Origin of the sequence: Kribbella koreensis (genome assembly GCF_039525325.1) — a bacterium.
Classification (GTDB): domain Bacteria; phylum Actinomycetota; class Actinomycetes; order Propionibacteriales; family Kribbellaceae; genus Kribbella; species Kribbella koreensis.
In genome coordinates, this window is sequence record NZ_BAAAHK010000007.1 from 482,705 (window position 1) to 538,130 (window position 55,426).

General features: G+C 68.1%; 59 protein-coding genes (2 of these 59 cut by a window edge). 30 read left to right on the forward strand and 29 right to left on the reverse strand.

What is annotated here, in order from left to right:
• Positions 1-87: the end of a PKD domain-containing protein gene (locus tag ABD116_RS16235; protein ID WP_343969934.1), read on the forward strand. The gene continues 381 nt to the left of window position 1, outside the view; 87 of the gene's 468 nt are visible here — the last part of the coding sequence; its start codon lies off the left edge, out of view; it ends in the stop codon at positions 85-87.
• On the opposite strand, the gene ABD116_RS16240 is transcribed toward ABD116_RS16235, so the two are convergent.
• Positions 88-1,161 (reverse strand): alpha/beta hydrolase, encoded by a 1,074-nt coding sequence (locus ABD116_RS16240; RefSeq protein WP_343969937.1) that lies wholly within the window; start codon positions 1,159-1,161, stop codon positions 88-90.
• 67 nt (positions 1,162-1,228) lie between these two features.
• Between ABD116_RS16240 and ABD116_RS16245 the strand changes: the two genes are divergently transcribed.
• Positions 1,229-3,388: an RNA degradosome polyphosphate kinase gene (locus ABD116_RS16245; RefSeq protein ID WP_343969940.1), complete on the forward strand. Its 2,160-nt coding sequence runs from the start codon at positions 1,229-1,231 to the stop codon at positions 3,386-3,388.
• A gap of 10 nt (positions 3,389-3,398) precedes the next feature.
• Positions 3,399-4,280 (forward strand): NUDIX hydrolase, encoded by an 882-nt coding sequence (locus ABD116_RS16250; RefSeq protein ID WP_343969943.1) that lies wholly within the window; start codon positions 3,399-3,401, stop codon positions 4,278-4,280.
• On the opposite strand, the gene ABD116_RS16255 is transcribed toward ABD116_RS16250, so the two are convergent.
• The 3 genes from ABD116_RS16255 to ABD116_RS16265 all read right to left on the reverse strand — a co-directional run bounded on the left by ABD116_RS16255 (position 4,267) and on the right by ABD116_RS16265 (position 6,491).
• A complete protein-coding gene (locus tag ABD116_RS16255; RefSeq protein WP_343969946.1) occupies positions 4,267-5,178 on the reverse strand; it encodes a hypothetical protein in 912 nt (303 codons plus the stop codon). The two genes, ABD116_RS16250 and ABD116_RS16255, sit on opposite strands and share 14 nt — an antisense overlap.
• Before the next feature lie 84 nt (positions 5,179-5,262).
• Positions 5,263-5,670 (reverse strand): hypothetical protein, encoded by a 408-nt coding sequence (locus ABD116_RS16260; RefSeq protein ID WP_343969949.1) that lies wholly within the window; start codon positions 5,668-5,670, stop codon positions 5,263-5,265.
• Between the two features lie 68 nt (positions 5,671-5,738).
• Complete coding sequence (locus tag ABD116_RS16265) at positions 5,739-6,491, reverse strand: helix-turn-helix transcriptional regulator (protein WP_343969952.1); 753 nt, start codon at positions 6,489-6,491, stop codon at positions 5,739-5,741.
• Between the two features lie 248 nt (positions 6,492-6,739).
• On the opposite strand from ABD116_RS16265, the gene ABD116_RS16270 reads away from it, so the two are divergent.
• The 9 genes from ABD116_RS16270 to pstB all read left to right on the forward strand — a co-directional run bounded on the left by ABD116_RS16270 (position 6,740) and on the right by pstB (position 16,287).
• Positions 6,740-7,204, forward strand: coding sequence for a bifunctional nuclease family protein (locus tag ABD116_RS16270; RefSeq protein ID WP_203589974.1), 465 nt, complete (start codon positions 6,740-6,742; stop codon positions 7,202-7,204).
• Positions 7,205-7,326: 122 nt separating this feature from the next.
• A complete protein-coding gene (locus ABD116_RS16275) occupies positions 7,327-8,604 on the forward strand; it encodes a hypothetical protein (protein WP_343969955.1) in 1,278 nt (425 codons plus the stop codon).
• Between the two features lies 1 nt (position 8,605).
• Positions 8,606-9,916 carry a hypothetical protein gene (locus ABD116_RS16280; RefSeq protein WP_343969958.1) on the forward strand — a complete coding sequence of 437 codons (1,311 nt, stop codon included), beginning with the start codon at positions 8,606-8,608 and terminating at the stop codon, positions 9,914-9,916.
• A 17-nt stretch (positions 9,917-9,933) separates the two neighbouring features.
• The gene (locus ABD116_RS16285) at positions 9,934-11,229 is read left to right on the forward strand and encodes a hypothetical protein (RefSeq protein ID WP_343969961.1); all 1,296 of its coding nucleotides are present in this window, start codon (positions 9,934-9,936) and stop codon (positions 11,227-11,229) included.
• Positions 11,230-11,413: 184 nt separating this feature from the next.
• Positions 11,414-11,851: a hypothetical protein gene (locus ABD116_RS16290; protein WP_343969964.1), complete on the forward strand. Its 438-nt coding sequence runs from the start codon at positions 11,414-11,416 to the stop codon at positions 11,849-11,851.
• A 290-nt stretch (positions 11,852-12,141) separates the two neighbouring features.
• Positions 12,142-13,275 carry a phosphate ABC transporter substrate-binding protein PstS gene (gene pstS / locus ABD116_RS16295; RefSeq protein ID WP_343969967.1) on the forward strand — a complete coding sequence of 378 codons (1,134 nt, stop codon included), beginning with the start codon at positions 12,142-12,144 and terminating at the stop codon, positions 13,273-13,275.
• Positions 13,276-13,589: 314 nt separating this feature from the next.
• Positions 13,590-14,573, forward strand: coding sequence for a phosphate ABC transporter permease subunit PstC (gene pstC, locus ABD116_RS16300; RefSeq protein ID WP_343970972.1), 984 nt, complete (start codon positions 13,590-13,592; stop codon positions 14,571-14,573).
• Positions 14,570-15,490, forward strand: a complete 921-nt coding sequence (pstA, locus tag ABD116_RS16305) for a phosphate ABC transporter permease PstA (protein ID WP_343969970.1) — start codon at positions 14,570-14,572, stop codon at positions 15,488-15,490. Before pstC ends, pstA begins: the two co-directional genes overlap by 4 nt.
• A 20-nt stretch (positions 15,491-15,510) precedes the next feature.
• A complete protein-coding gene (gene pstB / locus ABD116_RS16310; RefSeq protein WP_343969973.1) occupies positions 15,511-16,287 on the forward strand; it encodes a phosphate ABC transporter ATP-binding protein PstB in 777 nt (258 codons plus the stop codon).
• 66 nt (positions 16,288-16,353) lie between these two features.
• On the opposite strand, the gene ABD116_RS16315 is transcribed toward pstB, so the two are convergent.
• Complete coding sequence (locus tag ABD116_RS16315; RefSeq protein WP_343969976.1) at positions 16,354-16,914, reverse strand: hypothetical protein; 561 nt, start codon at positions 16,912-16,914, stop codon at positions 16,354-16,356.
• Between the two features lie 17 nt (positions 16,915-16,931).
• Complete coding sequence (locus ABD116_RS16320; protein WP_343969979.1) at positions 16,932-17,378, reverse strand: DUF2752 domain-containing protein; 447 nt, start codon at positions 17,376-17,378, stop codon at positions 16,932-16,934.
• 102 nt (positions 17,379-17,480) lie between these two features.
• Here ABD116_RS16320 and ABD116_RS16325 point away from each other — a divergent pair, with 102 nt between their 5' ends.
• Complete coding sequence (locus ABD116_RS16325; protein WP_343969982.1) at positions 17,481-18,224, forward strand: RDD family protein; 744 nt, start codon at positions 17,481-17,483, stop codon at positions 18,222-18,224.
• Positions 18,221-18,892, forward strand: coding sequence for an RDD family protein (locus tag ABD116_RS16330; RefSeq protein WP_343969985.1), 672 nt, complete (start codon positions 18,221-18,223; stop codon positions 18,890-18,892). Before ABD116_RS16325 ends, ABD116_RS16330 begins: the two co-directional genes overlap by 4 nt.
• On the opposite strand, the gene ABD116_RS16335 is transcribed toward ABD116_RS16330, so the two are convergent.
• The 3 genes from ABD116_RS16335 to thiC form a co-directional block, all read right to left on the reverse strand.
• Positions 18,889-19,443 (reverse strand): hypothetical protein, encoded by a 555-nt coding sequence (locus ABD116_RS16335; RefSeq protein ID WP_343969988.1) that lies wholly within the window; start codon positions 19,441-19,443, stop codon positions 18,889-18,891. The genes ABD116_RS16330 and ABD116_RS16335 overlap by 4 nt on opposite strands.
• A complete protein-coding gene (locus ABD116_RS16340) occupies positions 19,440-20,039 on the reverse strand; it encodes a transposase (protein ID WP_343969991.1) in 600 nt (199 codons plus the stop codon). Before ABD116_RS16340 ends, ABD116_RS16335 begins: the two co-directional genes overlap by 4 nt.
• A gap of 247 nt (positions 20,040-20,286) precedes the next feature.
• A complete protein-coding gene (thiC, locus tag ABD116_RS16345) occupies positions 20,287-21,912 on the reverse strand; it encodes a phosphomethylpyrimidine synthase ThiC (RefSeq protein ID WP_343969994.1) in 1,626 nt (541 codons plus the stop codon).
• Between the two features lie 195 nt (positions 21,913-22,107).
• Between thiC and ABD116_RS16350 the strand changes: the two genes are divergently transcribed.
• Positions 22,108-22,857, forward strand: a complete 750-nt coding sequence (locus ABD116_RS16350) for a lysophospholipid acyltransferase family protein (RefSeq protein WP_343969997.1) — start codon at positions 22,108-22,110, stop codon at positions 22,855-22,857.
• Positions 22,858-23,003: 146 nt separating this feature from the next.
• The gene (locus ABD116_RS16355) at positions 23,004-23,540 is read left to right on the forward strand and encodes a hypothetical protein (RefSeq protein WP_343970000.1); all 537 of its coding nucleotides are present in this window, start codon (positions 23,004-23,006) and stop codon (positions 23,538-23,540) included.
• On the opposite strand, the gene ABD116_RS16360 is transcribed toward ABD116_RS16355, so the two are convergent.
• From ABD116_RS16360 to ABD116_RS16400, 9 genes are all read right to left on the reverse strand, one after another.
• Positions 23,537-23,770, reverse strand: coding sequence for a hypothetical protein (locus ABD116_RS16360; RefSeq protein ID WP_343970003.1), 234 nt, complete (start codon positions 23,768-23,770; stop codon positions 23,537-23,539). The genes ABD116_RS16355 and ABD116_RS16360 overlap by 4 nt on opposite strands.
• 10 nt (positions 23,771-23,780) lie before the next feature.
• Positions 23,781-24,920, reverse strand: a complete 1,140-nt coding sequence (locus ABD116_RS16365) for an inorganic phosphate transporter (protein WP_425552094.1) — start codon at positions 24,918-24,920, stop codon at positions 23,781-23,783.
• Positions 24,921-25,005: 85 nt separating this feature from the next.
• Positions 25,006-26,004 carry an inorganic phosphate transporter gene (locus ABD116_RS16370; protein WP_343970010.1) on the reverse strand — a complete coding sequence of 333 codons (999 nt, stop codon included), beginning with the start codon at positions 26,002-26,004 and terminating at the stop codon, positions 25,006-25,008.
• A 2-nt stretch (positions 26,005-26,006) separates the two neighbouring features.
• Entirely contained in the window at positions 26,007-26,639 is a 633-nt protein-coding gene (locus ABD116_RS16375; protein WP_343970013.1) for a DUF47 domain-containing protein, read from the reverse strand.
• Between the two features lie 138 nt (positions 26,640-26,777).
• Positions 26,778-27,083: a DUF202 domain-containing protein gene (locus tag ABD116_RS16380; RefSeq protein ID WP_343970017.1), complete on the reverse strand. Its 306-nt coding sequence runs from the start codon at positions 27,081-27,083 to the stop codon at positions 26,778-26,780.
• A complete protein-coding gene (locus ABD116_RS16385) occupies positions 27,080-27,418 on the reverse strand; it encodes a YidH family protein (RefSeq protein WP_343970020.1) in 339 nt (112 codons plus the stop codon). Before ABD116_RS16385 ends, ABD116_RS16380 begins: the two co-directional genes overlap by 4 nt.
• Positions 27,418-28,668: a glycoside hydrolase family 3 N-terminal domain-containing protein gene (locus ABD116_RS16390; RefSeq protein ID WP_343970023.1), complete on the reverse strand. Its 1,251-nt coding sequence runs from the start codon at positions 28,666-28,668 to the stop codon at positions 27,418-27,420. The genes ABD116_RS16385 and ABD116_RS16390 overlap by 1 nt, the downstream gene beginning before the upstream one ends.
• A gap of 23 nt (positions 28,669-28,691) precedes the next feature.
• Positions 28,692-29,198: a MarR family winged helix-turn-helix transcriptional regulator gene (locus tag ABD116_RS16395; protein ID WP_343970026.1), complete on the reverse strand. Its 507-nt coding sequence runs from the start codon at positions 29,196-29,198 to the stop codon at positions 28,692-28,694.
• Positions 29,173-30,093 (reverse strand): DMT family transporter, encoded by a 921-nt coding sequence (locus ABD116_RS16400; RefSeq protein ID WP_343970029.1) that lies wholly within the window; start codon positions 30,091-30,093, stop codon positions 29,173-29,175. Before ABD116_RS16400 ends, ABD116_RS16395 begins: the two co-directional genes overlap by 26 nt.
• Positions 30,094-30,131: 38 nt before the next feature.
• Between ABD116_RS16400 and ABD116_RS16405 the strand changes: the two genes are divergently transcribed.
• Positions 30,132-30,752 carry a TetR/AcrR family transcriptional regulator gene (locus ABD116_RS16405; protein ID WP_343970032.1) on the forward strand — a complete coding sequence of 207 codons (621 nt, stop codon included), beginning with the start codon at positions 30,132-30,134 and terminating at the stop codon, positions 30,750-30,752.
• Here the strand turns inward: ABD116_RS16405 and ABD116_RS16410 are convergent.
• Positions 30,749-31,405 carry a potassium channel family protein gene (locus tag ABD116_RS16410; RefSeq protein WP_343970035.1) on the reverse strand — a complete coding sequence of 219 codons (657 nt, stop codon included), beginning with the start codon at positions 31,403-31,405 and terminating at the stop codon, positions 30,749-30,751. The genes ABD116_RS16405 and ABD116_RS16410 overlap by 4 nt on opposite strands.
• Positions 31,402-32,001 carry an acyl-CoA thioesterase gene (locus tag ABD116_RS16415; protein ID WP_343970037.1) on the reverse strand — a complete coding sequence of 200 codons (600 nt, stop codon included), beginning with the start codon at positions 31,999-32,001 and terminating at the stop codon, positions 31,402-31,404. Before ABD116_RS16415 ends, ABD116_RS16410 begins: the two co-directional genes overlap by 4 nt.
• Positions 32,002-32,132: 131 nt before the next feature.
• On the opposite strand from ABD116_RS16415, the gene ABD116_RS16420 reads away from it, so the two are divergent.
• From ABD116_RS16420 to ABD116_RS16430, 3 genes are all read left to right on the forward strand, one after another.
• The gene (locus ABD116_RS16420) at positions 32,133-33,062 is read left to right on the forward strand and encodes a hypothetical protein (RefSeq protein WP_343970039.1); all 930 of its coding nucleotides are present in this window, start codon (positions 32,133-32,135) and stop codon (positions 33,060-33,062) included.
• A gap of 130 nt (positions 33,063-33,192) precedes the next feature.
• Entirely contained in the window at positions 33,193-34,566 is a 1,374-nt protein-coding gene (locus ABD116_RS16425; RefSeq protein WP_343970042.1) for a pyridoxal phosphate-dependent decarboxylase family protein, read from the forward strand.
• A 79-nt stretch (positions 34,567-34,645) separates the two neighbouring features.
• A complete protein-coding gene (locus ABD116_RS16430; RefSeq protein ID WP_343970045.1) occupies positions 34,646-34,783 on the forward strand; it encodes a hypothetical protein in 138 nt (45 codons plus the stop codon).
• Positions 34,784-34,899: 116 nt separating this feature from the next.
• On the opposite strand, the gene ABD116_RS16435 is transcribed toward ABD116_RS16430, so the two are convergent.
• Both ABD116_RS16435 and ABD116_RS16440 read right to left on the reverse strand, forming a co-directional pair.
• Positions 34,900-35,565 carry a fasciclin domain-containing protein gene (locus tag ABD116_RS16435; RefSeq protein ID WP_343970048.1) on the reverse strand — a complete coding sequence of 222 codons (666 nt, stop codon included), beginning with the start codon at positions 35,563-35,565 and terminating at the stop codon, positions 34,900-34,902.
• Positions 35,566-35,691: 126 nt separating this feature from the next.
• Entirely contained in the window at positions 35,692-36,318 is a 627-nt protein-coding gene (locus ABD116_RS16440) for a flavin reductase family protein (RefSeq protein ID WP_343970051.1), read from the reverse strand.
• 18 nt (positions 36,319-36,336) lie between these two features.
• Between ABD116_RS16440 and ABD116_RS16445 the strand changes: the two genes are divergently transcribed.
• The 3 genes from ABD116_RS16445 to ABD116_RS16455 all read left to right on the forward strand — a co-directional run bounded on the left by ABD116_RS16445 (position 36,337) and on the right by ABD116_RS16455 (position 39,050).
• Positions 36,337-37,212, forward strand: coding sequence for a phosphotransferase family protein (locus ABD116_RS16445; protein ID WP_343970054.1), 876 nt, complete (start codon positions 36,337-36,339; stop codon positions 37,210-37,212).
• Positions 37,213-37,277: 65 nt separating this feature from the next.
• Positions 37,278-38,312 carry an L-glyceraldehyde 3-phosphate reductase gene (gene mgrA / locus ABD116_RS16450; RefSeq protein WP_343970058.1) on the forward strand — a complete coding sequence of 345 codons (1,035 nt, stop codon included), beginning with the start codon at positions 37,278-37,280 and terminating at the stop codon, positions 38,310-38,312.
• Positions 38,313-38,399: 87 nt separating this feature from the next.
• Positions 38,400-39,050: a hypothetical protein gene (locus ABD116_RS16455; protein WP_343970061.1), complete on the forward strand. Its 651-nt coding sequence runs from the start codon at positions 38,400-38,402 to the stop codon at positions 39,048-39,050.
• 187 nt (positions 39,051-39,237) lie between these two features.
• Here ABD116_RS16455 and ABD116_RS16460 read toward each other — a convergent pair whose 3' ends face one another.
• Positions 39,238-40,221 carry a TAXI family TRAP transporter solute-binding subunit gene (locus ABD116_RS16460; RefSeq protein ID WP_343970064.1) on the reverse strand — a complete coding sequence of 328 codons (984 nt, stop codon included), beginning with the start codon at positions 40,219-40,221 and terminating at the stop codon, positions 39,238-39,240.
• Positions 40,218-42,242 (reverse strand): TRAP transporter permease, encoded by a 2,025-nt coding sequence (locus tag ABD116_RS16465; protein ID WP_343970067.1) that lies wholly within the window; start codon positions 42,240-42,242, stop codon positions 40,218-40,220. The genes ABD116_RS16460 and ABD116_RS16465 overlap by 4 nt, the downstream gene beginning before the upstream one ends.
• A gap of 117 nt (positions 42,243-42,359) precedes the next feature.
• On the opposite strand from ABD116_RS16465, the gene ABD116_RS16470 reads away from it, so the two are divergent.
• Both ABD116_RS16470 and ABD116_RS16475 read left to right on the forward strand, forming a co-directional pair.
• Positions 42,360-43,025: a response regulator transcription factor gene (locus ABD116_RS16470; protein WP_012918592.1), complete on the forward strand. Its 666-nt coding sequence runs from the start codon at positions 42,360-42,362 to the stop codon at positions 43,023-43,025.
• Positions 43,026-43,028: 3 nt separating this feature from the next.
• Positions 43,029-44,399 (forward strand): sensor histidine kinase, encoded by a 1,371-nt coding sequence (locus tag ABD116_RS16475; protein WP_343970070.1) that lies wholly within the window; start codon positions 43,029-43,031, stop codon positions 44,397-44,399.
• A gap of 27 nt (positions 44,400-44,426) precedes the next feature.
• On the opposite strand, the gene ABD116_RS16480 is transcribed toward ABD116_RS16475, so the two are convergent.
• Entirely contained in the window at positions 44,427-45,425 is a 999-nt protein-coding gene (locus tag ABD116_RS16480; protein ID WP_343970073.1) for a TAXI family TRAP transporter solute-binding subunit, read from the reverse strand.
• A gap of 145 nt (positions 45,426-45,570) precedes the next feature.
• Here ABD116_RS16480 and ABD116_RS16485 point away from each other — a divergent pair, with 145 nt between their 5' ends.
• Positions 45,571-48,594, forward strand: a complete 3,024-nt coding sequence (locus tag ABD116_RS16485; RefSeq protein ID WP_343970076.1) for an alpha-mannosidase — start codon at positions 45,571-45,573, stop codon at positions 48,592-48,594.
• A 118-nt stretch (positions 48,595-48,712) separates the two neighbouring features.
• On the opposite strand, the gene ABD116_RS16490 is transcribed toward ABD116_RS16485, so the two are convergent.
• Positions 48,713-50,068, reverse strand: a complete 1,356-nt coding sequence (locus tag ABD116_RS16490; protein WP_343970079.1) for an FAD-binding oxidoreductase — start codon at positions 50,066-50,068, stop codon at positions 48,713-48,715.
• A gap of 156 nt (positions 50,069-50,224) precedes the next feature.
• Here ABD116_RS16490 and ABD116_RS16495 point away from each other — a divergent pair, with 156 nt between their 5' ends.
• Both ABD116_RS16495 and ABD116_RS16500 read left to right on the forward strand, forming a co-directional pair.
• Positions 50,225-51,160, forward strand: a complete 936-nt coding sequence (locus tag ABD116_RS16495) for a GNAT family N-acetyltransferase (RefSeq protein WP_343970082.1) — start codon at positions 50,225-50,227, stop codon at positions 51,158-51,160.
• Positions 51,161-51,240: 80 nt separating this feature from the next.
• Positions 51,241-52,584: a cytochrome P450 gene (locus ABD116_RS16500; protein WP_343970085.1), complete on the forward strand. Its 1,344-nt coding sequence runs from the start codon at positions 51,241-51,243 to the stop codon at positions 52,582-52,584.
• Positions 52,585-52,676: 92 nt separating this feature from the next.
• On the opposite strand, the gene ABD116_RS16505 is transcribed toward ABD116_RS16500, so the two are convergent.
• Positions 52,677-53,180 carry a DUF5709 domain-containing protein gene (locus ABD116_RS16505; protein ID WP_343970088.1) on the reverse strand — a complete coding sequence of 168 codons (504 nt, stop codon included), beginning with the start codon at positions 53,178-53,180 and terminating at the stop codon, positions 52,677-52,679.
• Between the two features lie 83 nt (positions 53,181-53,263).
• Between ABD116_RS16505 and ABD116_RS16510 the strand changes: the two genes are divergently transcribed.
• Both ABD116_RS16510 and ABD116_RS16515 read left to right on the forward strand, forming a co-directional pair.
• Positions 53,264-54,418, forward strand: coding sequence for an FUSC family protein (locus tag ABD116_RS16510; RefSeq protein WP_343970091.1), 1,155 nt, complete (start codon positions 53,264-53,266; stop codon positions 54,416-54,418).
• Positions 54,419-54,503: 85 nt separating this feature from the next.
• Positions 54,504-54,644 carry a hypothetical protein gene (locus tag ABD116_RS16515; RefSeq protein WP_343970094.1) on the forward strand — a complete coding sequence of 47 codons (141 nt, stop codon included), beginning with the start codon at positions 54,504-54,506 and terminating at the stop codon, positions 54,642-54,644.
• 222 nt (positions 54,645-54,866) lie between these two features.
• Here the strand turns inward: ABD116_RS16515 and ABD116_RS16520 are convergent, their stop codons facing one another.
• Both ABD116_RS16520 and ABD116_RS16525 read right to left on the reverse strand, forming a co-directional pair.
• Positions 54,867-55,316, reverse strand: a complete 450-nt coding sequence (locus ABD116_RS16520) for an OsmC family protein (protein ID WP_343970097.1) — start codon at positions 55,314-55,316, stop codon at positions 54,867-54,869.
• Between the two features lie 3 nt (positions 55,317-55,319).
• Positions 55,320-55,426, reverse strand: the 3' end of a protein-coding gene (locus ABD116_RS16525; protein WP_343970100.1) for a phosphatidylinositol-specific phospholipase C1-like protein. It continues 1,075 nt past the right edge of the window; the window shows 107 of its 1,182 coding nt (coding positions 1,076-1,182); its start codon lies beyond the right edge, outside the window — the gene reads right to left on this strand; its stop codon occupies positions 55,320-55,322.

The following is a 55,426-nucleotide window of genomic DNA, read 5'->3' on the forward strand; positions in this document are numbered from 1 at the left end:
TACGCGGGTGTCGTGCCCATCACAGGACCTGCCACGCCGCTGCAGGTACGGGAGGCGGTGCCGGTGTTGGTTGAGCCGGAGCGGTAGTTAGGGGTTGGGGTTCAGGTGTTGGCGGATTGTGGTGGTTATGCGTAGTTGGGCGGCTCGGGTTTGGCCGGGGAGGGCGAGGATGTTGGCGAAGCCGTGGACTAGGGAGGGTTCGCAGGTGTGGGTGGTGGGGACGCCGGCTTCGCGGAGGCGGGTGGCGTAGTCGTTGCCTTCGTCGCGTAGGGGGTCGAAGCCTGCGGTGACTACGTAGGCGGGGGCTACGCCGGTGAGGTCTTCGGCGTAGATGGGGGAGACCAAGGGGTTTTTTCGGATGCTCGGGTCCGGGGTGTAGTGGTTCAGGTACCAGGTGATGTCTTCGTCGGTGAGGAAGAAGCCTTCGGCGAAGAGGTCTCGGCTGGGGCGGCGGTAGGCGAGGTCTACCGCGGGATAGAGGAGGACCTGGAGGGCGGGGGACGGTAGGCCGCGCACCACGCATTGCTGGGCTACTACGGCGGAGAGGTTGCCGCCGGCTGAGTCGCCGCCTACTCCTACCAACGAAGGGTCGGCACCTAGGTCTTCGGCGTGTTCTATGGCCCAGCTGAAGGCGGCGATCGCGTCCTCGGCGGCTACGGGGGCCTCGGCCTCGGGGGCTAGGCGGTAGTCGACGGAGAGTACGCGGATGCCCGCCTCTTCGGCCAGATCGCGGCAGTAGGCGTCGTGGCTGTCCAGGTCGCCGACGACCCAGCCGCCGCCGTGGAAGAAGACCAGTAGGCCGCCGCCTGACGACGGCGCCGCGCGCGGGACGTACAGGCGGGCTCCGAGCTGGCCGTCGGCTCCGCGAACGGTGAGTTCGGTCACTCGGAGTAGCTCGCGGGGGTGGCCGGCGACGAGCTTCGACACCGAGAGCAGGTTCGCCCGGGCGGTGGCGACGGACTGCTTCTTTGCGCCCGGCAACAATCCCTCGAGCCGCAGCAGCAGCTGCAGGTCGGGGTCGAGGACATTGCCGTCGATCTGGATCGGGGCGCCCGCCAGCCGCCTCCGGACCGCGGGAGGCAGCGCCGTCACCGGCTTCAGGGCACTGCCTTGTACCGTGGTCAAGGCGGTCCGCAGCAACGTGTCCACTCGACTGTTCACAAGGTGTGACGCTAGCAACAAGCAGCGCCTCGCCGGACAGGCAACCTGCTGTTCATCCAAGGATGGGATGCTGGTCAACGTGGCTGGAGACTTGTTGGCGTCGCACAACCGGGAGTACGACGTCGAGCCCCCGTACGACATCACGGAGGCCGGCGATCTCCCGCAGGACCGGTTCTCGGACCGCGAGCTGAGCTGGCTGGCGTTCAACCAGCGGGTGCTCGAGCTGGCCGAGAGCGACCGTGTGCCGCTGCTCGAGCGCGCCAAGTTCCTGGCCATCTTCGCCAGCAACCTGGACGAGTTCTACATGGTCCGGATCGCCGGGCTGAAGCGCCGCATCGCCGCAGGCGTCGCCGTCCGGGCCGCCAGCGGGCTGTTGCCGCGCGAGGTGCTCGACCGGAGCCTCAACCGCAGCCGTGAGCTGATGGACCGCCAAGCCGAGACCTGGCGCAAGGTCGTGCTGCCCGCGCTGGTCGAGGAGGGCATCGACATCCTCCGCTGGGACGAGCTGAGCCCGGACGAGCGCGACACGATGACCAGGTTCTTCCGGGACCGCGTCTTCCCGGTACTGACCCCGCTCGCCGTCGACCCGTCCCACCCGTTCCCGTACATCTCCGGCCTGTCGCTGAACCTGGCCGTCGTGGTCCGCAACCCCGACACCGGCGGCGAGCACTTCGCCCGGGTGAAGGTGCCGCCGCTGCTGCAGCGGTTCGTCACCGTCGCCGACGGCAAGTTCGTCCCGCTCGAGGACGTCATCGCCGCGCACCTGGGCCAGCTGTTCCCAGGCATGGAGGTGACCCAGCACCACACCTTCCGGGTCACCCGCAACGAGGACCTCGAGGTCGAAGAGGACGACGCGGAGAACCTGCTCGCCGCGCTCGAGAAGGAACTGCTGCGGCGCAAGTTCGGCCCGCCGGTCCGGCTCGAGGTGGAGGAGTCGATCGACCCGCAGGTGCGCGCGCTGCTCGTCTCCGAGCTGGGCGTGACCGAGGCGGAGGTCTTCGAGCTCCCCGGCCCGCTGGACCTGCGCGGCCTCTTCACGATCGCCGCGCTGGACAGGGCCGAGCTCAAGTACCCGGCCTTCGTCCCGTCGACGCACCCGCACCTGGCCGAGGTGGAGACCTCCAACCCGGCTGACATGTTCCACGCGCTCAAGCAGCGCGACGTACTGGTCCACCACCCGTACGACTCGTTCTCGACCAGCGTGCAGCGCTTCATCGAGCAGGCTGCCGCCGACCCGCACGTGCTCGCGATCAAGCAGACCCTGTACCGCACCAGTGGCGACTCGCCGATCGTGGACGCCCTGATCGACGCGGCTGAGTCGGGCAAGCAGGTGCTGGTCCTGGTCGAGATCCAGGCGCGCTTCGACGAGCAGGCCAACATCAAGTGGGCCCGCCAACTCGAGCATGCGGGCTGCCACGTCGTGTACGGCGTGATCGGGCTCAAGACGCACTGCAAGCTGTCCATGGTGGTCCGCGAGGAGCCCGACGGGCTGCGCCGGTACGCCCACATCGGTACCGGCAACTACCACCCCAAGACCGCCCGGCTGTACGAGGACCTCGGCCTACTGACCAGCGACAAGGTCGTCACCGAGGACATCGCGCACCTGTTCAACCACCTGTCCGGGTTCGCCCGCTCCAGCGGCTACCGCCGGCTACTGGTCGCGCCACAGTCGGTACGCCGGGGCCTGCTCGACCGCATCGAGCGAGAGGTCCAGCACCACCTCGCTGGCCGCCCTGCCCGGGTGCGGATCAAGGTGAACAGCCTGGTCGACGAGGCCCTCTCAGATGCGCTCTACCGGGCGTCGCAGGCCGGCGTACCGGTCGAGCTGTGGATCCGGGGCATCTGCACCATTCGGCCGGGTGTGCCCGGGCTGTCGGAGAACATCCGGGTCCGCAGCACTCTGGGCCGGTTCCTCGAGCACAGCCGGGTGTTCTTCTTCGAGAACGGTGGCGAGCCCGAGGTGTGGATCGGGTCGGCCGACCTGATGCACCGCAACCTGGACCGCCGGGTGGAAGTACTGGTCCAGCTGAAGGAGCAGGACCACCTCACCGAGCTCACCGACCTGTTCGACCTCGGTTTCGACGAGCGGACCGGCTCCTGGTGGCTGCAACCCGACGACACGTGGCAAGCGCGGCTGACCGACGCGGACGGCGAACCGCTCCGTGATGTGCAAGAACGCCTGATCGCTACGCGTGGCCGTCGCCGGCAAACGGATCCCACTACTTAAGGTTGACATCGTGAGTAGCCCGGCGACGGTGATCGCCGCGGGTGGTGTGGTGTGGCGGGACGGCCGTGACGGTCGCGAGGTCCTGTTGGTCCACCGCCCGCGGTACGACGACTGGTCCCTCCCCAAAGGCAAGCTGACCCCGCACGAGCACGTGCTGGTCGCGGCTCGCCGGGAGATCGAGGAGGAGACCGGCCAGCAGGTGCTGATCGGTCCGCCGCTCGGCATCCAGCGGTACGACGTCCGCAAGAACGGCGGCACGGTGCCCAAGATGGTGCACTACTGGTCGGCCGAACTGGTCGGGCCCGAGCGCGAGTTCGTACCCAACGACGAGGTCGACAAGCTCGAGTGGCTGCCGATCGAAGGCGCGCGACGCAAGCTCAGCTACCCGCGGGACGTCGAGATCGTCGACGCGCTGGCCAGGGTCACTCCGGTCATCTCGACGCTGGTGCTGATCCGGCACGCGGAGGCGGTCAAGCGCAAGGACTGGGACGGCAAGGACACCAACCGCCCGCTGACCGAGGTCGGCCACGCCACCGCCGAGCGCCTGGTAGAGGTACTGGCCGCTGTCGGCGTCAACCGGATCCGCAGCAGCGACGCCGAGCGATGCATCTCCACCATCAGCCCGTACGCCGCTGGGATCGGCCGCCAGATCCACTTGCACCCGGAGATCTCGGAGCGCGGCTACGAATCCGATCCGTCCGCACTCGAGGGGATGGCCGGCCATTCCTGGAAGCCCGGCAAGATCACCGTGGTCTGCTCGCACCGCCCGGTGCTGCCCGCCTTGTCGAAGGCGCTCGGGTTGAAGGTCGGCAAGTTCTCCCCCGGCGCGTTCCTGATCGCCCATCAACTCGAGGGCGGCCGGCTGGTCTACGAGCGCTTCAGGGCCCCCTGAGCACCTCGGCAGCCTTCGCCGCCAACGCCTCGATCTTCGGGTTCAGCCCGCTGAACTCCGACACGTGCCGCTCGACGATCTCCTGCTGCATCGGAATCTCCGCCTTGTCGATCGCGGCGAACAACCCGCTCGACTTCCCACAGCCGACGAAGGCAAGCGCGAACGCCACCTCAGCCTTACTCGGTTCGTACTCCCGAGCCGGTACCGCCGCCTGCACCTGAGCGTCGGCGGGCAACCCGGCCGGCCGCGGCGTCCGGGCCGGTACTACGGCCGCATGCGCGCCAGGCTTGATCCCGTACTGCGTCAGATCGCCTCGCGGGTCGAAGCTGTCGCCGGCCTTCAGCCGATATCCGCGCCCGGCCAGGCAGCTGGTCAACCCCTTGCTATGGGCAACGATCGTCTGCTGGATCCGCTTCGCCCGGGCCTGCACCATCGAGTTGCCGAGTTCGGCGTACAGCCGGCGCAGGGAGCCGATCTCGCGCGAGTCGCCGAGCGCGGCCCGTGAGGAGGTCTCGCACTTGGCGGAGACCTGATGGAAGGCCGGTTGCGTGCGGGTGATCATCGCCGGCTGGGCCGGTTCCGGCGTACCGAAGCCATGTCTGCGCGCTTCCGCTTCGGTTCGTGGACTGATTGCCGGACGCAACAAAGCAGCGGCTGCCACGCCCGGCCCCGAGCTGAGCTCGCGCTCCTGCGGGTAGCCGTGGTCGGCGAGACAGTCGAGGAACAGCTTGAGATCGGCCTTCTCGATCACCGTCACGTCTGCCTGCCGGTACAGGTCGAACGGCTTCGCTCCCGCGGGCAGCGAGGGCAGCTCGGCCACTCGCGGCGCCGGATCAGAGCCACAGCCGGCCGTCATCACCAGTACAACCGCACCCACGACCGCTGCCACTGCACGCATCGCTCCCCCTTCGAGGCTTCGAGATCTTGCCGGCTGATCGCACAGCGGGGACGGAGGGCGGTCCGTCCCCGCGGCGGACGATCGTCAGCAGTTGCGGCGTTCGTGCTTGTTGTTCTCGTCGTTCAGGTCGTTGGCGAAGTTCGACCACGAACCCGACCGGGCCGGGAACTGCCAGCTGTCGTTGATCCAGTCGCCGGACTCGGTCACGCACACGTTGCTGACCGTGTCGCGGTTCCAGATCGCGCTGGCGTTGTGCCAGAACGGCAGCGTCCGCCCACCGGAGAAGTTGCCTTCGTTCGCGTGCGCCAGCGAGCCGTAGTAGAAGTGCCGCTGGCCGCCACCGCCGCCGGCGTCCTCGCTGAAGCAGATCTCCCCGGAGTTGCAGGCGAACTGTCCGTCGCCGCGGTCGACGGCACCGGCCATCGTCGCACCCGTGACGCCCATGGCCGCCGTCGCGAGCAGCCCCCCGGCGATCCTCGTGATTACGCGCATGTTCCCACTCCCTGGTTTCGGATTCACTGGCCGCCACCGACGGCCTCAGCAGTAGTCAATCCGGTACGTCACCGCGCGACCCGTGTCGTTCGGACACCCTTCACCTGCCCGCACGGACAGGCCGCCGGCAGCAGTCCTGTCCGAAGGGCCAGCTTGACGACGTGGGCCCGGTTCCGCGCCTGGAGCTTGGCCAGCAGGTTGGAGACGTGGAACTTCACCACTCGCTCGCTGCGGTGCAGCCGGCTGGCGATCTCGCGATCGGTGTGGCCGTCGGCGACCAGGCGCAGTACTTCGTGCTCGCTCGGCGTCACGAGTTCGTGGGCTGCTCGCAGTACCGGCGGTTCCTCTGTCAGGGCAGGCGGTTCGTAGCGGAGGATCTCGGCGCCGAGCGTCGGGCTGATCCAGCCGCCAGGTGCCTGGCCGGTACGGATCGCCGGCAGGATCGCGGCGATGTCCTCGGCCGTCGACACGATCCCGTCCACCCCGGCCGCGACGTACTCGCGCAGCTCGGTGACGGTCGGCACGTCCCCGGTGACGAGGACGACCACACTGACCGATTGGCTTCCGGTCGAGTCGCGGACGCGGACCAGGTCGACGATTCCGCGGCCGAGGCCGGTGTCGACCAGCAGTACTTCGATCCCACCCCGCCGGATCGCGGCAGCGGCCTCGGCGTACCCGGCCACCGCGCCGGCGATCTCTATCTGAAGCTGGCCGTCGACCAGCGTGCGGACACCGGCCCTGACCAGCTGGTTCGGTGCCACGATCAGCACCGAGACCCGTTTGGTCTCTAGTTGTTCAGCGAACATCCGGCTTGTCGGCATGTGGTCCCCAGCCTGTCGCCGTCGGTCCCGCGGCCGGAGCGTGCCGCAGGTTACTTTCCTTCCAACAGGCAATCACCAGCGGTCATCGCCTCACAGCAGGCTGCGACAGCTACCGTCCGTGCACAATCTGTTCGATCTCTGCGCAACAGCGGGTGGGCGCTGCCGGATGAGGTCGGCCAGGACGGGTATGTTCCTACCGAGGCGTCCCACCGGGCGCCGGCTCACGGAGAGGTCGGGGCGCCATGACGATGCGGGAGCTCACTCTGATCGGGATCCGGATGGAGTCGCCCAACCGGGCGCCTGTGATGATGCTGCGCGAGACCGAGGGCTATCGCTACCTGCCGATCTCGATCGGTTCGGTCGAGGCCACCGCGATCGCCTACGAGGAACAGGGCCTGCGCCCGTCCCGGCCGCTCACCCACGACCTGATGCGCGACGTGATCGAGGCGTTCGGCGTCACCATCGAGGCGGTCGAGATCGTCGAGCTGCGCGACGCGGTCTTCTACGCCGAACTCGTGCTCGGCAACGGCGCCCGCGTCTCGGCCCGGCCGAGTGACTCGGTCGCCCTCGCGGTCCGCCTCGGCACCCCGATCCGCTGCACCGAGCAGGTCCTCCAGGAGGCCGGCGTGGCCACCCCGGAGGAGGAGCAGGCCGAACTCGAACGCTTCCGCCAGTTCCTCGACGGCGTCCACCCCGAGGATTTCTCCAGCTGACCGATTGCAACAAGCTGCAATCGGACTTCAGTACGCCGTACTCCGTGCGCTAGGTTGCACCCCGACGTACTGGCGGCCGGGGGGCCACTCGCCAGGCAACCATCTCCTGGGGGACCCTCTCGATGCGCAAGCCACTCGCAGCCGTCACGGCTGCCCTGATCCTCGCAAGCGGGACCCAACTCCCCGCCTCGGCCGCCGCAGCTGCGCCGACGGATCTGCAGGTCGGTTGGGCCGACGCCACCACCGGCAAGTACAAGATCACCTGGCAGGACAGTGGCGAGGCGAACCGGGTCAAGATCGAGTACGAGGACAGTGACCCGACCGTCTGGCTGGATACGCCGACAGGCGCTGAGCCGAACGAATACCTCGGGCAGAGCACCAGGCTGCGCCGAAACAAGATCGCCCGGATCATCGTGGTCAACGTCGACGAGACCAACGCCGAGAGTGCCGCGGCCATCTCGCCCTGGTTCGACACCAACCTCCCCGGTGTGGCGGAAATACAGCGGGCCGACGTTCTGGCGACTGGGGCCGTTCAGCTGACCTGGTATCGCGAGCCGGCCCTCCAGGACACGACGCTGAACGACCCGCTCGACCAGCCGTCGACGAACGAGCACGTGATCCCGGCCATCCATCCCACGTCCGGCCCGGTGGAGAGCTTCCCGGCACCGGCCGGGGTCAAGACGGCGACCGTCCCGCCTCGTCCGCGGCCGTACAGCATCAAGGTCCGCACCCAGAACGAGTGGGGCTACGTCATCGCCGACCGTGATTCCACCGTCGAGGTCACGACGCTGACGGCCACGCTCGGCATCCCGGCCGTCGGCCAGTACCTGAGCACCGTCAAGTTCAGCGCCGAGGTCGGGTCGCCGGAGTGCTTCGGGGTGGTCTGCGGATACGGTCCCGTCTACCTGCAGGCCCGCGCCGATGCGACGAAGCCCTGGCGGACCATCGGCAAGTACAACGCCGAACCGCCGAAGTTCTCGGCCTCCATCGGCGTCTACGGCGGCCGGCAGTACCGCCTGTACGTGCCGGCTTGGAGTTACTACAGCTCTGACATCCGGGTCGCCCCGGCGCTCTACACCGCTCCCCGGTACTCCGCTGCGCAGGCCAAGTTCTCCGTCGTCGGGTTCAACACGACCAGCGCCAAGGTCGGTCAGTTGGTCAAGGCAACGGTCAACGTGTTGCCGGCCGGGACGGTGAAGGCCGACCTGCAGTGGTTCGACGGCAAGGTGTGGCGGCATGCGGCGTACATCGCGTTGACCAAGGGCAAAGGCACGTTGAGTTTCAAGGCGTCGGGCCGTGGCACGACGCGGTCCTGGCGAGTGACCGTTCCGAAGATGTCGATGAACGGCCTTCCGATCCTCGCGACCACGAGTCGCACGTTCAAGCTGGCGGTGCGTTGAGATGCGTAGATCTTTTGCTGTCGTAGCGGTCGCAGGGGTTGCCTGCGTCGGAGTTCAGGTGCCCGCTTGGGCGGCTGTGCCCACCGCGCCCACCGACGTACAGGTCGGTTGGAGCGATGCGGCCGCGGGGTTGGTACGGACCAGCTGGACCGACACCGGCGAGGCGAACAAGCTGCGGATCGAGTACAAGGACGGCACTCCTACGGCTGATTGGGCCACGCGTAAGGCGAGCCTGCCGAACGAGGTGATCGGTGGGCAGCCACTGTTCAACAAGATCGCCCGGATCAGAGTCGTTTCGGTGGACACCGCCGGTGCGGAGAGCACCGCGGCCGTGTCGCCGTGGTTCGACACCAATCTGCTCGGGCAGCCGACCGTCACCGCGGCCACCGCGCTGCCGGGCGGTGCGTTGCGACTGGCCTGGAAGCGGACGGCGGTCACCGACTCGACCCCGAACGATCCGCTCGACCTCGCCCCCGGTCCGGAGACGGTCAACCTGAAGGTCGGTATGCCGCACTACGACATGCCCGAGGCGGTCTTCCCGCAGCCGGCCGGTGCGAGCACTGGAGTCGTTCCCGCCCGGGCGCTTCCGTACCCCGCGTTCGTACAGCTACGGAACGAGTGGGGCACGGTGTGGTCGAGGTACGTCATGGCCTCCGACATGAAGCTGTTCCTCCGCAAGGTGCCCGCCTACGGGCAGTACGGCCGGCCGCTGGTCATCGAAGGCCAGGCTGGGCAGGACAGCTGCCTCGACCGGGACTACTGCCGGCTATGGCAGGGCGCCGGGGTCCCCGTGACGATGCAGGCCCGGCCCAGCAAGACCAAGCCCTGGCAGTACGCCGGCCACTACACGGCGTACGCCGACACCATCTACGACAACGTCGGGTTCGAGACCGCGGGCGTCGCGGTCGGCGGCCGTGAGTACCGCTTCTACGTGCCTGCGTGGACGTACCGGTACAAGGACGAATGGGACGTCAGCGCGGCGGTAAGTACGACTGCGCGCTACATCCCCACGCAGTCCTACTTCCGGGTGGTCGGCTTCAACACCTTCACCGCCAAGGTCGGCCAGGCGGTCAAGGCCACGGTCGACGTCCAGCCCGCCGGCACCGTGAAGGCCGACCTGCAATGGTCGGACGGCAAGACCTGGCGCCACGGCGCGTACATCCCCCTCACCAAGGGCAAAGGCACCCTCACCCTCAAGGCCTCAGGCCGAGGCACCACCCGCTCCTGGCGAGTAGTCGTCCCCAAGATGAGCATGAACGGCCTCCCGATCGTGGCCACCGCCAGCCGCACCTTCAAACTCACCGTCCGCTGACCCAAGGATCTCGAGACATGCGAAAGACCCTCCTCGCCGGCACGGCTGCGGTCATGCTCGTCACCAGCCAACTCCCGGCGCAGGCCGCGGCGCAGGCTGCGCCCACAGATCTTCAGCTCAGCTGGTCGGAGACGGCCCAGGGTCAGATCCAGGTCCGCTGGAACGACAATGGTGAAGCGAACAGGGTCTACCGCCAGTACGACGACTCCGATGACCTGATGCTGCTTGCCAGGTCCGGAGCGGCCGGTACGAACGAAAAGCTCGTGCTCACCGACTTCTTCGACGCCAAGCGGACCTCGCGGATCCTGGTGACGACGGTGGATGCCGCAGGGGTCGAGAGCCCGGCGATCAACTCGGCCTGGTTCGATTCACTTCGACCTACGGCGCCTGTCCTCACCAACGCGGACCCGCTGCCCGACCAGTCGCTGCGACTGCGCTGGACCCAGGCTGCGACTCCCGCCGACACAACCCCGGGCGACCCGCTCGACCGCCCGTCGAGCGAGTCGACCGTCGGTCCGGTGATCTGGTGGACCGAGGCGGATGCCGCGAAGACCGAGTTCTTCCTGAAGCCGGCCGGGACCACCAGCGCGGCCGTCCCGCCCCGTCCCAGGCCGTATCCGATCAGTGTCATCGGCAGCAACGAATGGGGCACGACGAGAGCGAGCACGTCGGTCACCTTCGCCACCATGGCACTGACCTTCGCCGTCCCGGCCACGAACGAGTTCGGCCGGGGCATGTGGATGACCGGCGTCGTCGGAGCGCAGGACTGCGGGCCGACATTGCCGACCTGCCGCAAGAACTACCCCGTCTCGATGACGCTGCAGACGAGGGCCGATGCGACCAAGCCCTGGAGCTACTTCGGCCGGTACGTCGAAGACGGTCAGTACCAGACCCTCGCCAACGCCCTCGGCAGCCAGCAGTACCGGATGACTGTGCCGAGCTGGAAGTACCTGGACGACTCGCACTGGACGGTGACGGCACCGGTGTCGACCTCGGCGCGGTACTCCGCCACGAAGACGCGCTTCTTCACAGCCTGGTTCAACAAGCGCAGCGCGACGGTCGGGCAGGTGGTCAAGCTGGCTGTGTGGATCAAGCCGGAAGCAACAGTCCGGGCGGATCTGCAATGGTGGGACGGGAAGGTCTGGCACCACGGGGCATACGTCCAACTGGTCAAGGGCAAAGGCGCCCTGAACGTCAAGGCGTCCGGCCGCGGCACCACCCGCTCGTGGCGGGTCCTGGTCCCGAAGATGTCGTACTACGGCAAGCCGATCGAGGCGACCGGCAGCCGCGCCTTCAAACTCGCCGTCAGCTGAGCCGGCGCCGGAATTGCAGGTAGTTGCAGTTCCGGCGAGGTTCTTGCTGGTGGCAACGGGTTCGCGGATGGCAATTGGTGCAAAGCGATTCGGCCTCCGGGGTCGGGATTCATCCGTTGTTCACGTCCGGCTCCTTGGCTCGGGGTGTCCACAAGGGCGACTTCGACGACTGGGGAGCACGAACGTGCGGAAGAAGATTTTGGCGGTACTGGCGCTGGCCGTGGCGATGATCGGGGCGACCGCGTTGCCGGCGGCGGCGCGGAATGTCAACGACACTCATTCCTTCAGCAACTGCAAGTACAACTACCAGATCATGGACCAGGGACTGGGCAAGGAAGTCGGGTATGCCGCGCAGTTCTGGATCAAGGTGTTCCCGCAGGGGCAGAGCACCTGGGCGGCCGGGTCGGGGTGCAAGCTCAAGTTGCGGATCCTCTACAAGCAACCGCAGACCAACGAGTGGGCCGAGTACAACACCGTCTACACCGCCAACAAGCGCAACGGTGAGATCTGGAACCACACCAACAGCCGGCAGTCGGTCGGCGTGATGCGGGTCATCGCCACCGTCTGCAAGGGCACCATCTACGTCTGCGGCTCGTCGAAGACGACCACAGCCCAGATGTAGCGATTCCGGACCAGCCGGCTCGCGTCTACTCTTGGCGCGGGCCGGTTTCGCGGTGGCGCGGGATGCGCTGAGCGTTACCGAAACGTGAGCAAATGACCGTTTCAGGTGACTCAGCGTTACGGGTCTTAACTCAGTTCACCTGTTGGCCGCCTGGCGGCACGCCACGCGTCGCACACGCTATTGGAACCGTTCACCGCTCGTTCACCGGCGACGGACCGGTCGGTCACTTGGTCTGCCTACCGTCTGTGGAAGTTCAACAAGTCTGAATCCTGCAGAAGGGCAACACTCTCGTGTCCGTCAATCGCCTGCTCCGCGTCGGCACCGTCGCCGTGGCATCCCTCGGCGTCCTCGCCCTGAGCGCCTGTGGCTCCGACCCGGAGCCCGCCGGCTCCTCGAGCCCGGGCAGCAACACTTCCTCCACCGGGGGCGACTGCCCGAAGGGCACCCTGAACGCCGAGGGCTCCTCGGCGCAGAAGAACGCCATCGAGGAAGTCATCTCCAAGTACAACGAGAAGTGCGCCGACGTCACGGTGAACTACAACCCGACCGGTTCCGGTGCGGGCATCAAGCAGTTCAACGCGAACCAGGTCGACTTCGCCGGTTCCGACTCGGCCCTCAAGACCGAGGGCGTGGACGGCGCCGAGCCGGAGACGGCCCAGGCCGCCAAGCGCTGCCAGAACAACCCGGCGCTGGACCTGCCGATGGTGATCGGCCCGATCGCGATCGCGTACAACGTCGACGGTCTGCAGAAGCTGGTCCTCGACGGCCCGACCGCCGCGAAGATCTTCCAGGGCGCCATCAAGACCTGGAACGACCCGGCGATCGCCAAGCTGAACGCGGGCGTCACGCTCCCGTCGGCCCCGATCTCGGTCTTCTTCCGCTCCGACGAGTCCGGTACCACCGAGAACTTCACCAAGTACCTGGCCGCCTCCGGCGCGGGTGCCTGGACCGGCAAGCCGGCCAAGAAGTGGACCGGCACCGGCGCCGGCAAGGACAAGTCCGCGGGTGTCGCCGAGGGCGTCAAGAGCACCAAGAACTCGATCACCTACGTCGAGTGGTCCTACGCGGTCGACAACAAGCTCGGCATCGCGCAGATCGACAACGGTTCGGGCACCCCGGTCGAGCTGACCGCCGAGTCCGCGGGCAAGGCGCTGGCCGCCGCGAAGCCGGCCGGTACCGGTAGCGACCTGGCGCTGAAGCTGGACTACGCGACCAAGGAGGCGGGCGCCTACCCGATCATCCTGGCCACGTACGAGGTCGTCTGCAGCAAGGGCCTGCCGGCCGAGAAGACCGCGATGGTGAAGAGCTTCCTCAGCTACTTCGCGAGCAAGGACGGCCAGGCTGCCCTGACCGATCTGAACTACGCGCCGCTGCCGGAAGAGATCCGGATCAAGGTCGACGCCGCGATCCAGTCGATCAGCTGACGAAAACCTTTGCCACCTGCGAGCCCCGGCCGGTCCGAGTTCATCTCAGACGGCCGGGGCTTCGGCTCGTGGTCTGACCCGACCACCCGACCCAGGCGCTTGGAGCACCATCGATGAGTAGTCCAGACGGCACGGAACCGCCAGACCGGCCGGAAGGCACGCAGGAACCCCGGATCGAGGACCTGGTCCACGAGACGTCCGGCCCCACCCCGCGGTTCGAGGGTCTGGCCGGGGAACACGCCGAGCACGAGGCTGCCGAGCACCCGGCCGCTGCGGCTACGGCAGAGACCACGGACAGCCGGAAGGGACTCGACCTGGGCCCCGTCGGACACCTCGGGGACCGGCTGTTCGCCGGGATGGCCCGCGGCTCCGGCGGCCTGGTGGTCGCGATCGTCGCGTTCGTCGGGATCTTCCTGCTGGCGCTGGCGATCCCCGCGCTGGCCGACAACGAGGGCAACTTCCTCTTCTCCCGCACCTGGCTGCCCGGTGGCGACCACCCGAACTTCGGCATCGCGGCCCTGTTCTACACCACCTTGATCAGCTCGCTGATCGCGATGGCGGTGGCGGTCCCGATCGCGATCGGCGTCGCGTTGTACATCACGTACTACGCTCCGCCGCGCCTCGCCCGTCCGGTCGCCTCGGTGGTCGACCTGCTCGCCGCCGTACCGTCGATCATCTACGGCCTGTGGGGCATCGTCTTCTTCGCGCCGGTGATCCAGCCGGTGTCGCACGCGATCTCCGACGTCCTGGGCTGGGTCCCGCTGTTCAAGGAAGCGGCCAACGCCGACCGCGGCACCGTCTTCACCGCGGGCCTGGTGCTGGCCATCATGATCCTGCCGGTGATCACCGCGATCAGCCGGGAGATCTTCGCGCAGACCCCGGTCACCCACCGCGAGGGCGCCCTGGCGCTCGGCTCGACCAAGTGGGAGATGATCCGGATGGCCGTCCTGCCCTACGGGCGCTCCGGCGTGACGAGCGCCGCCATGCTCGGCCTCGGCCGGGCCCTCGGCGAGACCGTCGCGGTGATGATCATCTTGTCCCAGCCGAACCCGATCGCGCCGTGGGACCCGTCGATCTTCGCCGGCGGTGAGACCTTCGCCTCGAAGATCGCCTCCAGCGCGGCCGAGCTCGACACCCCGGCCAAGACCGGCGCCTTCATCGCGGCCGGCCTGGTGCTGTTCGTCGTCACCTTCATCGTCAACTCGGCGGCCCGGATCATCGTCGCCCGCTCGGGCCCCGGCGCCAAGCGCCGCACTCGCCGGCCGAAGCCCGCCGCCAAGCAAGGAGCGCCCGCGTGAGCACCATCGCCGCGAACCGTCCGCAGTACGACGGCAAGGTTCTCGACCTGACCGGCAGGTCCGGCGCCCGCGCGTTCCGCAACCTGCTGGCCACGGTGCTGATCTCGCTGTGCTTCCTGATCGCGCTGATCCCGCTGTGCTGGATCCTCTGGACGGTCGTCTCGAAGGGCTACCACCTGGTGCTGGACGCCAACTGGTGGTCGCAGTCGCAGCGCGGTATCACCTCCCGCCGCGCGGGTGGCGGCGCGTACCACGCGCTGGTCGGCAGCCTGATCATGGCGCTGATCTGCGCGGTGATCGCGGTGCCGCTCGGCATCCTCGGCGCGGTCTACCTGATCGAGTACGGCAAGGGCGGCAGGGGCGCCAAGGTCGTCAGCTTCATGGTCGACATCCTGACCGGTGTCCCGTCGATCGTCGCGGCGCTGTTCGTCTACGCGGTCTGGGTCACCATCCTCGGCCAGAACCGGATCGGCTTCGCGGTGTCGCTGTCGCTGGTCCTGCTGATGATGCCGGTCGTCCTGCGCTCCACCGAGGAGATGCTCAAGCTGGTACCGGACGAACTGCGCGAGGCGTCGTACGCGCTCGGGGTGCCGAAGTGGAAGACGATCCTGAAGATCGTCGTGCCGACCGCGTTCGGCGGCATCATCACCGGCGTGATGCTCGGGCTGGCCCGGGTGATCGGTGAGACCGCGCCGCTGCTGATCCTGGTCGGCTACTCCAAGGTGATCAACTACAACCCGTTCTCGGGCTTCATGGGCGCGCTGCCGACCATGATCAACAACGACCGTGGCGACATGGCCCTGCCGGCCGCCGCGGACCGGGTCTGGGCAGCGGCACTGACGCTGATCCTCCTGGTCCTGGCCCTCAACCTGCTGGCCCGGCTGATCGCCAGGTTCAGCACCATCAAGTCCAAATAGAGATGAGGTTCTGAGCCGATATGGCTAAGCGCATCGAGGTCAGCGGCCTCAACGTCTACTACGGCGATTTCAAGGCCGTTGAGGACGTGTCGATGACGATCGAGCCCCGCTCGGTCACCGCGTTCATCGGCCCGTCCGGCTGCGGCAAGTCCACTTACCTGCGCACCCTGAACCGGATGCACGAGGTGATCCCCGGCGCCCGGGTCGAGGGCAAGGTGCTGCTGGACCAGCAGGACCTGTACGCGACCGGGGTCGACCCGGTGGCGGTCCGCCGCGTCGTCGGCATGGTGTTCCAGCGGCCGAACCCGTTCCCGACGATGTCGATCTTCGACAACGTCGCATCCGGCCTGAAGCTGAACGGCGTCAAGGACAAGAAGAAGCTCACCGAGGTGGTCGAGGCGTCGCTGAAGGGCGCCAACCTCTGGAACGAGGTCAAGGACCGGCTGGACAAGCCCGGCTCGGGCCTGTCCGGTGGTCAGCAGCAGCGGCTGTGCATCGCCCGGGCGATCGCCGTCGAGCCCGAGGTGATCTTGATGGACGAGCCCTGCTCGGCCCTCGACCCGATCTCGACGCTCGCGATCGAGGACCTGATCGAGAAGCTGAAGGACCGGTTCACCGTCGTCATCGTGACCCACAACATGCAGCAGGCGGCCCGGGTCTCCGACCAGACCGCCTTCTTCAACCTGTCGGCCACCGGCAAGCCCGGCCGGCTGATCGAGATGGGCCCGACCAAGCAGATCTTCTCCAACCCGAACGAGAAGGCCACCGAGGACTACATCACCGGCCGCTTCGGCTGAGCCGATCCCCGGTACTACGCAACGCGCCCGTGCCCGCCGCGCTCTGGATCCCTTGCCTGCAAGGGTTCAGACGCAGAGGGTGCGGGCGTAGTTGACTCTGGCCAGCGTGTCGGCGACCTGGGTCGGGTTGGCCGCGGCCACATGCGTGTTGTGCGTGCGGGCGCCGTGCTGCACGGTCACCTGGACGAAGCCGGTCGTCTTGCGCTCCTTGATCAGCAGGAACAGCAGCCCGAGCAGGCAGAACAGGAAGAAGATGATCGCCAGCACGATGGCGTAGGCGGGGATCTTCTCCTCGGTCCGGGTCATGTCCATCGCCGACCAGTTCGTGCCCTGGGTGGGCAGCACACCGGCGGGCGTGACGATCCGGTACTGCTCGACGGAGATGTCCCCGATCGTCACCAGCACCGGCCCGGCCGGCAGCGCCTGGGCCGGCGGCTGCACCGGTTGGCCCTGGACCTGCTGGTACTGCGGGTTCTGCGGAGCCTGGTACTGCGGGGCGCCGTACTGCGGGGCCATCGGCAACTGATCCTGCGGACCCGGCTGCTGCGGGACCGGGGGCTGCGGCGGCTGCTGCTGGAAGGGCTCGAGCTGCTGGCCGTTCTCATCTGGCAAAGGAGGCTGGGTCACTGGGACACCTTAGTGTCTCAATTCAGATTGCGGGCGACCCCATAGACGACCAATAGAACGGCCAGCGCGCGGAGCAGCCATTTCAGCGTCACCGGGCTGATTCGCAGCCGGGGCAGCTTGATCAGCCGGGCGCTCTCCAGACCCCAGGTGAGCAGTTGGTAGCCGACGGCAACACCGATCAGCGGGCCGAGGACCAGTACGACCGGGTTGAAGTGCCAGGCGGCGTCCAGATCGCCACGCAGCAACGCTGCCGCCATCCTGGTCGCTCCGCAGAACGGGCAGTTCAGCCCGGTAGTGGCGTGGAGCAAACAAGGGATGCCGAGGTGCAGTGAGCCGGACAGCTGATAGACACCTGCGAGAGCGAACCCGCCGACACCGACGCCGGCCACGCCGAGCACTCGGCGGTCGAGCGGTTCGACCGGCCCACGCGGCCGGAGTACGACAGCTTGCTGTGTCAGGGTCACATCCACCAAGGTATCTCCTACCGCAGGCAACTTGATGGGATCCGCCAAGGCAGCTGATCCGTCAGAGCGCTACCACTCCTCATGTCAGTAGAAGGGATCGTCGTGAGCACTCCGACGCCACCGCCGGGTTACGGCCCGCAAGACCCGAACCAACCGGGTCAGTACGGCCAACAGCCTGGTCAGTACGGCCAGCAGCCAGAGCAGCCTGGCCAGTACGGGCAACCGCCGGAGCAGCCCGGTCAGTACGGTCAGCCTGGCCAGCAGCCGGAGTACGGGCAGCAGCCCGGCTACGGCCAGCCGGCGGCGCCGCAGTACGGGCAGCAGCCTGGGTATGGGCAGCAGCAGCCGGGTTACGGGCAGCCGCCGGCGCAGTACGGGCAACCGCAGTACGGGCAGCAGCAGCCTGGTTATCCGCAGCAGTACGGGCAGCAGCCGGGCTATGGCGCTCCTACGGGCACGCTGGCCGAGTGGCCGCTGCGGGCCGGTGGCGCGATCATCGACTCCCTGCTGGTCGCCGTGCCGTACGCCATCGGTCTTGCGCTCGGCCGGTCGGTCAGCAGCATCTTCCTGCTGCTCTTCGTCCTGATCGCGATCGGCGTCGGGATCTGGAACGTCGTCATCAAGCAGGGCAACGAGGGCCAGACGGTCGGCAAGTCGGTGGTCAAGATCAAGCTGATCGACGCCGCCACCGGACAGCCGGTCGGTCCGGCCAAGGCGTTCGTCCGCCAGCTCACCCACTTCCTCGACGGCGTGGTCTGCTACGTCGGCTACCTGTGGCCGCTGTGGGACGAGAAGAAGCAGACCTTCGCGGACAAGATCAACAACACGCTGGTCGTCAAGCTGTGACAACGCCTCCGAACGGTCCCGAGGACCAGCCGCAGTACGGGCAACCTCCGCAGTACGGCCAGCCTGGTCAGCCGCAGTACGGGCAACCCGGTCAGCCGCAGTACGGACAGCCTGGGCCGCAGTACGGTCAGCCTCAGTACGGGCAACCTGGTCCGCCGCAGTACGACCAGCCGATGTACGGGCAGCAGGGCTTCGGCTACGGCGGCCCTGGTGGGTCCGAGCTGGCTGACTGGGGATCACGGGTCGGTGCGTCGCTCCTGGACGGTCTGCTCTCCGGCATCCCCGGCCTGATCGCGTACGGGATCTTCATCGCCAACGTGATCGCCAACTCCGACGGCGACAGCTACACCACCGCTGGCGAGGGTCCCAGCGCGTTCGCCGTCATCGTGCTGATCATCGGCGTCCTGGCCAGCATCGGCCTGTGGGTGTGGAACAGGGTGATCCGGCAGGGCAAGACCGGCCAGAGCGTCGGCAAGAGCGTGCTGAAGATCAAGCTGGTCGACGCGACCTACTTCCAGCCGATCGGCGCCGGCAAGTCGCTGCTGCGTGACATCCTGCGCGGCATCTTCGACCAGGCCTGCCTGCTCAACGCGCTGTGGCCGCTGTGGGACGACAAGAAGCAGACCTGGCACGACAAGGTGATGAGCACGTACGTCATCAAGGTCTAGCGAGACAGCAGCAGACCGGCGCAGGTGACGGCCCACAGCACACTGGTGAAGGTGCCGATGATGAATCGCTCCGCCACCGCTGTGGGCGTCACCGACGCCGGCTGGTCCGGACTACGCAGCTCCGGATACCGCGCGAGGCCCTTGATGGCCAGCACGATCGCGATGCCCTCGGGCCAGCCCGCCACGATCGAGCCGTAGATGGCTCCGCGCTCCAGGGCGCCGATCAGCGCACCACCGCGGAGCACCTCGCCCGCCTGCTGGGTCGACTGCGACCTGGTGTTGCCCCGGTCGACCAGCGCCAGCACCGACGTCGTCAGCGGACCTCCACCAGCTACTGCGAGGCCGCCGGAGACCATGAGGAGGATGTTCCACCAGGCCTCCCGCCAGCCCTGTACGCCGTGCCCGGCCAGCAGCAGGATGCCGGTCGCCGTCAGGCAGGCCAGCATCACGCCACTGAGCACGATCTCCAGCGTGGCGCCCGACTTGGGCACCCACGCCACGACGGCGAGCACCAGAGCCACCCCAGTCAGCACCAGTACCACTGCCGTCATGCAACCTCCCCAGCCTCGAGCAACTCTGCCGCGAGCACCCGTCCGCGCTGTTCCTCCGCGAAACCGGCCGCCTGCGCCCGCTGGGTGACAGCGGACTGGCTGATCCCCAGCTTGACGCCGATCTCCCGCCTGGTGAGCCCCTCGGCCAGCAGGTCGGCCACTGCCCACCCGCGCTCGCTCCTGCGACGCAGTACCGACGCCATCAGCCACAGGACGCTCTCGACCTGCTCCGCCGCGTGCTCGTTCGCACCGACGACGTTGACGTGGTGCGGGCTCGCCTTGGCCCGGTTGACCGCCTCGCGGGCGAAGACGAACGCCTCCCCGCTACCTGCCCTGGTACTCCGGGGCAGTGGCTGGTCGACAGCGCCGACGCCCAGACCCACGTACCAGGTGTCCGCGCGGAGCAGCTGCACGATGACGTCGACCGTTGCCCGGGCCTCGGACAGAACGCCTTGGACCTCGTCGCCGGCCGTGCGCTCGAACTTGCGCAGCAGGCCGATCCGGCGCGGCCGCCGGTTCAGCGTATTCAGTAGCTCGGGTACGAGATCGCCGATGCTCCGGCTTCCTCGCTGATCTACCGTGAGAACGAAGACCACCGCCTTGCACCTCCTTCCCGACGCAGGTTAAGGCTACAGTCTTATTCACTCAGAGTGAAGGCAAAAACCTGAACCGGTTCGCCCGATCACCCACCGTGATCGCCCCGCTGGCCACCGATCCCCCAATTCTCCGCTGAAATCGGCCGGATCCGCACCCCGACTCACCCCCACCCTCACACGGAGTCAGGATGTTTTCGGGTGCTTCGGAGCGCGGACCGGCGAGTCTAGATTTGTTCCGAATGCAAGCTCAGTCGGCCAGCGGCAGGTAGAGCTTGGAGTCTTTCGCCTTGAAGGTTTCTGACATCTCGGCGAAGCCTGCTTCGATCGCTTCGGCGGAGTCGAGGCCGTTTTCCTCGGCGTACTTGCGGATGTCGGCGGTGATCCGCATCGAGCAGAACTTCGGGCCGCACATCGAACAGAAGTGGGCCGTCTTGGCGGGCTCGGCCGGGAGGGTCTGGTCGTGGTACGAGCGGGCCGTGTCGGGATCCAGCGACAGGTTGAACTGGTCCTCCCAGCGGAACTCGAACCGGGCCCTCGACAGCGCGTCGTCCCAGTCCTGCGCGCCCGGATGACCCTTGGCCAGATCGGCTGCGTGGGCAGCGATCTTGTACGTGATCACGCCGGTCTTGACGTCGTCTCGGTCCGGCAGGCCGAGGTGCTCCTTCGGCGTCACATAGCAGAGCATCGCCGTTCCCAGCCAGCCGATCTGGGCCGCGCCGATCGCGCTGGTGATGTGGTCGTAGGCCGGCGCGACATCGGTTGCCAACGGCCCCAATGTGTAGAACGGCGCCTCGCCGCAGAGCTCCTCCTCGAGCCGCACGTTCTCCGCGATCTTGTGCATCGGCACGTGCCCCGGGCCCTCGATCATCACCTGGACGTCGTGCTCCCAGGCGATCCTGGTCAGCTCCCCCAGCGTCCGCAGCTCGGCGAACTGGGCCGCGTCGTTCGCGTCCGCGATGCACCCCGGCCGCAGTCCGTCGCCGAGTGAGAAAGTCACGTCGTAGGAGCGCAGGATCTCGCACAGCTCGGCGAAATGCGTGTACAGGAAGGACTCCTGATGATGCGCCAGACACCAGGCCGCCATGATCGAGCCACCCCGCGAGACGATCCCGGTGATCCGCTGGGCCGTCAACGGCACGTACCGGAGCAGTACTCCGGCGTGCACGGTCATGTAGTCGACGCCCTGCTCGCACTGCTCGATCACCGTGTCGCGGTAGACCTCCCAGGTGAGCTCGGTCGGATCGCCCTTCACCTTCTCCAGCGCCTGGTAGAGCGGGACCGTGCCGATCGGGACCGGCGAGTTGCGCAGGATCCATTCGCGGGTCGCGTGGATGTTCTTGCCGGTGGACAGGTCCATCACCGTGTCCGCGCCCCAACGAGTGGCCCAGACGAGCTTCTCCACCTCCTCCTCGACCGAGCTGGAGACGGCCGAGTTGCCGATGTTCGCGTTCACCTTCACCAGGAACTTCTTCCCGATGATCATCGGCTCGGACTCCGGATGCTTGTGGTTGGCCGGGATCACGGCCCGCCCCCGCGCCACCTCGTCGCGCACGAACGAAGGCTCGACACCTTCCCGTACTGCGATGTAGCGCATCTCCTCCGTGATGACGCCGGCCCTGGCCTGCGCCAACTGGGTCAGCGGCTCACGGCCGGCGATCCAGTCCCGGCGTACCGGCGGAAGGCCCGCCTGGACGTCGATCTCGGCCGTCACGTCCGTGTACGGCCCCGAGGTGTCGTACAGGTCGAAGTGCTCCCCGTTGGTGAGGTGCACCCGCCGCTGCGGAACCCTCAGCTCACCGGTGTAGATCTTCTCCGATCCAGAGATCGGCCCAGTGGTCACCTGAGGGCGGACAGAGTTGTCGATAGATGTCACGATGCTGCTCCCTACGCCGGAATTACCCGGACAGGTTCGGCGGTCGGCGGCGCCGGGTTCCGAAACCCAGCCGCCCTCTCAGCCCGCTACAGCGCGAGCTCCCGCGGTATCAACTTGTCGTCGGCAACTCTAACCATTGATTGCGTACTGCGTACTGGATCCGCGCGCCGTTGACCGACCCGATAGCGTCAGACCATGCGCGACATCCTGTACCCGCCGGTGATCGGCTTCGCCAAGACCGCCTTCAAGGTGCTCGACCTGGGCTTCACGATGGTCGGCACCGAGAACATCCCGCGGACCGGTGGTGCCGTGCTGGCGCTGAACCACATCAGCTACGTCGACTTCGTGATCGGCGGCTTCGGCGCGCAGCCGAGCAAGCGGCTGGTCCGGTTCATGGCCAAGGAGGTGCTGTTCCGCAACCGGTACTCCGGACCGCTGATGCGCGGCATGCACCACATCCCGGTCGACCGCGGCGCCGGCGCCGGGTCGTACCGGGAGGCGATCCGCTACCTCGGCGAGGGCGAGATCGTCGGCGTCTTCCCCGAGGCGACGATCAGCCGGTCGTTCGAGCTGAAGGAGTTCAAGTCGGGCGCGGTCCGGATGGCGGCCGAGGCCGGCGTACCGGTGATCCCGATGATCCTGTGGGGCACCCAGCGGATGCTGACCAAGGACCATCCGCGGGACTTCTCCCGGCACCAGCGGGTCTCCATCACGGTCGGCGAGCCGATGGCGGTCGGCAAGGACGAGGACGCCACCGCGGCCACGGCCCGGCTGCGGACGACGATGGCCGCGATGCTCGACCGGACCATCAAGGCGTCCCCGGACAAGCCGGCCGGCGCCTGGTGGCTGCCCGCGTCGTACGGCGGCGGCGCGCCGACTCCCGAGGAGGCCGACCGCCTCGACGCCGAGGAGCTCCGCGAGCGAGCGGCCCGCCGCCGCAAGTAGCGGTCCCTACCGGTTTGGGTTATAGGGACAATCGGTATCCGGACGAGGGGTTGACCGGGGCGCGAGCCGGGGGTACCAAGAACCTTTGTATGTCGAAAGCTGGACCTGGGGGGTCCGCCGGCGGTGATCGGGCTGGGCGGGGGGAAATGACGATCTTGTACGGATCAGACGAGGAGCTGCACCTCTTCGAGCCGGGGAAGCTGAGCATTCCCGGCAATGTGGCCGAGGAGATCCCGGATGTCGGGGTCTACTTCTTGTACTGGGCGACGCAGAACCTGCGCCCGGACCAGGCCCGGGAGATCGAGTCGGCGGTGAACGGCCGGCGCTGCCAGAACGGCTGGTTCCCGCTGGAGAGCCTGGACGGCCTCGGCCGCCGGGGCTCGTGGCGCGGGCCGCTGACCTATCTGGCGCAGATGACCGCGAAGGACTCGGCGATCGTGAAGGCCTGGGCGACGATCAACATGGCGCCCGACGACGGCAAGGCGCGGATCGAGGCGACGGCCGAGCGGCTGCTCTACCAGCAGGGCCACGCCGCCGCGGCCACCTGGGTGATGGCGGTCCGCCCGCAGGCGTTCCTGAGCCTCACCCTGCTCGGCGACTCGCTCTACAACAACTGGGAGAGCGCGGTCGCCTCGCTCCGCCCCAAGGACGTAGCGAGGTCGGTCCGCCGCTGGAACCGCTAGTGGAACTGCGGAATGATCAGGTACAGGCCGTAGCAGACGGCGGCGAGGCAGGCGAGGAAGCAGAGGCCGGCCACCGCGGTGTCCACCGGCGGCGGGTTCTTCTTCGCCTCGACCGCCACCGCGCGCCGCGACATCGCGTTGATTCCGACGGCGAACAGCACCGCGATGCCGACCCCGAAGGCGAGGCTCGCGATCGCTACCTGACCGAGTGCGCTCCAGTCGATGTGCATCAGATCCTCCTCAGGCAGCCGGTACTGCGGACGCCGGGGCCGTCGTACCCGGGTATTCGTTGACGTTGTCGGCCGTGACCGGCTTGCGGCGCGATGCCAGGTAGATGAAACCACCGGCGGCGGCCGCGGCGATGGCGATGATCGTCACGCCGATGTTGCCGGAGTTGGCGACCCGGCCGGCCAGGGCGCCGACGATCGCGGCGGCTGGCAGCGTGAACAGCCAGGCCAGCGCCATCCGCCCGGCGACCGTCCAGCGGACCTCCGCGAGACGCTTGCCGAGTCCTGCGCCGAGGATGCTGCCGGAGCAGACCTGGGTCGTCGACAGCGGGAAGCCGAGGTGCGAGGAGGCCAGCAGTACGGCGGTGGAGCTCGTCTCGGCCGCGAAGCCCTGCGGTGACCCGATCTCGGTCAGGCCCTTGCCCATCGTCCGGATGATCCGCCAGCCGCCGAGGTACGTGCCGGCGGCGATCGCCAGACCGGCCGCGAAGATCACCCAGAGCGGCGGCCGGGACCCCGACGCCAGGCTGCCCGAGGTGATCAGCACGAGCGTGATGATGCCCATCGTCTTCTGCGCGTCGCCGGTGCCGTGGGCCAGCGAGACGAGCGAGGCGGACGCGATCTGGCCGACCCGGAAGCCGTCGTCGACGTTCTTCTTCCGGGCCCGCCGGGTGATCGTGTAGACGAGGTAGGTGCCGAGCAGGGCGACCACACCGGCCACGATCGGGGCGGCGACGGCCGGGATGATGATCTTCTGGACGACGGTGCCGAAGTGGACCGCGCCGCTGCCGGCCGCGATCCAGGTGGCGCCGATCAGGCCGCCGAACAGCGCGTGCGACGAGGAGCTCGGCAGCCCGACGTACCAGGTGAGCAGGTTCCACAGGATCGCGCCGACCAGGCCGCCGAAGATGATCGGCACGGTCACCTTCGCGTCGTCGACGAGCCCGCTGGAGATCGTTTTGGCGACCTCGGTGGAGACGAACGCGCCGACCAGGTTCAGCACGGCGGACAAGCCGACGGCGACCTTGGGTTTCAGCGCTCCGGTGGCGATCGACGTCGCCATCGCGTTGGCGGTGTCGTGGAAGCCGTTGGTGAAGTCGAAGACCAAGGCGGTGACGATCACCACGACGACGAGGAAGGAGAGGTCCATCACGATCACATCCCAAGACGGCGGCGTCAGGAGCGCTCTCACGCTAAGCGCGCCGGGTGAAATCGCGGTGAACTACTCGAAGAATGAACTACTCCAGAATGAAGTGGGCGACGTAGTAGACGGCGGCCGCGACCAGGCCGGCTGCCGGGATGGTCAGGACCCAGGCCAGCACGATGCCCTTGGCGACGCCCCAGCGGACCGCAGAGAGCCGCTTGGTGGCGCCGGCGCCCATCACCGCCGAGGTGATCGTGTGGGTGGTCGAGACGGGCGCGTGCAGGCCGATCGCCATCACGTAGAGCACCGTCGCGGCGACCGCCTCGGAGGCGAAGCCGCGGGCCGGGTCGAGGTGGATGATCCGGCGGCCGAGGGTCCGCATGATCCGCCAGCCACCGGAGTAGGTGCCCAGCGAGATCGCGGTCGCGGCCGAGATCTTCACCCAGGTCGGGATGCCCTCGTTCTTGTCCACGTGCCCGGTGGTGAGCAGGGCCAGGAAGATCACGCCCATCGTCTTCTGGGCGTCCTGCAGACCGTGGCCGAGCGCCATCCCGGCCGCCGACAGCGACTGGGCCAGCCGGAACCCGCGGGTGGTCCTGCCCGGGTTGCTGCGCCGGAAGATCCACAGGATCGCGGTCATCAGCAGGAACGCGCCGACGAAGCCGATGGCCGGTGACAGCACCATCGGGATGACGACCTTGTCGACGATGCCGGACCACAGCACCACGCTGGTGGAGGCCAGACCGGCGCCGACCAGGCCGCCGATCAGGGCGTGTGACGAGGAGCTGGGCAGACCGAAGTACCAGGTGATCAGGTTCCAGGTGATCGCGCCGACCAGCGCGGCGATCACGATCACCAGACCGTGCCGCCCGGCCGGCAGCGTGATGATGCCCTTGCCGACGGTGTCGGCCACCTCGGTGCCGAGGAAGGCGCCGACGAAGTTGAAGAAGGCGGCCATCACCAGCGCCACCCGCGGCGTCAGCGCCCGGGTCGAGACCGAGGTCGCGATCGCGTTGGCGGCGTCGTGGAAGCCGTTGGTGTAGTCGAAGGCGAGCGCGATGACGACGACCGCGATGACGAGCGTGAGCTCCACGCTCAGCTCTCCTTGACGGCGATCTGCTCGACCGTGTTGGCGACGTGTTCGAAGCCGTCGATGGCGGCCTCCAGCAGGTCGACCACGGTCTTCAGCTTCATCACCGTCAGCGCGTCGAACTCGCCGCTGAACAGCTTGGCCACGATCCGGCGGTGGACCGCGTCACCGGTGTTCTCCAGCCGGTTGATCTCGATCCAGTACTCGGCCAGGTCCTTCATGGTGCGCAGCCGCGGCATCGCCTCCGAGGTCAGCGTCGCCATCCGCTGCAGCACCTCGATCTGCTCGGCCGCCTCGGCCGGCAGCTTGTCGAGGTTGAACAGGTGGATGGTGTCGACCGCCTCCTCCATGTAGTCCATGACGTCGTCGAGGTCGGAGGCCAGCCGGTAGATGTCCTCGCGGTCGAACGGGGTCACGAAGGTGGAGTTGACCCGCCGGATGATCGAGTGGGTGGTCTCGTCCGCGGCGTGCTCGGCATCCTTCATCTGGGCGGCGATCTGGTGGCTCGCGGATAGGCCGGTTCCCGCTGTGCTGCCGAGCAGCTCGGCGAGGATCCGGGACCCGTCGACCAGGTGGTTGGCGGATTCGGTGAAAAGGTCGTAGAACGTCGGGTCGTTCGGACGCAGACGTAACGGCACTTCAAGCTCCGGGTGAACGAGGGACAAACCTTGAACATGCTAGGGGCAACGGACCGCTGACGGAGCATCCGCCTGGTCAACGTACCGCGAGATGATGAACACGTAGACTCAATACAACCGGAAAGTGACCAGGAAAATTCAGCGCGTCACCACGGCATAGAGGTCGAACACCCCCACGACGAGGACCAGCCCGGCTGCCAGCCGCAGGACCCGCTCGGACCCGAGAGCGGACGGTTCGAGGCCACGGCGGTAGACCGCGGTGACCGCGACCCAGCAGGCCAGGGCCAGCACGGTCACCACGATGCCGAGGCCGAGCCGGATGTCCGACGTACCGTGGCCGGAGGCAAGCAGCAGGATGCCGTTGGCGACCAGGCCGAGCACGGTGCGGCGCCAGGCGAGCAAGGTGCGCTCGGGCTGGAGACCAGGGTCACGCGGTGTGTTCATCGCCACAGGCTGAACAGCAAACCGATCAACCCGACGGTGGCGATGGTTGCCCCGAGCATCAAAGGCAGCCGGGTCACCGGGAGAGGTCCGCCGGTGCGCATGGCGCTCAGGTTGGCCTGCCAGCGCCGGAAGGCCAGAGCGGTGGTGGTGATGCCCGCAGCGACCAGTACTACGCCGATGACGCGCGCGGGCCAGCGATCAGGGCCGAGATCCAGGAACTGTACTGCCGACAGACCGCCCGCGTAGCAGGCCAGCGCGGTCCGCAGGTACGCCAGGTAGGTCCGCTCATTGGCGAGCGTGAACCGGTAGTCGGGCTCCTGGGTCGGGTCGCTCATCAGCAGCTCAGCAGGCCACGGTTCTGCTTGAGGGCGAGCACCCGCCCGACGCTGCTCTGGAGTGCGGCCGCGAAGGTCTTGTCCTGCTCGGCCTTGGCGACCAGCGCGTTGACCATGGTCGAGGTGAGCGAGGCCTTGGCAGTGATCACGATGTCGCCACCGGCCGCGACGAAGCGGGTCGCGCGCTGGCCGGCAGGGACCGACGCGACCTCTGCTGCCGCTCCGACGTCGTCGGTGATCACCACTCCGGCGTACCCGAGGTCGCCGCGCAGCATGCCGCCGATGACGGTGGGTGAGAACACAGCGCGGTTGTTCGGGTCGATCTTGGTGTAGGTGACGGTGGAGACCATCACCAGGTCCGAGCCGGCTTGGATGCCGGCGGCGAACGTCGACAGGTAGTCGTCGTGGCGGGTCGTCACTGTGTCGACCACGCCGGAGGAGAAGTCGGTGTTGCCCTTGACCCGGCCGAGGCCCGGGAAATGCTTCACCGAAGTCATCACCCCAGCCTGCTCCATCCCCTTGACGAAGGCGGCGACGTGCGGGCCGACCTTGCCGGGCGTGTCGCCGTAGCCCCGGTCCAGTGCCCCGATGGGAGCGTTCTTGTCCCCCAGAGATGCCGGTACTACGTCCGCGACCGGCGCGAGGTCCATGTTGACCCCTGCCTGCTTGAGCTGGCCGCCCCACGTCTTGGCGCGAGCTGTGAGCTTGTCGTCGGACCAGGTGGCCTGCACGGTCGCGGCGGGGATGCGGTCGAAGCCAGAGCCCTTGAGCCGCTGGATCTTGCCGCCTTCCTGGTCAGCGGCGATGAATGGCTTGATGCCCTTCACCGTGGCCGTCGTGGTGGCGGCGGCCATCGCAGTACGGGTGTGGGAGGCGCTGGCGCCGGGACCCATCAGGAGGAGGCCTCCTGGCTTCTGCGCCTTGGCGATGGATCGCTCTGCTGCCGTCATGCCCTTGGTGCTGATGCCGGTCATGATCAGCTGGGCCGCCTGCTCGCGCAGGGTCAGCTGCTGCAGCTTCTGCTCCACACAGCCGTTGGCGGGCGGCGTACTGGGCGTCGCGCTGGGGGTGCTCGTCGCGCTCGGGGTTTGGCTGGGCGCCGGGGTCTCGGTCGGCGGCGGGGTCTGCCGGGTGATCGAGGAGGAGGGAGCAGTACTAGGACCCGCAGTGGGGGTATCCGAGTCGCTGCAGCCGGCGAGGAGAGTCGCCGCGGCCGCTACTGCCAGTACCCGGCGTCCGGTGGTGTTCATCACGGCCATTCTGGCCCATGGGGTTACTGGGCCGGCGTACCGGAGGCCTTCGGTTCCCAGATGGCGCTGTCGTAGGTACCACCGGAGTGCCGGGTCAGGGTCGCGCAGATGTCGAGCAGTTGGTCGACCTGCTCAGGGCTCAGCGCATCGAACACCGCCTGCCGGACCGTCTCGACGTGGCCCGGCGCAGTGTCCTTGAGCTTCTGGCGACCTTCCTCGGTGATGATCGCGACCTGGCCGCGCCGGTCGGACTCGATCCCCTCGCGACGGACCCAGCCGACCTTCTCGAGCCGGTTCACCGCGTGCGACAGCCGGCTGCGCGAGCCGAGGGTGGACACGGCGAGCTCACTCATCCGCAGCCGGCCGTCGTCCGCGTCGGCGAGCCGGACCAGGATCTCGAAGTACGTGTGCGGCATGCCCGCGTCGCGCTGCAGTTGCTGCTCGATCCGGCCGTTCACCACGCGCTGGGCCGCGATGAACGCTCGCCATGCCCGCTGCTCCTGGTCATCCAGCCACCGTGGTTCCGCCATTGTCGCAGCGTAACGAGATCCGGGCCTTCCTGCCGCTTGGGCGAGCCGTGATAAGCAGAACAGCTAGTGCGCAGAGCAGCATTCCGCCGACGGCGAGGGCGCCGATCGTCTCCCCGAACAGCAGGAAGGCGAAGAGCATCGTCGTCGGTGGGACCAGGTAGAGCAGGCTGCTGATCCTCGTGGCGCCGGACAGGCGGAGGTTGACGAGGTACAGGCCCCAGCCGCCACCGGTGGCCAGTACGACCAGCCACAGGACGGCGCCGTAGAACTGCAGTTCATGCGGAACGGTCAGTTGTCCGGTACCGGCTGTTACTACGACGAAGAAGACGCAGGAGACCAGGCTCTGCAGGCAGAGCGCGTCCAGGAGATTGGTCGTTGGTTTGCGGTGGCGCTCCCAGACTGTGCCGACCACTAGTCCGAGCAGGCCGCCGACTGGGAGCAGGAACGTCAAGGCTGGGGTTGCTCCTAGATCGTCGGCGACAACGAAGGCGACTCCTGCGAGTCCGAGGAGGAGGCCGCCCCACTGCCTTGGGCTGACTCGCTCGCCGAGTAGTGGTCCGGCGACAGTGGCGATCAGGATCGGCTGTAGGGAGCCGATGAGCGCAGTGACGCCTGCGGAGATGCCGTGGTCGATACCGGTGAAGATCAGGCCCAGGTAGACGCACTGCGTGAGGAATGCCATCACTGCGTGAGTGATGAGGTCGCTGCGGGTCAGGTGGGGGCGGCGCTTGAGCAGTACGGCGGCAGCTAGGGCGCCGGCGACCAGATAGCGCCAGGCGAGCAGGTCGAAGGCAGATGCGTACTCCGTGCCCCAGCGCGCGCCGATGAAGCCGCAACTCCAGAACACGACGAAGCCGGCGCCGGCCAGGACGGGGAGCACGCGTGGATTGATCATGCTCCACAAGTAACCACACCGGTCGGTATACTGTCAGTATGGTTGCTCAGCCAGTGGGACTCCTGACGGACCGCGGTGAGCTGGAGGCGGAGCGGCTGACGCCTGCCGGTGAGCGGATCCTGCGGGCCGCGTCGACGCTCTTCTACGAGCGCGGGATCCGTACTGTCGGGGTGGACGCGATCGCGGACGCGGCCGAGGTGACCAAGAAGACGCTGTACGACCGGTTCGGGTCGAAGGATCGGCTGATTGCGGCGTACCTGGAGCAGCGGAACCGGGTCTGGCACGCGTTCCTCGACGATCAGCTGGCGGCGCTTGCTCCTCAGACGCCTGCCGACGTGATCCTCGCGCTCTTCGCGGCGCTCACGGACTGGATGGCGGAGTCACGGCGCGGTTGTGGCTTCATCAACGCGAGCGTGGAACTGGCCGCGCCCGACCACCCGGCGATGCCGGTGATCGTGGCGCAGAAGCAGTGGATGCGGTCCGAATTCATGGCGCAGGCAGCCTTGGGCGGCTTCGCGGACGTCCAGGAGCTGGCAGACCGGCTGCTGTTGCTGCACGAGGGCGCGCTGGTGTGCTTCCGGGTGGCGGCGATGGAGTACGCGCCTGAGGTCGCGCATCGAGCCGCTGCGGATCTGCTGGCGGGTTGGCCGCGGGACTAAGTGCGTTTGGCGACGGTGAGGCCGACCAGCCTGGATACGACCATGGCGACGTAGCCGAGGCCGGCCAGTTGTTCGATCATCACGACCGAGCGGCCCCACGAGGTGATCGGCACGATGTCGCTGAGGCCGGTACTGGACAGCGTGGTGAAGCTGAGGAACAGCAACTCCATCCAGGTGCGGTCATCACCTGGGTTGACCGCGGCGGTGAAGCTGCCGGGGACCAGTGCCTGGACGAAGACGTACAGGTAGGCAAAACCCCAAGCAACCAAGGTGAAAGTCGCGCCGGTGGCCCAGAGCTCGTCCGCACTGACGTCGTGGTCGGACAGCATGTAGCGGAGCAGGCTGTAGGCGGCATAGAAGTAGAAGGCCGCATGGAGTGGGTTGGAGATCAGCACGACCGTGTCTGTCGGGCGGAAGGCGTCCAGTAGCGACAGGACGACGGCGGGGATACCGAGGCAGACGCTGACCCAGGTGAGACCGGGGGTCGAGCGGACCGAGAAGACAGCGAGCGTCAGGACGACGATGCCGAGGATCTCGAAGCCGACGCGGCCGCCGCGTGAGCCTTCCATCGCGGGGTAGAGCAGGACGCCGAGCAGCTGGACGACCAGCAGGATGGCCGAGGGATGGCGCTTGGCGCTGCGCACCAGCTTCATTCGGCTGCCTCTGTTGCTTTCGCTGCTTGGGCTGCTTCGGTTGCTTCGGTTGCTTCGCGGGAGGCGATGATCGCCTGGCGGCGGGCGAGGCGGTGGCTGCGGCGGATCTCCGCCTCGCGCATCCGGCGGTGGTCCTCGTCGGTCTCGGGCACAACCTGCGGTACCGGGCGGGGCTTGCCGTTCTCGTCGACCGCCACGAACACCAGGTACGCCGTCGCGACGTGCACCTGCGGTCCGACCGCGTCCCAGCGGTCGGCGGTGACGCGTACGCCGATCTCCATCGAGCTGCGGCCGGTCCAGTTCACCTGGGCGGTCAGGTGGACCACGTCGCCGACCCGGACCGGAACCACGAAGACCATCTCGTCCATCGACGCGGTCACCGCGGGACCACCCGAGTGCCGGGCCGCGACGACGCCGGCGACCGAGTCGACCAGCGTCATCACCACGCCACCGTGCACGGTGCCGAGCAGGTTGGTCTCGTTCTGCGCGGTGATGTGCGACAGCGAGATGCGGGTGGCCGAGGCGGAGCGGCTGGTCACCTCCTGGCGCGCGACACCCTCGGCCGGAGTGCGGTCTGCGCTGGGGGTGCCGGGCATGGGGTCGCTCCTCGGTGTTCGGTCGATCGATGGCTGACGCAGGATAACGCCCGGTTGTCCACAGGCTGCGAAACCGTCGTCCGCCGGCGACGCCTTCGCTCGTACTTTCTCTGACGAAGGAGGTGGACAGCATGCTCATTCACGACGACTCCACCGAACGTGCCTCAGGCAACCTTTCCGATCCGGCCCTACCACCGTTGTCCCCGGCAGAGGCCGCACACCTGGTGCGCCTCAGCCTCGAAGCCGCCGCAACCGCAGGCCTGACCGGCCACTACGACAACCGCGGAGCACTCATCCTGCGGACAACTCTGCCGGATGGTCAGCTCGAGGCTGGGCTGACCAATCTGGCCCGGATCGTCGCCGACGAACGACCGGACTACTGGCCGCGCCTCGTGGGCGAGCACTTCGACCGCCTGGCCGACCTCCTGCGCCGAGGCGCCGCACCCCGGCCCACGGATCCGCAGACCCAGCTCATCCAACGCCTGGCCGCGAAGGACTCGCTGGATCCACTGATCGCCGCTGGTGCACCGGAGTTCGTGCCAGGCCTCCTGTCGGTGCCCGCGATGAGCACCACCGGCGCGATCACGATGTATCTCGCCCCTGAGCTCGACCTCGGCCTGACCTGGGCCGAGGCGGAGTCATTCGGTCTGCGGAACCTACGCGCCATGACCGACACCGTGAGCTACGCAGAGCACGACGGCACCTATGTCGCGATGATCAGCGGCAGCAATTTCGCCGCCTCCCGCGCACTGGTCCTCGACACCGTCCTCCGCGAATCCCTCCACGTAGAGAACCCGCCCTACGGCGTACTAGCGGCGATGCCGGTCCGCGACCTGCTCCTCGTCCACGTGATCACCGACCTGTCCGTCCTACAAGCCCTCGGCATGATGCTCAACCTCGCCGGCCGCTCCCACGCCACCAACCCCGGCCCTCTGAGCCCTTGGGTCTACCTGGTCGCCGCCGACGGCTGGCATCCAACGACGCGACCAGCCGACAACAGCGACCCCGGCCTATCACCACGCTTCCTCACCCTCCTACGCGAACTCAGCCAGCTCACCTGACGAGCTGAACGCGTCACGCGCCTCCTGCAGGCCGCATGGCACAGTCGGTTTCATGGAAGAACCAAGGGCACACGAGTCACGACCCGAGCTCACAGAAGCTGAGACCGAACAACGGGAATCCGGGTCCGAGATGCGCGAGTCCAACAGTGAGTTGCGGGAGCTGTTCGGGCGGGCGGCGGCTCGGGCCGCGGACTATCGGGGGTCGCTGGGTGAGCGGCGGGTGGGTGCGGCCAAGACGTTTGCTGAGGTTCGGGAGGATTTCCGGCGGCCGCTTGGGGAGAAGGGGCGAGCTGCGGGGGAGGTGATCGACGAGCTTGTGGGGCTTGCCGAGGGTGGGCTGGTGTCTAGCGCTGGGCCGCGGTACTTCGGGTTTGTTGTCGGTGGGGCGTTGCCGGCGGCTAGTGCTGCCGACATTCTGGCAGTCGGCTGGGACCAGAACGGCTGGAACAGCGTGCTCTCGCCGACTGCGGCTGCCGCCGAGGATGCGGCCGGTGAGTGGCTCAAGGATCTGCTTGGCATTCCTGCGACGGCATCAGCGGGCTTTGTCACCGGCGCTCAAGCCGCCAACACGGTCGGCCTCACGGCAGCGCGACATCACGTGCTGAAGAACGCGGGCTGGGACGTGGAGAAGGACGGCTTGGCAGGTGCACCGCGTGTCCGCATCCTGGCCGGCGACGAACGGCACGCCACGATCGATCGGTCGTTGCGGTTGCTCGGCTTCGGCTCGGGCGCACTGGAACTCGTTAGCAGCAAGGCAAACGGAGAGATCGACCTCGATGACCTCCGAACCCGCCTGACAGGCCACGAAGGCCCGCTGATCGTCTGTCTTCAAGCAGGTAACGTGAATACCGGCGCCTCGGACTCCCTCGGTGAGGCCTGCGAGCTTGTTCATGAGTACGGCGGTTGGGTGCATGTGGATGGCGCCTTCGGCCTGTGGGCGGCGGCGAGCCCTGCCCATCGGCATCAAGTGGCCGGTCTCGAGCTTGCTGACTCCTGGGGCTGTGATGGGCACAAGTGGCTCAATCTGCCGTACGACAGCGGCTTCGTGTTCTCGGCACATCCCGAGTCCCACGCCGCCGCCCTCGGCTACACCGCGTCCTACCTGGTCAGCTCCGGCGACCCCGAGCCCGGCGACTACGTCCTCGAGTCATCCCGCCGAGCCCGCGGCCTGGCAGTCTGGGCCGGCCTACAAGAGCTGGGCCGAGAAGGCGTAACTCACCTCGTCGACCACTGCTGCGCCCTGGCCAAGTCCTTCGCAGAGCAACTGACGTCCGCAGGCTACGAAATCGGCAACGAGGTAATCCTCAACCAGATCCTCGTCTCCTTCGGCACCGACACCGAAACCGACCGAGTCATCGCCGCCCTGCAATCCACCGGCACCGCCTGGGCAGGCGGCACCACCTGGCGCAACAAGCGCTACATGCGAATCTCCATCTCCAACCACCGAACCACCCCGGAAGACCTGACCAGAACGGTGCGCGCTCTGGGAGCGATCACCCATTGACCGATCAGTTCCACGGAAGGGCCGCACTTTCGCGCATCACGAGTGGCGGTTAGTGCATTGTCGGCGGACTTCCCTGTAATTGCCGAACCAGTCGGCGGCCCTGCTGCTGATCCTCGTGCCGCTCACGGCCGGCCTGATCGGAGCGCTGCGGTCGGCGTACCGAACCCTCGGCGGGATGATCCGGCGACTACCGGCAGCGGCGCCGTCCGCGACGTGAAGACCGGGCGGCGCCTCGGCAGAGAGGGCGCCGCCCGGTCGGTTCAGACAGGATGGTCGCTTCAGCAGACTGGTTGCTTCAGCGGGGTAGTTGCTTCAGGCAACCGATGACGCGGGTCAGGCCGGGGGCATCAGGACGGTGTCGATCAGGTAGACCGTGGCGTTGGCGGTCTTGACGCCGCCGCAGATGACCTTGGCGTTGTTGACCATCAGGTTGTCGCCCGAACCGGTGACGGTCAGCGAGCCCTTCTCGACGGTGGTCTGCTTGCCGACGACCGCGGCCGGGTCGAGCTGACCGGCCACGACGTGGTAGGTCAGGATCTTGGTCAGCAGCGCGGAGTTCGTCTTCAGGGTGTTGATCGTCGCGGCCGGGATCTTCGCGAAGGCGGAGTCGACCGGGGCGAAGACAGTGAACTCGCCGCCATTGAGGGTCGAGACCAGGTCGACCTTCGGGTTGAGCTTGCCCGAGACGGACGCGACGAGGGTCTTGAGCAGCGGGTTGCCGGAGGCGGCGGTGGCGACCGGCGCGGCGGCCATACCGTCGACCGAACCTGCACCGGTCGGGTTCGCCTTGGCGTAGTCGGCGCAGCCGGGGCCGACGAGGCCCGCGGCGTTGTCCACCGACGGCATCGCCGACGGGGTGTCCGACGTCGACGTGGACGCCGAGCTGGTGGTCGACGGGCTGCTGCTCGACTTGTCGTCGTCGCTGCCACAGGCAACGGTTGCGAAGAGCAACGAAACGGCGGAGGCGGCCAGGGCGACACGCTTGATGGTGTGAGACATGACGATCTCTTTCTGTGGGGGGACACACGCCGCTGGGTCGCGACTGACATCAGTGCTTCGGTCCCGTCCACACCCCGGATGGGTGGAGATCCAGAAAACTTTCCGGCGCCGGAATTCCCTGCGCCGTCAGGCGTCGCGCGGACCCGCGTAGTCCCCCGGCCAGTCGGAGTAGCGGATCCGGCTGATGTCCCTGATCTCGCCGAGGGTGGACCACTCGTTGCGGCCGAGCCGGGCGAGCGGCTGCAACCGGGTGATCTCCGGGTGGTTCCCGTCCATCACCGACTCGTCGATGCTGATCCGGCGGACGCGGCCGATCACCACGGTCGAGTCGCCGAGTTCGACGGTGGTGTGCAGCGTGCACTCGATCGCGACCGGCGACTCGGCCACCCGTGGTACAGCGATCGTTGTACTCGGCTCGACGTGCAGACCGACGGCGGCGAACTCGTCGATCTCCGGCGGGAAGTTCGTCGCGGTCGCGTTCACCTGCTCGAACAACGGCTCGGCGGCGAAGTTGACCACGAACTCGCGGGTCGCCTCGACGTTGTTGAGGCTGTCCTTGCGCCCGACCGAGGTGAACTGCACCATCGGCGGCCGGACGCACGAGACGGTGAAGAACGAGTGCGGCGCCAGGTTGAGCACCCCGTCGGCCGACCGGGACGACACCCACGCGATCGGCCGCGGCACGACCACCGCGTTCAGCACGGCGTAGAAGTCCCTGCTGCTGATGGTCTCCGGATCCAGGTCTCTCCGCACAGCTGCCAGTATTCCCTGATGACATCACACCCAGAACTCGAGCCGCTGGCCGCCGAGTTCGGCGTACCGGTCGACGCCGTTCGCGAAGTACCGGGTGGTGTCGCCAACCGTGCCTATCTGCTGGGCGACGAGCTCTTTCTTCGGATCCCCCGCAGCGCGGCGTTCGAGAAGGACCTGCTCAAGGAGTCCACGGTCATCCCCGCGGCGATCGCGGCCGGGGTCCGCACGCCCGCGATCGTCGAGTTCGATGCGACCCGGACGTTGATCGACAAGCCGTACATGGTGCTCGAACGGGTCTACGGCACCGACCTGGTCGACGGAGAGACTCCGCCGCAGGAGTTCTGGCGAGAGGTCGGCCACCAGGTCGCCCTGATCCATCAAGCGGAACGCCCGGTGGGGGCGCCGGAGGACGACGGTGGTGGAGATCCTCGGCCGACGGTGGACAGCCTGGCGGCGCGGGGCTACCTCGATGTCGGGATCGCCAGCTGGCTTCTCGAAACTTTCGACCACCTCGCCACGCTGATCCCGGAGCAGAAGCCTGTACTGCTGCACGGCGATCTGGCGCAGCAGAACCTGATGGCGCGCGGCGGCCGGCTGGAGGCGATCATCGACTGGGGTGACGCAGCCTGGGGACCGCCGGGGATGGAATTCGCCAAACTCACCCTCGAGCAGGTCGCCGCCACCCTCCCCAGCTATGCAGGTGAGGCCGGTCTCGAGGCTTCGGTGTTGTGGTTTCACTTGAGTTGGGGGGTCAGCGGGCTGGCCAAAGGGCCGCAGCCGGGGCAGCGGCACTGGACTGCTCCGCCGGCCAGCCGGCTACTCGGTGTGCTGCGGTTCTACGCCTCGTCACCGCCGGACTCCTGGCGCGGGTTGATCAAGAAGACGCAGTACTGACACTCACAAGCCACGCAAAACAAGGGTTCGCGGACTTGTCACGACATGGGGCAGACTGAGGAACTGTGACTGACTACGTAGCCGCTCCGGACCGGTACGACGACCAGATGACCTATCGGCGCAGTGGCCGCAGCGGACTGCAGCTGCCGGCGATCTCGCTGGGCCTGTGGCACAACTTCGGTGGTGACAAGCCGCTCGACACCCAGCGCGACATCCTGCGCCGGGCGTTCGACCTCGGCGTCACCCACTTCGACCTGGCGAACAACTACGGCCCGCCGTACGGCTCGGCCGAGACCAACTTCGGCGGCCACTTCGCCCGCGACTTCAAGCCGTACCGCGACGAGCTGCTGATCTCCACCAAGGCGGGCTACGACATGTGGCCGGGCCCGTACGGCCAGGGCGGTGGCACCCGCAAGTACCTGCTCGCCTCGCTCGACCAGTCGCTGGACCGGATGGGCCTGGACTACGTCGACATCTTCTACTCGCACCGGTTCGACCCGGACACCCCGCTGGAGGAGACGATGGGCGCGCTCGACAGCGCCGTCCGCTCCGGCAAGGCGCTGTACGCCGGCATCTCGTCGTACTCCGCGGAGAAGACCCGCCAGGCGGCCGCGATCCTGGCCGACCTCGGTACGCCGCTGCTGATCCACCAGCCGTCCTACTCGATGCTGAACCGCTGGATCGAGGAGGACCTGCTCGACACCGTCGGTGAACTGGGTGTCGGCGTGATCGCCTTCTCGCCGCTGGCGCAGGGGATCCTCACCGACCGCTACCTGGACGGCATCCCCGAGGGCTCCCGCGCCTCCAGGGGCACCTCGCTGGGCACCGACCAGCTCACCGAGGAGACGCTCGGCCACGTCCGCGCGCTGAACGAGATCGCCAAGCAGCGTGGCCAGTCGGTGGCCCAGCTGGCGCTCGCCTGGACCCTGCGCGACGACCGGGTCACCAGCGCGCTGATCGGCGCCTCCAGCGTCGCCCAGCTGGAGAACAACCTGGCCGCGGTCGGCAACCTCAAGTTCAGCCAGGATGAGCTCGACGCGATCGACGCCGACGCCGTCGAGGCCGGCATCAACCTGTGGAAGAAGAGCTCCGAGGCCTGACCGCTCGGTTACGGACGGTGTCGGCGTGGTTGCGCCGGCACCGTCTTGGGCACACAGTGGTGAGTACCCCCCAGGAGGTGGTTCTCGATGACCGCTTCGACCCTCGAACTGGCCCTCAACTACGAGCACGAGAAGATCCGCGAGCTGGCCGCTCCGGCGCATCAGCCGGCCGCCGCGCGTCCCGACCGCCGGCACGAGACCGACTGGTTCTACGCCATCGCGGCCCAGCATCTGGCCGCCGCCGAGGACGTCCTGCTCCCGCACGTCCGCCGGCTCCCCGACGGCCGCAGCCTGGTCAGCACCTACGTCGGCAACGCCCGCCAGCTCGAGCGATCGCTGCGTTTCCTCAAGGCCCGCCAGTACGGCGACAGTCGCGTACTCCACCTGCACCCGGACGACGTCTGGCAGGTCATCGACCGGCTGCTCGACGAGCACGAGCGGCTCGAAGCGGAGTACAGCCGGATGATCGGCGAGGAGCTCGACAGCCAGGGCGTGAGCGCGCTGACCGACCAGCTGCTCACCGCCGAGGAGACCGCACCGACCCGCGCGCACCCGTACACACCACACACCGGTACTGCGGGACGCCTCGCCCACCGCATGTGGCGGCTGGCGGACAACGCCTGGGACAGCGCCGAGGGGCGGGTCGTGCCGACGAAGTACCACGCCCATCCGAAACGCGACTCGGCCCTGTCCAACTACCTCCGCGGCAGCCGCATGCCCGAGGCGGACAAGGACTGAAGGCGATCGGGCCCGCCTCCGACGGATGCCTCCGGCAGGACGGGCCCGATCTGAAACCCTCCCCCACTGCGCCTGGTTGTGAGGGTGGGCCTGGTTCCCACCGCCGCTGCGCCTGGTGTGCGGCGGTGAGTCCCTGCGCCCTCCCCCGCTGCGCCTGGTGTGCGGGGGAGGACGGTCTGTGGAGTTGTTATTTCAGGGCGTCGATCGCCTTCTTCGCGCCCGGGTGCAGCTCGACCGGCGCGGTGTTCGCCGCCTGCTCGAGAGTGATGCCCTTGGCCGCCGCGTTCACCTGCACCAGCGCGTCCTTGTTCTCGAAGATCGCCCTGGTCAGCTTCTCGGCCAGCTCGTCCGACATGTTCTTGCGGACCAGCAGCACGTTCGGCACGATGATCGTCGCGACGTCGGCCGGCTGCTTGTAGGTCGCGGCCGGAATGTTGCCCTGGGCATAGATCGTTCCGTACGACTTGGTCAGCGCGGGCAGCAGATCGGTGATCGGGATCAGCTTCACGTCCTTGCCCAGGCTGGTCGTCAGGTCGGTGATGCCACCGGTCGGCAGCCCGCCGGACCAGATCAGCGCGTCGATCGAGCCGGCCTTCATCCCGTCGACCGACTCCGGCAGGCCGAGCCGCTGCGCCTTGACGTCGTGCGACACGTCCAGTCCTGCCGCCTCGAGCAGCCGGCGCGCGATCACCTCGGTGCCCGAGTTCGGCGAACCCGTCGAGACGCGCTTGCCCTTCAGGTCCGCGATCTTGTTGATCCCCGACGATGCGCGAACGGCGACCTGGGTGTAGTTCGGGTAGAGCCGGGTCAGCGCGACCACGTCCTGCGGGGTCTTGAAGCTGTGCTCGCCCTTGACCGCGTCCGCGGCGGTGTCGCCGAGCGAGAACGCGATGTCGTAGTTGCCGGCCACCAGGCCCTGCACGTTCTGCACCGAGGCGCCGGTCTCGCTGGCGGTCGCCCGGTAGCCCTCGACCTTCTCCGAGTACACCTTCGCCAGCGCGCCACCGAGTTGGTAGTACACACCGGTGGTGTTGCCGGTGGCGATGGTCAGCCGGCCACCATCGGTACCGGCCTTGCCGGCTTCCGGTTCTCGCTGCCCTCCACAGGCGGCAAGCGAAACAGCGGCGGCTAGCGCGACCACGGCGGCGGGGAGGCGTCGACGGGAGATCATGGGGCGGCTGGTCCTTTCGTTGGGCCAGTCAGGCGGCGTCGCCGGACTAGGTTGACAAGTACGGCGACAACTAACAAACCGATTCCCAGCGCAATAGTTACGGGCGCTAGGTAAAGAAGCAGCAAAGATGCCGGGATGCAGATCACGCGCTCGGCCCAGCCTGTCGCCACCGCGATCCAGCCGCCGGTCACGACGGCCAGCGCGGCGACGGCGAGCATAGAGACCGCGAGGGTCCACACCATGCCGATCAGGCTGCCCTGTCCCAGTAAGCGGGCACCGTTGTCGGTCAGCACGAACGCGAACGGCACCAGGAACGCAGGCAGCGTGTACTTCCACGCCTGCCACATCGTCGGCATCACCTTGCCGCCGGTAATGGCGGACGTCGCGACCGCGGCCAGCGCCGTCGGCGGAGACACCTCGGACAGTACGGCGTAGTAGAAGATGAACATGTACGCCTCGGGCTGGGTGACGCCCAGTTGCACCAGGGCCGGCGCGATGATCACGGCCGCGATGATGAACGACGCCGTCACCGGAACGGCGAGCCCGAGGATCAGTACCGCGAACGCCGACAGCACCACGGTCAGGATCAGCACCACGGTCTGGTTGTCGGTCAGCCCCTTGGCCGCGTCCACGATGATCGCCGCCAGGTTGAGCCCGAGCCCGGTCTGCGTCGTCACCGCGACGATCACGCCGGCCGTCGCGCAGGTGGCCACCACCGGCAGTACCGAACGGGTGCCCTGGGCAAGCGCTTTGAACAGCGGCACCCCGGTCAACCGGTGCTCGCGATCCAGGAACGACTGCGCGAACTGGATGATCACCGCGTAGACGACGGCCTTGAACGGCGGCACGTCCACCGCCATGAAGGCGATGATCACGAACAGCGACAGGAAGTGGTAGCTGAAGCGCTTGAGCAGCTTCCACGCCGACTGCGTGGAGGCCTCGCCCTCGGTCGTCCCGTGCCGGCGCGCGTCCATCTCGATCGCGAGCAGGATGCCCAGGTAGTACAGGATCGTCGGGATCACCGCGTAGCCGAGGACGGTCAGGTACGACACCTGCAGGAACTCGGCGATGATGAAGGCAGCGGCACCCAGCGTCGGCGGCGACAGGATCGCGCCGATGCCGGCAGCGGCCAGCATCCCGCCGGCGGGCTCGGGCGGGTAGCCCGCGCGGCGCAGGATCGGCCAGGACACTGTGCCTAGCGAGACGGCTGTCGCAGTACCGGAACCAGAGACGCTGCCGAGCAGGAAGCCGGCCAGCGTGACGGTCCGGCCGGGTGCTGTGCGGCTGCGCTTGAACGCGGCGAAGGACAGGTCGATGAAGAACTTGCCGGCGCCGGAGTAGTCCAGCACAGCGCCGTAGATGGTGAAGAGCACGATGTAGCTGGCCGCGACGCCCAGTGGTGTTCCGTAGAAGCCGGCCGTGCCCATCGTGAACTGCGCGATGATCGCGGAGAAGTTGAAGCCCTGGTGCGCCAGCGACCAGGTGTAAGGCAGGTATCCGCCGTAGTACGCGTAGGCGATGAACACCAGGCTGACGAGCGGCAGGACCCAGCCGGTCGTACGCCGGCAGGCCTCGAGCAGCAGGACGAGCAGCACCGCCCCGGTCAGCACGTCCAGCGTCGTCGGTGTCTGGCGGCGTTCGAGGAAGCCGTCGAAGTCGAGCAGGGGATAGAGACAGACGACCAGCGCGACGGCCGCCAGGACCCAGTCCGTGATGCCCGGGTTGTCGGTCGCGCGGGCCTTGAACGGGTTGAGCAACGGCGGCACGTGCCAGCCCCGGTAGCACAACAAAGTGATCGGGAGGACGGCTGCGAGAAAGATCACTAGATAGAACTGGGTTCCGGCCGGAAGCGGGAAGAACACCTGGACCAGAACGCCGATGCTGATCACCGCGCACCAGACCGAGATCACCCGGTCGAGGGCAGGATGCAACCGCCGAGCAGGCTTTTCCTGCTCATACTCGGCGAGTTCGGACTCGGAGAGCGTGGCGCTGCCACCCCCCGATGTTGCACTCACAGTCATCGACTGGTTCCCTCCTGTGGTCGAAGGCTAGTGTCGCCGACCACGCCACGGAGTCGCATGATTACGTCTTTACCAAGATCTGACACATAACCCCGTTCCCTGCCCTACGATCACGGCATGAGCGGCGCCGTCAGGATTTTGTTGGTCGAGGACGATCTAGATATTGCGAACGCTCTGATACCTGCGTTGCGCCGGTACGGGTTGATGGTGACGCACGTCCGGACGGCCGCGGACGCGCTCGCGGCCGACCCTGGTGACCTCGTGCTGCTGGACCTCGGGCTGCCCGACGGCGACGGCATCAACGTGTGCCGGCAGATCCGCACGGTGTCGGACGTTCCGGTGATCGCGGTGACCGCCAGAGGTGAGGCGGCCGACCGCGTCCGCGGGTTGCGCAGCGGCGCCGACGACTACGTGGTCAAGCCGTTCGCGATCTCCGAGCTGCTGGCCCGGATCGATGCTGTACTACGCCGTACCGGCCTACTGCAGCCCCGCCCCCGGGTGACTGTCGGAGACCTGACCGTGGACATCGAGGCACGCACGGTCCAGGTCGCCGACAAACCCATCAGCCTGACCCGCAAGGAGTTCGACGTGCTAGCTGTGCTGGCCGCCCATCACGGCCGGGTGGTGCCGCGCGAGCAAGTCGCGCTGTACGCCTGGCAGTCGGTCTTCGAGGCCTCCTCGCGGACCATGGACGTGCACGTGGCCAGCCTGCGGGCCAAGCTCGGCCGGCCAGAGCTGGTGCAGACCATTCGCGGCGTCGGCTACCGCCTCGGCTCGGACTGACCGTTGCGCCGTCGCCTGCTGCAGTCCCTCGTCCCGATGGTGATCGTGCTCGCCATCTTCGCTGCCGTCCCGCTGGCCAACTTCATCGCGACCGGTGCGTCGCGCACGCTGTTCCTGTCCCGCAGCAACGACGCGGACTGGTTCGCCACCATGGCGGAGGGACCGCTGCAGTCCGGCGACATCGCCAGCCTGCGTGAGCTCGCCGTCCGCTACCACCAGCTCTACAACACGCCCGTCTTCGTCGTCGACGTCGACAGCCGGGTGATCGCGACCTCGCGCTCCGGCGTGAACATCGCCGAGCCGGACCTGGCGACCGCACTGTCCAGCACGCTGGCCGGGCGGTTGCCGGCCGAGCCGCCGGCCATGTGGCCGTGGAAGTCCGGCGAGATGGTCGTAGCCAGACCCGTGGTCAACAACGGCCGGGTGCTCGGCGCCGCCGTCCTCCGAGTGCCGACCGAGCGTGCCCGTGACCAGGTGCAGAACGGCCTGCTGCTCCTGCTCGCCGGCCTGATCGTCGCCATCGTCGCCGTCGTCATCGGCATCGTCCGGCCGGTCAGCCGCTGGGTGCTGCGGCCGATCAACGACCTCGACAACGCGACCCACCAGGTCACCCGCGGCGCGCTCGACACCCGGGTCTCCACCGACGGCCGCGCGCCCGAGCTGCGAAGACTCGGCGACAGCTTCAACTCGATGGCGCTCAGCCTGCACCAGGCCCGCCAGCGCGAGCGTGAGTTCGTCGCCGACGCCTCGCACCAGCTCCGGACGCCGCTGACGTCGGCCCGGATCCACATCGAGGGCCTGTCCCGGCTGTCGCCCACCGCGCGGTTCGCGCTCAGCGACATCGACCGGCTCGGCCGGATCGTGCAGCGGCTGTCCCGGCTGGCCGGCTCCGACCGCCCAGGCGATGCCGAGGGCAACGAAGAGCCGCTGGACCTGGCCCAGGCGATCAAGGAACGGCTGGTCGGCTGGAAGGCCGTCTACGCCGCCGACGACCTCGAACTCATCATCGGTGAGATGGTCCCCGGCGGTGTCGCCTCCGAGCTCGAGGTGGACGACATCCTCGACGTACTGCTCGACAACGCGTCGAAGTACGGCGCACCCCCGGTCGAGGTCTCGGTACTGCGCGACGGCACCGAGGTGGTCCTCTCGGTCCGCGACCACGGCCTGGGCCTCGGCTCCCGCGACCTCAAGAAGGTCGGCGAGCGCTTCTGGCGCAGCGCCCACCACCGCGAGATGCCAGGTACCGGCCTGGGCCTGGCCATCGTCCGCTCCGAGGCAGCCCGGGTGGGCGGCCGCGTGGTGGCCCGCCCCCCGATCGGTGGCGGCCTGGTCATCGAGGTCCGCGTCCCCCTGATCGACGACTACGACCTCTGAGTGCCGCGCCCGGGACGGGCGTAGTACTCAGATGTGGTTGGTGCGGTACCAGCGCTCAGCGGCCGGGTGGAGCGGGATCGGCATGGTGGCGATCGCGGAGCGGGCGTCCAGGGAGCCGGCTTCCTTGTGGTACGTAATCAGGTCGGCCTGGCGGCGGAACAGGGTGTTGAGGGTCCACCAGGCCCAGGAGTCGGACAGCCCCCGGCGGGCCAGCAGGTAGTTCGGGATGGCCAGGGTCGGGACCGAGCTGGCCAGCTTGTAGACCGACGGCGGGATCGAGGACAGCACGTAACCGCCGAAGCGGCGCAGCGCGATGGTCTCGGCGACGTCGCCGATGTCGACCAGCCGGAAGCCGATCGTGTCCTGCAGCGCCCCGATCGGAGTGGTCGGCAGACCACCGCTCCAGATCAGCGCGTCGATACCGCCCTTGGCCTTGGAGTTCTCGGCCTTGGCGGCCAGCGCCTTCACCGCGCTCTCCAGGTCGAGGTTCACCTTCGTCACGTTCCGGACCTTGGCGGTGTCCAGGATCCGGTCGGCGACGACCTTGGTCCCCGACAGCTTCGGTCCGACGCTGACGGTCTTGCCGGCCAGGTCCTTGATCTTGAAGACATCGGACGCGGTCGGCACCACCACGTGGACGTAGTTGTCGTAGGTCCGGGCCAGCGCGGTGAACCGGAGCTTGCCGGTCCTGAACTGGTCGACCCCTTCGAATGCGTCCAGGGCCGAGTCGGACAGGCTGAAGGCGAGGTCGGCGGTGCCGTTGTCCAGCATCCGCAGGTTCTGCACCGAGCCCTGGGTGGTGATCGTCTCCATCGTGACGCCGGTCACCTCGGTGACCAGCTTCGCCAGGCCCGCGCCGTAGATCGAGTACACGCCGCCGACGTTGCCGGTGGCGAGCTTGGCCGGGCCGCCGGGGGCCGGCTCCTTCGACCGTCCGCGAGAGCACCCGGGCACCACCAGAGCGGCCGCTGCGGCGGCTCCGAATCCGAGCACATTGCGGCGATTCAGGAGATGGGCGCGATCCATAAGGGACAACCTATTGGGCAAGTGGTCTTCAGGCTACTTACCGTGCTCGAACCAACAGGTCTGGACGGGCCCCCTCTGGATGTGACAGCGTTGTCATCGCACCGGCCGCGAGGGCCGCGCCAGACCGTCATCGGAGGATGATTTCGTGCACGACGACCGTCAACTCATCGAGGAGCGGCTCCAGCGCGCCCTGCGGGAGCGGATCCGCCCCGCGATCTACGGCGCGGCCGTCCCGCTGGACATCAAGGTGTGGCACGCGCCTGGTGAGCCGGTGTCACCCGCCGAAGCGCTCGCGGCCAATTACGAGCCGGCCGAGATCGGCCTGCCCTGGGGTGCCCCGTGGGGGACCGCGTGGTTCAACTTCAGCGGCCAGGTCCCGGCCGAGTGGGCCGGGCAGGAGATCGAGGCCGTCATCGACCTCGGCTTCAGCGGCGGCCCGGGCTTCTCCGCGGAGGGCCTGGTGCACACCACCAAGGGCGTCCCGCTGAAGGGCCTGCACCCGCGCCAGACGTATGCGCCGCTGTCCATCCTCGGCCCGGACGGTACGGCGGCCTCGCCCGGCGACCAGATCGAGTTCTACGTCGAGGCGGCCGCGAACCCGGAGGTGCTCGGCCACAACGCCTTCGCCCCGTTGGCCGAGGACCTCGGCGCCAAGCCCGAGCCGGGCGGCAAGCCGATCTACCAGCTCACCCGCGCCGACCTGGCCGTCTTCAACGCCGAGGTCTGGGACCTGATCCTCGACCTCGAGGCGCTGAACGGCCTGCAGAAGGAGCTCCCCCAGCAGGAGCCGCGCAGCCGCGAGATCCTGCGCGCCCTGAGCCGCGCCCTCGACGTACTCGACTACGAGGACGTCCCCGGTACTGCGACAGCCGCGCGCGCCGAGCTGACCGAGGTACTGAGCCGTCCTGCGCACGCCAGTGCTCACCAGCTCTCCGCTGTCGGCCACGCGCACATCGACTCGGCCTGGCTCTGGCCACTGCGCGAGACCCGCCGCAAGGTGGCCCGTACGGTCTCCAACGTCGCCACGCTGGCCCAGGAGTACCCGGAGCTCGTCTTCGCGTTCTCGCAGGCGCAGCAGCACGCCTGGGTGAAGGACAACTACCCCGAGGTCTGGGAGCGGCTGAAGAAGGCCGTCGCCGACGGCACCATCGTCCCGGTGGGCGGCATGTGGGTCGAGTCCGACACCAACCTGCCCGGCGGCGAGGCGCTGGCCCGGCAGTTCGTGCACGGCAAGCGGTTCTTCCTGGACGAGTACGGGATCGACACCCAGGAGGTCTGGCTGCCGGACTCGTTCGGCTACACCGCGGCGCTGCCACAGCTGGTGAAGCTGTCCGGCTCGAAGTGGTTCCTGACCCAGAAGATCTCCTGGAACCAGAAGAACAAGTTCCCGCACCACACCTTCAACTGGGAGGGTCTCGACGGGACCCAGGTGTTCACCCACTTCCCGCCGATCGACACCTACAACTCCGACCTGTCCGGCCGCGAGCTGGCACACGCGCAGCGCAACTTCGCCGAGAACGGCGCTGCCACCCGTTCGCTGGTCCCGTTCGGCTACGGCGACGGCGGTGGCGGCCCCACCCGTGAGTTCGTCGCGACGGCCCGCCGGGTGGCCAACCTGGAGTCCTCGCCGCGGGTGACGATCGAGTCCCCGACCGAGTTCTTCAGCGCGGCCCAGGAGGAGTACCCGAACGCACCGGTGTGGTCGGGCGAGCTCTACCTGGAGATCCACCGGGCGACGTACACCTCGCAGGCCAAGACCAAGCAGGGCAACCGTCGCAGCGAGCACCTGCTGCGCGAGGCCGAGCTGTGGTCCACTGCGGCAGTGGTGGCCGGCAAGCTCGACGCCTACCCGTACGAGGAGCTCGACCGGATCTGGAAGGCCGTCCTGCTCAACCAGTTCCACGACATCCTGCCGGGCAGCTCGATCGCCTGGGTGCACCGCGAGGCCGAGGCGACCTACGCCAAGCTGGCCGAGGAGCTCGAGGCGATCATCGCGACCGCGCAGCAGGCCCTGGCCGGCACCGGCGACGCGCAGATCGTCTTCAACGGCGCCCCGCACAGCCGCAGTGGCGTCGCCGGTCTCGGCGCGGGGATCGCGGTCGGCGAAGGTGCCGCGGCGACGATCGAGGGCGGCGTCCTCGACAACGGCGTGATCCGGGTGACGATCGACGAGCGCGGCCTGATCACCAGCCTGTACGACCTCGAGGCCGGTCGCGAGGTGATCGCCGCGGGCAGTACCGCGAACCTCCTGCAGCTGCACGTGGACACCCCGAACCAGTGGGACGCCTGGGACGTCGACTCGTTCTACAAGAACAACGTCCGCGACATCACCGAGGTCGACAGCGTCGACTTCTCCGATGCCGACGGCGTCGCCACCGTCGTCGTGAAGCGGTCCTTCAACCGGTCCACGGTCACCCAGACGCTGCGGCTGCGGCCGGGCGCCAAGCGGGTCGACATCGAGACCGCGATGGACTGGCACGAGTCGGAGAAGTTCCTCAAGGCGGCGTACCCGGTCGACGTGCACGCCGACCGCTCCGCCTCGGAGACCCAGTTCGGGCACATCTTCCGGCCGACCCACCAGAACACCTCGTGGGACGCGGCCAAGTTCGAGATCGCGGCGCACCGCTGGGTGCACGTCGGCGAGCCCGGCTACGGCGTCGCCGTGGTCAACGACTCGACGTACGGGCACGACGTCAACCGGACCTCGCGGGAGGACGGCGGCACCACGACCACCATCCGCACCTCGCTGATCCGGGCGCCGCGCTTCCCCGACCCGCAGACCGACCAGGGCCTGCACGTGGTCAACCACGCGCTCGTCGTCGGCGCCGGCATCCCCGACGCGATCAACGAGGGCTACCGGATCAACCTGCCCGAGCGGGTCGTCACCGGCGCCGAGGGCGTCGACCCGATCGTTGCCCTGGACAACGACAACGTGATCGTCGAGGCGGTCAAGCTGGCCGACGACCAGTCCGGCGACGTCGTCGTCCGGCTCTACGAGTCGAGCGGCGGCCGGTCCCGGGCGACGCTGACCACCGGCTTCGCGGCCGCGTCGGTGACCGAGGTCGACCTGCTCGAGCGCCACCTGGCCGACCACGAGCTCTCGGACAACGCGGTCGCCTTCGAGCTCCGCCCGTTCCAGATCCTCACCCTGCGCTTCACCCGCAGCTAGCCCGCCAACCAGCCAGCCCGCCAGCCAGCCTGGCCGGCCGGCCACATCTCAGGGGTTAACCCCTGAGATGGCAGGTTGCCCCCTCAGATTCTGAGGGGGCAACCCCGCGTTTGAGGGGTTAACCCCTCAGATGCGGCTCCTCCGCCTCCGGCAGGCCGATCGCGGTGAAGACGTTTGCGGGGTCGTACTTCGCTTTGGCCGCGCGCAATCTGGTGGCGTTGGCGCCGTAGGCCTCGTCGAGTTGTTCGCGTTCGTCCGGCCCCAACAGGTTCGGATAGCCACCTGGCAACGCGAAGGGGGCGAGCGCGTCGCTGAACTCTCGCGCCCAGCGCTGATGCGCCGGCCCGTCCTGGTCCGGGTCCCACATCGGGACGATCTCCACCACGAAGTGCGGCTGCCGAAGCCCGAAGGCGGTCTCCTCGAGCGGCACCCGGGTCGAGGCGCCATGGCAGTGGTGGGTGGAGATCAGGCACTTCTTGCCCGGCATCGACTCGACGGCCCGCACCACGGCCTCGACCGCGTCGTCGTCGATCGCCGCCAGCGAACGGGTCTGGATCACCACGTGCAGTCCGTTCTCGATGAACGGCTCGTAGAGGTCGAGGATGCCCTGGTACGGCATCGGGCCGACCTGCGACATGAGCGGCGTACCGAGTTGTTCGAGTTGGGCGATGACCTTCTCGCCGGCGGCCAGGTCACCACTCCAGGTCGGCGCGATCATCAGCACCGGTTCATCGGCGGGGCCGGTGACGACGCTGAACTGGGCGGTCAGTTCGTCGGGGGCGTCGGTGATCTGGTTGCCGAAGGCACGGAGTACGGCGGCTGCCTCGGTCCAGGAGAACATGATGAAACCGGCCAGCACGGTCGGGATCGGATGCAGCCGGACGCGGAGCTTGGTGACCACGCCGAAGTTCCCGCCGCCACCGCGCAGCGCCCAGAACAGCTCGGGATCGTCGTCGGTGTCCACCACCCGGCCGTCCGCGAGAACGACCTCGGCCCCGAGCAGGTTGTCGAGCGCCAGCCCGGCCACGCCGTTGATCGGCCCATAACCGCCGCCCAAGGTGAGCCCGGCCAGCCCCACGCCGCCGTACGTTCCCGTCGCCGCCGACAACTCGTGCGGCTGCGTCGCGGCGATCAGGTCGGAGATCAACGCGCCACCGCCGACAGTGGCGACCCGCGCCTCCGCATCGACGCTCACCTGCCGCATCCCGGTCAGGTCGATCACCACTCCGTCGTGGGCCAGCGAACGGCCGGCCCAGTCATGCCCACCACCCCGAACCGACAACGGCAGCCCGAACTCGCCGGCGATGTGCACTACGGCCTGTACGTCCGCAGTCGACTCACAATGGACCACCACCGCCGGCCGGTTCCCGACGGCGCCGTTCCAGATGGCGACTACTTCCTCGTATCCGGCCGTCCCGGGGAGCAGCAACTGCTCAACCCTCAGCCGCTCGGTCAGAGCCTCGGTCGCGTTCATCTCACTGCCTCTCCCCAGGTCGGCTGTTCATCGAAAGGCTAAGCCGGACAGACCGCCGCGCCGGCCTGATACCAACGGCCCTGCCCGCGGCTTCGCCCGATCGGGCAATCCCCATTCCGGAAGCGATGTGTCCGGGTTGGGTCCTAGCATCTGGCTATGGATCAGGAGTTCAGCGGCGAGGTGTTCGAGTGGCGGGGCCCGGCGCCGTACTACTTCGTCCGCGTGCCGCCGGAGGAAGGCGCCGCGCTGCGGGACGCGGGGTTGGCGGCCAGCTACGGCTGGGGGATGCTCCCGATTCGCGCGCGGATCGGAAGTACCGAATGGAAGACGTCGTTGTGGCCGAAGGACGGCGGCTACCTGCTCCCGCTGAAGGACGCCGTACGAAAGCCCGCCGGACTGGATGCCGGCGACCCGGTCGACGTCCGACTCACCTTCGACTCAGCACCTCGCCAACGGAAGCCGGCGACCAAGCGAGTCCCCGTCCCCCGCCCTGTCGGCTCCCGAGAACCGGTCACCGACGACCAACTGACCATCGTCCCCGCCAACCAGGCGCCATGGTCCGACCTCCAGGCGATCTTCGCCACCGGCGACCCCGCCCGCTGCTCCTGCCAGCGATTCCGCATGCTTCCCAAGGAATCCTGGGCCTCCGAAGGCGCCGAAGAACTGGCCGCCCGCCTCCAGGACCAAACCGCCTGCGGAAACCCCAAGGCGAAAACAACGAGCGGCCTGATCGCCTACCTCGACGACGAGCCCGTCGGCTGGTGTGCCGTCGCCCCACGAGCCGACCACCCCAGACTCCTGCGCGACTACCGCGTTCCTTGGCAAGGCCGGACCGAGGACAAGACCGATCCCACCGTCTGGGCGGTGACCTGTTTCGTCACCCGGGCCGGGTTCCGGCGTCGGGGAATCAGCCACGCGCTGGCCCGCGCCACCGTCGACTTCGCCCGCACCCGCGGCGCCCTCGCCATCGAGGCCTACCCGGATCTGGTGGACGGCGGGTCCGTCGGCACCCCGGCCACCTTCGCCGGTGCCGGTTTCACCGCGGTGAGCCATCCCGGGAGCCGTCGCATTGTCATGCGGCTGGACTTGTGAGCATCCACCCCTTCACGGCCATGCGGCGTTCACCGGGGGGACGTAGCTTGGTGGGGACCGACCGCTTCCAGGAGGTGGCAATGACCCCGCCGACGCCTTTGCTCGGGGGCCGCACGCTCGATCGGGCGACGGCCAGAACGTTGCCGCCGGGGTCGCGGTTGCCGACCATCGCGCAGACGTTCCTGTTCGCGCGTCACCGCAAGACCTTCTTCCCGCGGCTGCGGGCGCAGTACGGCGATGTGTTCACGATCCGGCTGGTGCCGTCGAGCCGGGTGGTCGTGGTGGTCAGCCGGCCGGAGCACATCCGCGAGGTGTTCAGTACGCCGCCGTCGATCGTGCACGCGGGCGAGGGCAACACGGCGCTCGAGCCGATCATGGGTCCGCACTCGCTGCTGCTGGTCGACGATGACGACCACATCCGGATGCGGCGTCAGCTGATGCCGGCCTTCAACGGGCATGCGCTGCGCGGGTACTCCGAGATGATCGCCCGGCTCGCTCAGGAGGAGGTCGAGGCGTGGCCGATGGGTACGCCGTTCCGGGTGCATGAGCGGATGCGCGATCTCACCCTCGAGGTGATCCTGCAGGTGGTGTTCGGGGTGACGGACTCGGATCGGCTGGCGCGGTTGCGGCCGCTGGTCGAGAAGGTCGTCTCGGTCGACCCGGTGATCATGCTCGGCGCCTTCTACCCGGTGCTGCTGAAGTTCCCGCCGTGGCGCTCCTTCCTTCGGGCGCAGCAGCAGGTCGACGAGATCCTGTACGACGAGATCGCCCGCCGCCGGGTCGATCCGGAGCTTGCCGAGCGCAACGACGTACTGTCGAAACTGCTTGCCGCAGGCACCTGGTCGGACGTCGAACTCCGCGATCAGCTGGTCACCCTGCTACTGGCCGGCCACGAAACGACTGCGACCTCACTGGCCTGGGCATTCCACGAACTGGCCCGGATGCCCGACGAGCTGCGAGCCGGCCAACAAGCAGCCGACGAGTCCAACGACGACTACCTGGAAGCCATGGGCAAGGAATCCCTCCGCCTGCACCCCGTCGTCTACCAAGTCGGCCGCCGCCTCACCGAGCCCATCGACCTAGCCGGCTACCGCCTGCCCCGCGGCACCACGGTGATGCCCGCCATCGGCCTGGTCCAAGGCGACGAGGAACACTTCCCAGACGTCAAGACCTTCCGCCCCGCCCGCTTCCTCTCCGACACCCCACCGGCCCCCGGCACCTGGATCCCCTTCGGCGGCGGCACCCGCCGCTGCATCGGCGCCGGCTTCTCCCTACTCGAGTCAACCGAGATCCTCCGAGCAGCCCTGACCCGCTACAACCTGACGGCTCCCACCACCCCGGAGAAGTCCACCCCCCGCAACGTAACCCTCGTCCCCTCCAAAGGCGCCACAATCACCGCCACCCCTCGTCGCCACCCCATCTGAGGGGTTAACCCCTCAGATGGTGGGGCTGGCGAGATCGGTGGGAGGGGGCTGTGGAGGGTAGGGGTGGGGCGGGAGGGCGGGAGGGCGGGGGGTCAGTCTTCGGGGTCGCCGATGTCGCCGAGGTCTACGTCTCGGACGTCCTCCAGGTCGGTTTCGTCTTCGTCGTCCAGTTCGAAGGGTTCGTCGTCGTTGACCACGTGGACGGCTGCTTCCTCGGCGCTGGCGGCGGCGCCGTCGAAGCCGACGTCCTCGGCCACCAGGTCCTTCTCGTCGTCGAAGTGGGCGCCCTCGTCCGGCGCGACCAGCCGGCCGGAGCGGACCTGGCCGACCTCGGGCCCGCCGACGTTCTCGCCGTCCTCGGCGTACGGGTCGATGTCGGGCTCCTCCTGCGCGATCCGCTGATCCAGCGTCTCGCCCTCCAGCGCCTCCTCGGCGGTGGTGCCGAAGCCTTCGCCCGCGGACCACTTCTCCGGCGGCGAGTAGCCCTCGTCCAGCAGGTCGTCCACGCCGCGGTCGTTCAGCGTGTCCGAGGCCTGCAACTGGTCCTCGTCGTCGACGCTGTAGCTGCCGTAGTCCTCACGGTTGTTGTCGCTCATGGCACCACCCTCGCTGTCCGGGCGACCGGAATCAAGCGGCGCCACTGCACCTGTCCGGCCCACCCATCCCTGATGATGGGGTGATGGACCCGGTGCGGCTGACCCTGGAGCAGTTGCGCGAACTCCGCGACGACATCGCTCCCCGCGCCGCCCGGCGCTCCAAGGCCTCCGTCCGCCGCCGTCTCGAGCGCTGGCGCGACCGCGCCTTCTTCATCGCCCAGTGCGCCCTGGCCGCCTCCACCGCCTGGGCGATCGCCCGCTACGCCCTGGGCCACAAGCAACCGTTCTTCGCCCCGGTCGCCGCGATGGTCTGCCTCGGCTTCAGCTTCGGCCAGCGCCTGCGCCGGGTCGCCGAGGTGATGGTCGGCGTGGCCGTCGGGGTCGGCGTCGGCGACCTGTTCGTCCGGGCCTTCGGTACCGGCGTCTTCCAGCTCGTCATCGTGATCGCGCTCGCGATGAGCATCGCCGTCCTGCTCGGCGCCGGCACTCTGATGACCACCCAGGCCGGCGTCCAGGCCGCGATCGTGACCACCCTGCTGCCCACCGACGGCGCCGCCTTCAACCGCTGGCTGGACGCGGCCCTCGGCGGCGTGGTCGCGTTGGCGGCGGCAACCATCGCCCCCGCCACCGCGATTCGTCGCCCCCGGCAACAAGCCACGAGCGTCCTGAACGAGCTCTCGGCCATCCTGATCGAGACCGCCGACGGCCTGCGCCTCGACGACCACGACGCCGTCACGGACGCCCTCCGCCGCGCCCGCGAGAGCGAGCGCCTGCTCGACAACCTGCGCAGTGCTGCCGCCGAGGGCGTCGCCGTCGTCCGGCTGTCCCCCTTCCGCCGCCGCCATCGCGGCCGCGTCCAGGAGATCGCCGACCTGGTCATCCCGCTCGACCGCGCGATCCGCAACATCAGAGTCCTGGTACGCCGGGTAGCAGTCTCCGTCTGGCGCGACGAGCGCATGCCGGACGAGTACCCGATGCTGCTCGACCGCCTCGCCGACGGCACCCGCCTGATCGCCGAGTCCCTTTTCGAGCCGGCCGCCGACGTCGCCGCCCACCGCGTCCTGGGCGAGCTCGGCCGCCGTACCGCCGTACTCCCCACCCCACCCGGCCTGTCCGCCGTCGTCGTCCTCGGCCAGATGCGCTCGGTCATCGTCGACCTGCTCGAGCTGACCGGCACGTCGTACGACGAGGCCCGCGAAATGGTCCCACTCCGCCCGGACGGCCTGGACGAGAAGTAGCGGTCAAAACCCCGTGTGGCGCCGATCACACAAAATGTTCTGAGAAATCCCCGTCATACCCGGCCCCGGCGTGCGTCTCACAGGCATGACGATCCACCGACTGATGACAGTCATCGCCAGCGAGCAGGTTCACCTGCGCCGCGATGACGCGAGTGACAAGACGGCCCCCGCGGTCGCCTCAGTGGTGCCCCCGGACGACCGGAGCGACGCTGCCGCCAAGCAGTAAGGCGCGAACCGGACGGACGGACAGGCAGCGCACCCGGACGATCTTCCCCACCGAGGTAGATCGCACGGAAGTCGCATGACGCACGAGGCGCCCTTATGCGAGCGCGCCGCCTGCTCCGTCACCCAGTGCCCCGCCACAGCGGGGTACGACCGAGAACCACCCGCTGGCTGTCCTGACGCCGATTGCGCGAGGCTCAGGCCGGCCCGGGTGGTTCTTACTTTTCTAGACCTTCTCGACGACGACCTCGGTGGTGACGGAGTTGGCGATGAAGCACTCCTGATGTGACAGGTGGTGCAGCCGGTCCATCGCCGCCTCGTCCGGCGTCTCACCCGCGAAGGTGATCACCGGATGCAGCGTCACCCGAGTCACGGCCATCCGCCCGGCCTCGTTCTTGGCCATCACGCCGACCGCGTGATCGACGTACGAGTCGACCACCAGCCGCTTCTTCGCCGCGATCGCGAGGAAGGTGAGCATGTGGCAGGACGACAGCGCCGCCACGAACGCCTCCTCCGGATCCACCGTCCCGGAGTCCGTGCCCAGGTACGCCGGATTGGCCGACCCGGGCACGGTCACTCCACCGTCGAAGCGCCACTCGTGGTCCCGGCTGTAGCTCTGGTAGGTGAACTCGTGCTCACCGCGACTCCAGCTGACATCGACCACGTGCTCCGACATGGGTTACCTCTCCTCCGAGATCACTCCACGGCACTTCGACGGTGCCGTCACCGGGTTGCATCGTACGGCGGTCTTCTCCGGCAGCTGGGCGACGAAGTCGCTGTCGTACC

What these genes read in the sequence shown, in the direction of transcription:
- ABD116_RS16420 (WP_343970039.1), top strand. Translation starts at nt 32,133, where the DNA reads ATGCTCATTCACGACGACTCCACCGAACGTGCCTCAGGCAACCTTTCC.
- ABD116_RS16400 (WP_343970029.1), bottom strand. Translation starts at nt 30,093, where the DNA reads ATGATCAATCCACGCGTGCTCCCCGTCCTGGCCGGCGCCGGCTTCGTC.
- ABD116_RS16455 (WP_343970061.1), top strand. Translation starts at nt 38,400, where the DNA reads ATGACCGCTTCGACCCTCGAACTGGCCCTCAACTACGAGCACGAGAAG.
- ABD116_RS16335 (WP_343969988.1), bottom strand. Translation starts at nt 19,443, where the DNA reads ATGACGGCAGTGGTACTGGTGCTGACTGGGGTGGCTCTGGTGCTCGCC.
- ABD116_RS16350 (WP_343969997.1), top strand. Translation starts at nt 22,108, where the DNA reads ATGCGCGACATCCTGTACCCGCCGGTGATCGGCTTCGCCAAGACCGCC.
- ABD116_RS16465 (WP_343970067.1), bottom strand. Translation starts at nt 42,242, where the DNA reads ATGACTGTGAGTGCAACATCGGGGGGTGGCAGCGCCACGCTCTCCGAG.
- ABD116_RS16510 (WP_343970091.1), top strand. Translation starts at nt 53,264, where the DNA reads ATGGACCCGGTGCGGCTGACCCTGGAGCAGTTGCGCGAACTCCGCGAC.
- ABD116_RS16500 (WP_343970085.1), top strand. Translation starts at nt 51,241, where the DNA reads ATGACCCCGCCGACGCCTTTGCTCGGGGGCCGCACGCTCGATCGGGCG.
- ABD116_RS16445 (WP_343970054.1), top strand. Translation starts at nt 36,337, where the DNA reads ATGACATCACACCCAGAACTCGAGCCGCTGGCCGCCGAGTTCGGCGTA.
- ABD116_RS16395 (WP_343970026.1), bottom strand. Translation starts at nt 29,198, where the DNA reads ATGGCGGAACCACGGTGGCTGGATGACCAGGAGCAGCGGGCATGGCGA.
- ABD116_RS16355 (WP_343970000.1), top strand. Translation starts at nt 23,004, where the DNA reads ATGACGATCTTGTACGGATCAGACGAGGAGCTGCACCTCTTCGAGCCG.
- ABD116_RS16260 (WP_343969949.1), bottom strand. Translation starts at nt 5,670, where the DNA reads ATGCGCGTAATCACGAGGATCGCCGGGGGGCTGCTCGCGACGGCGGCC.
- ABD116_RS16495 (WP_343970082.1), top strand. Translation starts at nt 50,225, where the DNA reads ATGGATCAGGAGTTCAGCGGCGAGGTGTTCGAGTGGCGGGGCCCGGCG.
- ABD116_RS16360 (WP_343970003.1), bottom strand. Translation starts at nt 23,770, where the DNA reads ATGCACATCGACTGGAGCGCACTCGGTCAGGTAGCGATCGCGAGCCTC.
- ABD116_RS16405 (WP_343970032.1), top strand. Translation starts at nt 30,132, where the DNA reads ATGGTTGCTCAGCCAGTGGGACTCCTGACGGACCGCGGTGAGCTGGAG.
- ABD116_RS16380 (WP_343970017.1), bottom strand. Translation starts at nt 27,083, where the DNA reads ATGAACACACCGCGTGACCCTGGTCTCCAGCCCGAGCGCACCTTGCTC.
- ABD116_RS16505 (WP_343970088.1), bottom strand. Translation starts at nt 53,180, where the DNA reads ATGAGCGACAACAACCGTGAGGACTACGGCAGCTACAGCGTCGACGAC.
- ABD116_RS16265 (WP_343969952.1), bottom strand. Translation starts at nt 6,491, where the DNA reads ATGCCGACAAGCCGGATGTTCGCTGAACAACTAGAGACCAAACGGGTC.
- ABD116_RS16460 (WP_343970064.1), bottom strand. Translation starts at nt 40,221, where the DNA reads ATGATCTCCCGTCGACGCCTCCCCGCCGCCGTGGTCGCGCTAGCCGCC.
- ABD116_RS16425 (WP_343970042.1), top strand. Translation starts at nt 33,193, where the DNA reads ATGCGCGAGTCCAACAGTGAGTTGCGGGAGCTGTTCGGGCGGGCGGCG.
- ABD116_RS16270 (WP_203589974.1), top strand. Translation starts at nt 6,740, where the DNA reads ATGCGGGAGCTCACTCTGATCGGGATCCGGATGGAGTCGCCCAACCGG.
- ABD116_RS16480 (WP_343970073.1), bottom strand. Translation starts at nt 45,425, where the DNA reads ATGGATCGCGCCCATCTCCTGAATCGCCGCAATGTGCTCGGATTCGGA.
- ABD116_RS16515 (WP_343970094.1), top strand. Translation starts at nt 54,504, where the DNA reads ATGACGATCCACCGACTGATGACAGTCATCGCCAGCGAGCAGGTTCAC.
- ABD116_RS16285 (WP_343969961.1), top strand. Translation starts at nt 9,934, where the DNA reads ATGCGAAAGACCCTCCTCGCCGGCACGGCTGCGGTCATGCTCGTCACC.
- ABD116_RS16280 (WP_343969958.1), top strand. Translation starts at nt 8,606, where the DNA reads ATGCGTAGATCTTTTGCTGTCGTAGCGGTCGCAGGGGTTGCCTGCGTC.
- ABD116_RS16255 (WP_343969946.1), bottom strand. Translation starts at nt 5,178, where the DNA reads ATGCGTGCAGTGGCAGCGGTCGTGGGTGCGGTTGTACTGGTGATGACG.
- pstB (WP_343969973.1), top strand. Translation starts at nt 15,511, where the DNA reads ATGGCTAAGCGCATCGAGGTCAGCGGCCTCAACGTCTACTACGGCGAT.
- ABD116_RS16490 (WP_343970079.1), bottom strand. Translation starts at nt 50,068, where the DNA reads ATGAACGCGACCGAGGCTCTGACCGAGCGGCTGAGGGTTGAGCAGTTG.
- ABD116_RS16385 (WP_343970020.1), bottom strand. Translation starts at nt 27,418, where the DNA reads ATGAGCGACCCGACCCAGGAGCCCGACTACCGGTTCACGCTCGCCAAT.
- ABD116_RS16520 (WP_343970097.1), bottom strand. Translation starts at nt 55,316, where the DNA reads ATGTCGGAGCACGTGGTCGATGTCAGCTGGAGTCGCGGTGAGCACGAG.
- ABD116_RS16390 (WP_343970023.1), bottom strand. Translation starts at nt 28,668, where the DNA reads ATGAACACCACCGGACGCCGGGTACTGGCAGTAGCGGCCGCGGCGACT.
- ABD116_RS16410 (WP_343970035.1), bottom strand. Translation starts at nt 31,405, where the DNA reads ATGAAGCTGGTGCGCAGCGCCAAGCGCCATCCCTCGGCCATCCTGCTG.
- ABD116_RS16245 (WP_343969940.1), top strand. Translation starts at nt 1,229, where the DNA reads ATGCTGGTCAACGTGGCTGGAGACTTGTTGGCGTCGCACAACCGGGAG.
- ABD116_RS16470 (WP_012918592.1), top strand. Translation starts at nt 42,360, where the DNA reads ATGAGCGGCGCCGTCAGGATTTTGTTGGTCGAGGACGATCTAGATATT.
- ABD116_RS16435 (WP_343970048.1), bottom strand. Translation starts at nt 35,565, where the DNA reads ATGTCTCACACCATCAAGCGTGTCGCCCTGGCCGCCTCCGCCGTTTCG.
- ABD116_RS16415 (WP_343970037.1), bottom strand. Translation starts at nt 32,001, where the DNA reads ATGCCCGGCACCCCCAGCGCAGACCGCACTCCGGCCGAGGGTGTCGCG.
- ABD116_RS16275 (WP_343969955.1), top strand. Translation starts at nt 7,327, where the DNA reads ATGCGCAAGCCACTCGCAGCCGTCACGGCTGCCCTGATCCTCGCAAGC.